Below are 57,671 nucleotides of genomic sequence, written 5' to 3'. Positions count from 1 at the left end.
TTACCTTTGCCATGACATGCCGCAAGACGCCCTTGGTATCGACAATAAAGGTTGTCCGATGGATACCATCAAACACCCTGCCCATGAACTTCTTCTCTCCCCAGACACCATAACTTTCCGCAACGGCATGGTCCTCGTCTGAAAGCAGGGTAAAGTTGAGATCCTGCTTTTCGGTAAAGTTGATCAAGCGCCGAGGCGCATCCGGGCTGATGCCAATAACCACCGTGTTCAATTTATCGAATACGCGTTTGGAATCACGTATTCCGCACGCCTGAACGGTACAGCCCGGCGTGGACGCCTTGGGGTAGAAGTAGATCACCACATTCTTTCCCAAGTAGTCCGCCAGGCTGACCTTATTCTGGTTCTGATCAAGCAGCGTGAATTTGGGTGCCTTTTTTCCGGTTTCAGGAAACTTCATCATTGATCGCCTTTAAAAAACACCCATCCTCAGATAAATAGACGCTGATTATACACAACCTGTCGGTTTGGGCAGGCCACCGTATTTGGTGATTGGCTTCATAGGCCCGGTCAACCAGAGATTGAACATCTCCTTGGAAGGCGCACCCAGATATTTGGCGAACTTTCGGATAGGCGGAACAACAGCGTGCTCTTCATAATATTCACGGGCTTTTAGTATCTGACCCCATTTTTCATCATCAAGCATCACACCATCAGCATCGGCCATTGCCCTGCCAACCTCCGGTGTCCAGGTGTTCATATCAACCAGATAGCCGTCACCGTCACGCTGGGGGATTTCTATATTCATTGTCATACTCTCCATAATAACCTAGTAATCTTGTAAGTATTTACAGGGGATTGTACCTGGGATTACTTAAAATACACCACTCAATTACCAGGGTTTTAATTGGCTGGTTATTATGGGATATCTTATTGTTATTTATATATAATTCCGCCTCGACCATGCCCGCATGAAGCAGACTTTACCGAGTATACCCCGCTATCTGCCGGAAAATCGCACTCAAGAATCCGCTGAGTTCGTGAGTTAAAACTGCGCAGGGCTTATCAGGACACTTAGCAACACAGCCCCATAGCTTGATATTTCAAGATTCAAACGCTGGTATACGGTTATTATTTATCGCATCATTAATGTCGTTACACCAGGATGGGTAATATCTAACTATTATGGTTATTTGATCTGGCTGGCTAATGCCAGATGAACCGTAACCTTCAAGACAGTGGTTACAAGGCGAATGGAAAAATGCCGCAAAATATAAAAAAACGCTTCAAGGGAATGCCCCTTCTGCACTTTATCCTGCTGCTATCAGTCGGCTACCTGTTTATCTCCCTTATTGTGATCTTCCTCATTTCCTCAAATGTCAAACAGAAGGCCATTGAAGACCTATCCAGGGAGGATGCACGGCAGACTGCGGAGCTAATTTTCCAAAGTCTTTATTCCGTGATGAGTGATGGCTGGAATAAAAAAGAGATATTGGCAACTATAGAACGGCTGAATAAGGCCGCTCCAAGGATGGAGATCATGGCCTTTCGCGGCCAGCCGGTTATCAAGGAGTACGGCGACATACCCGGTGAGGCAGAGATAAGGGAAGCTGATCCGTTGATTCAGCAGGCTCTCAACAGCGGCAAGGAGATATTGAAAACCGGTTCATCAGAGATCCGCTATATCTACCCGGTTATCGTCAGTGAAGAGTGTACGCGGTGCCACGAGGAGGCCCAACCGGGTGACATCAACGGCGTCATAGATATTCGTTATCCGATAGAGAATCTCAAAATATCACTCTCACTCATTATCAATATCATGCTCGGATACTTTATTTTGATCATGGCACTGCTGTTTGTGGGCCTGTTTTTTAAACTCAAAGCCTTCGTAGTCAAACCCATAACCACCCTGGCCGCAATCATGGGAGAGATCACCCATAGCGCCGACCTCTCGAAGCGGGCCAGGCACGGAGGCTGGATACGCGAGGTACATCACCTCACGGATTACTTCAACCGAATGCTGGTTACCCTGCAGGATTTCCAGTACCGCCTGGAAGAGCTTTCAGTGCGGGACCCCTTGACCGGGCTCTACAACAGGCGAAAGTTCGAACAGCTTCTCGATTATGAGGTGGACCGCGCCACCCGGCACTGTCGCAGTTTCTGCCTGATCATGATCGACCTGGATAACTTCAAGCATATCAATGATACCTATGGACATCCGATCGGCGATATGGCCTTGCAGAAACTGGCCTTGCTACTAAAAGGCCAAACCAGAAAAAGTGATGTGATCGCACGTCTCGGCGGGGATGAGTTCGCCATAATTTTACCGGAGACGGATTTTGATCACGGTTTCTCTTCGGCGGAAAAACTGCGGAATATTCTGGTCAATTCTGCGCTGGAGTTGCCCGACTGCAAAATCAGGATCAGCGGCAGCTTTGGTGTCGTTAGCTATCCACAAAATGGCGATGGTGTCGAGAACCTCAATATTGCAATGGATGTGGCGATGTACAAAGCCAAACGCAGCGGTAAAAACTGTGTGGCTGTATTGGGAGAAAATGAAAATTGCGCCGAAATGGAGATTTTCAAAAAAGGGGAATTTCTGCGCCTGGCAATGGAAGAGGATCGAATCGCCGCCTTCCTGCAGCCGATTGTCAGTATCCCGGGCGGCCTCCATGCCTATGAGGTGCTCGCCCGCATTGAAGAGAAGGGAAAATATATTACCGCAAATGAATTCATACATGCCGCCGAGGAGTTGGGACTGACGGTCGAACTGGACAAGGAGGTTTTCAGAAAAGGGATCGAGTACCTGGTCATACATCCAGTGGAAAAGACCAAACTCTTTTTCAACCTCGCTTCACGCACCCTGGCAAACGAAGAGACGATCCGTGAGATGGTTGCATTTGCCAATAAGATGGAAATACCGCCTGATCGGATCGTATTTGAAATCACCGAACGGGAAGCGCTTCCGAGAATATCCGAGCTAAGTCATCTGATCGATGAACTGCATGAACTGGGTATTGAGTTCGCCCTGGATGATTTCGGCAGTGGTTTCTCCTCCTTCCTCTATCTAAAATATCTTTCCGTGGATTACGTTAAAATTGAAGGCAGCTTTGTCCGGCAGATCGCCGTGGATCGCCGCGACAGGATCATGGTCGAGCATATTGCCAGCATTGCCAATCAGTTCGGCATAAAAACCATTGCCGAGATGGTGGAAGATGAAGAAACCCACGCCCTGCTCCAGACCTATGGTATAAACTATGCTCAGGGCTACTACTATGGACACCCACGTCCAGGTACCATGAACCACCAACATCGCAAATCCAGTCAAGGAGAGGCCGTCTAGTGCACGACTTTTCTTCACGTCTGGTGGCACACCGGGGATATATGGAGATGTATCCGGAGAACAGTTGGAGAGGTATTCAGGCCGCTCTTGATACCGGGGCCAATTGGGTGGAATTTGACATCCAGATGTATAAGCCGGGGCAGTTTATCCTGCTGCATGATGCCGATTTTCAACGCACTGCAAATTACCCGGGAGCCCTGTTTGATATTCCTGAAGCACAGCTGCAGGAAATCAGTATTCATGAACCTGAGCGTTTGGGCGAGAGATTCAATCCAGAACCCATCTGTTTTTTGGAAGAAGCGCTGACCCGACTCGTTCGATACCCATCAGCGCGCGCCATGGTTGAGGTCAAGGAAGAGAGCCTCACTCATTGGGGATTGAAACCCGTCATGCAGGCACTACTACCGATCCTCACTGGTTTCAAGACGCAGTGTATACTGATATCGTTCAGTATCGATGCTCTCGAATACGCGAAGAATCACTGCGATATCGACATAGGTTGGGTACTGCGGAATTATGACCAGCCAAGCGTCACCCGGGCATTCGGACTGAATCCTCAATACCTGATTTGCAACCACACAAAGTTATCCCAAGACAAGATGCCCGCGTCAGGCCCGTGGCGCTGGATGCTCTATGACATCACTGATCCCGATCTGGCCGTTCACTGGATGCACCAGGGTATTGATTTGATAGAGACCCGGGATATCGGGAAGCTGGTCGTCCATGCCAGCATCACCGACTGATGGTAGGGATTCAGCGAAGCTTCCGCGTCAAGTGCACCCGCATTCTCCAAGATTCGATGACAAGAAAATCCACGCCAAGCCGATCTTCCCGGTGAATATTTCAGCTACATGCGCCCCCTCCTCCCAGACCACTTTTCCCGGGCACTTATCAATCCAATAAACCGTCTAAGCTATAGTGAAGATTGCAATGCAACTATTGGAGAGATAATCAATGTCAATCAGCATCTTTGAACTTTTCAAGATTGGCATAGGACCTTCCAGCTCCCATACGGTAGGACCGATGAGGGCGGCACGCCTATTCGCATTGCACCTAAAATCTGCGGGCCTTTTATCCCAGACATCACGCATTAAATCGGAGCTTTTTGGTTCCCTTGGGGCGACAGGGAAAGGCCACGGAAGCGACAAGGCCGTTCTGCTGGGATTATCAGGTGAACAACCGGACACAACCGATATTGAGCGGATTGAACCCAGGCTTACACAAATACGTACTTCAGGAATACTTCATCTCCTCGGTGAGCGGGCTGTTTCATATTTTGAGGGTAGTGATCTGATTCTACATAAGCGCAAGAACTTGCCTCTCCACCCAAACGGAATGCGCTTTAGCGCCATTGGAGAAGATGACCATCTGTTGGAAAGCAAAGTCTATTATTCGGTAGGTGGCGGATTCATCCTGGAAGAGAGTGAGATCAAAGATGACAAATTGCCGCAAACATCTATTGATCTTCCGTATCCCTTTTCAACCGGTGCTGAATTATTGTCGCTTTGCAACAATACCGGCCACAGTATCAGCAAGTTAATGATGGAGAATGAAAAAAGCTGGCAATCGGAAGATGCTGTTCGGGAGCAGCTGCTCAAGATCTGGCAAGTGATGCAGGAAACAGTCGAACGGGGGTGCCATACAGAAGGAATTCTACCCGGGGGGATGAAAGTAAAACGGCGCGCAGCGGGGCTCTACCGCAAGCTCAAGGCTGAATCAGAGCGTGGCTCTTCCCCTCTCAGTGCCATGGATTGGACGAATCTCTATGCCTTGGCGGTCAATGAGGAGAATGCGGCCGGTGGACGGGTCGTTACGGCGCCGACCAACGGTGCCGCCGGGATCATTCCCGCCGTCCTCCACTATTACAGTCGATTTTGCAATGGGGTCGATAATGAAAGCATTGTCCGCTTTCTATTAACAGCGGGCGCTATAGGTATCCTCTATAAAATCAACGCCTCAATCTCGGGTGCCGAAGTGGGCTGTCAGGGAGAGGTCGGATCAGCCTGTTCCATGGCGGCGGCTGGACTCACCGAGGCCCTTGGCGGCACACCGCAGCAGGTGGAAAATGCCGCTGAAATCGGCATGGAACACAATCTGGGATTAACTTGCGATCCGGTGGGTGGACTGGTACAAGTCCCTTGTATTGAACGAAATGCCATGGCCTCGGTAAAGGCGATAAACGCATCCCGTATGGCCCTGTATGGTGATGGCAGTCACTTCATATCACTGGACAAGGTCATTCGAACCATGCGTGAAACCGGAAAGGACATGAAAAGCAAATATAAAGAGACGGCTCGCGGTGGACTTGCGGTCAATTTTATCGACTGTTGAACCCTGAATCTTCCGGCGGGCTAAGCTGTACCCTTGATCGAGCGTTCTGTCATCGCCGGGTCTTGGTGCTCTTTCGGCATGGCCAGATGATAGGGCAAGGTATGGGGGGTTTCCGAGAGTCCAATAGCCTCGGACTCAATCAATCGTTCAATCACAGATCCTATTGTTTTCAAATAGTTTTCCGGTATGTCTCCCTGATATTGACTGGCTACATAATCTATTAACTCCTGAAGCGTGTGTTGACCATCGGCCAGTTGAATAACCCGCCCCAGCCAGGGATCCAGGGGAATCAACGAATGTGGTGGCAATTTTTCATAAACATGCACCTGACCTTTCACCTCGGAATAGATCAGGGTACGGTAAAAATAGTTTGATAGCTCCAACTCAAGCTCTCCTCACTGGCCATGTTTTGGCCATTATCCTTGATCAGATCCGGTGAGTCACCCTACCCCTCTGCATTTACGATTTTCTCTTAAACTTCCAGGCATATCTGCCGTTAAATAATGTGAACTCAACGTCCCCTCCAAATAGATTAACCCCTTATTTATCTTGAGGTTATTTTGGGAGGGAGCGCAAGACACACTAACATTGATAGTTAATAATAATTAATCGAAGAGAATCGAATGCGCCAGAAAATTTCGACCAAGCAGTTAACGATCGGAATGTTCATTGAGTTACCGCTCTCCTGGAGCGACCATCCGTTCTTAAAGAGCTCATTTAAGATCAAGAACCGAGAACAGATCGAAAAAATCAAAAACTGCAAGCTGACACACATACTGGTGGATGTCGATCGGAGCGATGTGCCAATTCCCGCATTGCTGTCAGAAGAGGATACTCGGATTGCCGACCCCAAAGACCAACCGGTACCTGAGAACTGGAATCCGCAAACTCTCGCCCCGAGCGAACTTCTGGAAGCGCTGAATGATAGCAGTATGGCTTCCGACATGAAGGCCAAAGCGGTGTATCAACATTCAAGAACCATGATGGAACGGCTGTTTGAAAGCCCGTCTTCCGAGAACATTGTAACCAGTAAAAAAGTGATCGCCTCCATTACCGATCTGATACTCGCCGATGATGAGACATCCAGTAACTTACTGCGTATCACCTCGCACGATTTTTATACTTATACCCATTCAGTCAATGTAGGCATAACTTCAATCCTGCTGTCGAAGGCACTGTTTAAAAACTCCGATGCCCATGATCTGCATGAACTAGGGGCGGGGTTTTTTCTACACGATCTGGGTAAAATCATGGTCGATCCGAACGTCATCAATAAACCGGGAAAACTGACCGATGCCGAGATGGCGCATGTGAGAATACATCCCTTCCAGGGATATAAAATACTAAAACAGGCCAACGCCCTCTCGGATGAGTGCCGCTACATCGTTATGCAGCACCACGAATTCCACGATGGAACAGGCTATCCAAAGCGCCTTAAGGGCAAGGAGATACATCGCTATGCACGCATTTGCTGTATCGCCGATGTCTTTGATGCACTGACGTCCGAACGGTCCTACAAGAAGGCCATGAAACCATTCGATGCGCTGAAGTTGATGCAGCAACAGATGTCAGAGCATTTCGACAAGAAGCTTTTCGCTGAATTTGTGCTGTTATTTAAATGATTCGAAGAACGTCGAGACTGTAAAATAATCTGACACGCAACGAATATTTCAGTATCAAACAGAATGGCGAAGGAGCGGTCGGACTTTTCCTGTTCCGTCCCCCACAAATAAGCCCGGCGGAAAGCCGGGCTTATCTGGGCTGACTAGCTAGCTAACTGACAGGGTTCAGGCACTCTTGCGGCGACGACGCGCCAGTGCACCCAGTCCGGTCAGACCGATTCCAAGCAATGCGAGGCTACCAGGCTCCGGTACAAAGACCGCGCTGAAATCACCATTGATGGTCTGCGTGCCAGCAACGATGAAGCTGTCGAAATCACCATCCACATTTACACGCATGTGGAAGGGGTCAGGGTCTACGAAGTAGCTCGTGCCGGCTGGATTTGTCAGGGCAAAGTCGTTGAATACGAGGTCGAAGAAACCACCCACCCCAGCAACCAAGACACCCGATCCTGCGGTCATCATGGTGGCGCTGGCGATCAGGTAGTCATCCGCGCTGTTTGCAAGAGCAACCGCACCCGGTGCCGTGAGTGGCAGGGTCTTGCCGGTATTCAAATCCACGTCAATGTACAAATTGAAACTGGCCGAGGTAAAGGTAAATTGAGTGAGACCACCACCCAAATCGGCAAAAGTACCCGCGCCATCGAACAAGGCATACATTCCGTATGAATTGTTAAGCTCAATCGGCGTGACATTCGTCGCACCATCGTTGGACAGATACTGACCAAAATCGCCATAAGCGACTGTATCAAAGGTACCAGCGCCAAAAGTAACTACTTCGCTGTACGAGCCGTTGATTTTATCAGCTGTGAACTGGCCACCCAAACCCTCTACGCTGCTTTCATCTACGATAAAGTCATTGAGTGCTACGGCGCCCGCTGGCACGCTCGCCATGCTAAGACCAATTACAGCAGCTGCTGTAAGTAGCTTTGCATTGAACATGTTATTCATGATGTATCTCCTTATAAAAAATTCTGTGTCAGCCGCCAAAGCACGGGCTGCCTTTCATAATGCATCACCCATGCCAGTTTTTTTTATCTATGTTTATCAATTAGTTACAAATACCACATTATCCATCAATCATTTTTTTGTAAAAAATATCGACACTCTTGGGGGGCGGCTGGGTAGATCGGTGCTTTAGTACAGTTTGGAGCCTTCTCTTTACTATCTCCTAGGAGGAACAAAACCATACTTTGCCGAACACCTTTTGTAGGAATAGCACCGTCCGTGGTAAAAACAACCAACAATCAGGGGGGCAGTTCATCTGCACGAGCACAGGCAGAATAACAATGAATGAATTTAATTACGATCTGGCATTCTCTCGCAACAGTGGTATCACCACCGATCAGGAACAGCAGCGACTGAGAAAGGCTACTGTGGCCATTGCCGGCATGGGGGGCGTTGGCGGTGACTATTTGATTACACTGGCCAGAGCCGGTGTGGGTAATTTCAAAATATCCGATTTTGATGAGTTTGAGGTCGGTAACTTCAACCGGCAGTATGGCGCCACCCTGTCATCTGTCGGAAAACCAAAAATGACGGTCATGCAGGACCTGGCGTTGGATATCAATCCGGAGTGTCATATAGAGACTTACGGAGAAGGTATCAACGAGTCCAATATTGACAGCTTCTTAAAAGATGTGGATGTCTTTGTTGATGCCGTTGAATTTTTCGAAATCCAGACCCATCGGATGATCATAAACGCCTGCCGGGAAAGGGGTATACCGGCCATCTTTGGAGTACCACTGGGTTTTGGTGTCGGCATGCTGGTGTACACCAACAATGGGATGACCTTTGATGATTACTTTGACATTGATTACTCTGCCTCCCTGGAACACCAGGTATTAAAAATGTCCCTCGGATGTGCCCCTGCTGGCTTCCACCTAAAATATGTTGATCCAGAATCGGTCGATCTGAGTCAACGAAAAGCGCCAAGCATCGCCAGTGGCTGTAAACTGGCGACCGGCATGGTCATTACCCAGACGATTCTGGCCATACTCCATCCGAATGAGTTAAAACCGATACCCTATTACACCTGCTATGACGCCCGGCTTAACAAGCTGAAAAAGGGAACGCTCTGGCTGGGGAACAGGAATCCAATTCAGAAAATCAAGTTCACGGTAGCTAAACGGCTACTCGGATTGTGAATAGGTGATGCTCGAAGGGTTGACCGAAGCCGCCGACAAGTTTGAAATATTTCGTGATTTATCTGCTCGTTTTGTCTTTTGTCTATATTCCCTTGATGGGCATTCAAAGATAATAGTTCTACCGATTTTTAATCATATGAGCGTTGATTGATAGCCGATCTTCTGGATCGCTTTCACTTGTAAAGCGTCCATTACCTGAAGCCTAACCGTCACCCATCTACATGTATATCAGTGGTTTAGGAGTTTATTAAAATAACCTGAACCCATCTTCCCAAACTGCTATATTCTCTAAGGGAATGACAAAACAAACAGGGGAATAAATATCCAGGATTCGATAGATTCAGCATGGAGAATGGTACTATATTATCCTGTCCAAGCTGAGCTTCCAGGTGTTGGAGCTGTTGCTATTCATTGTCCATTGGATCGTCTTGATAGTTGTTGGTTGTAGATTGGATACGTAGTAGGTAAACGAGGAAACTTTATGCAGGATGGCGTCAGATTTGCGGTAACGGAAGAAGACAATCAAGCTTCATTTAGACTGCGTTATCAGATCTATGTAAAGAGTATGGGACGTCTGAAAGAAAAAGGCGATCATGAAAAACAAGAGCTGAAGGACGAATACGACAAATCAGCACGGGCAGTTATTGCCATTCAACATGGTGAACCCATTGGCACACTTCGTCTGTTTTGGGGTGGTGATTTCCCATTCTCTGATTCACTGATTGAGGCATACAGTATTGCCCCTTTCCTCGGCGTATTGAATCAGGATCAAATCTGTATAGTTGAGCGGCTGATGGTCACCGAAGGCCATAGAGGGAGCAATGTAACGCTCAAAATGTATAAGGAGGTAATGAATTTTGTCCTCAAACATCGCGCTGAAATCGTACTTCTCGATTGTGAACCCCACCATCTCAACTCTTACTTAAAACTTGGATTCAGACCGTTTACATCACCCTATACCTATCCAGGCATAGGCTTGGTAATTCCGATGGCGCTGATCGTTGGTGACTATGAGCACCTGAAGCAGATTGGTTCACCATTTGCCATGCTAACCAAACCTGAGGACCTCGCCTACTGCAGTTCAGTCGAGTCTCTCTCACAAATTGTTGGCAATAAAACCAATGTTCACAGCCTCACTGTTTCAAGCACGGCACAGTTCCTGGAAGAGATACGCGTCCTCTCACCCGGCAAGCAATGGACATTCAATACCACACCCAGCCTGTTCGATGCGCTCGAAGAGAGTGAAATCGAACGTATAATTCAGAAGAGTCATATCATTGCCTGTAAAAAAGGCAATCATATTATCGAGAAGGATAACTCGGCAAAAACCATGTTCATTCTGTTGTCTGGTCATGTGGCCGTAGAGAAAAACGGCCAGATGATCGCCATGGTATCGCCTGGCGAGGTGATAGGTGAAATCGCATTCTTCCTGGGAGTTCCCAGAACAGCCAGTATTATAGCCGCCACAGATAATGTAAAAGTGTTGTCCCTGGATGAAAGGGGCTTATCACGCCTACTGAAGCACGAAGGACAACTGGCCAACAAGGTATTGATGAACATGTGTCGTGGCTTGTGTTCCCGTATCCTGGCAAGTAGCGAAATGTCCGATTTCAACTCCAATTAGCTGTAGAAAGCCCCCTGCCCGTGCGCCCTGTGAATTATTGAATCATGGTGCAATTCGCTCATCCTCTTTTCAGACTATCGAGCAATGCAGTAGCGTCCGGACGTTCTGAAAAATCCTGTGTCTTTCCAAGCAGTTCAGTGAGTATCTGAACTGCTTGACTATTATTCCCGGCGGTCGCATTGATTAACGCCTCGTGATATCGCAGCGTTGGGTTGTCTGGTTCCAGATAGAGTACTTCTTTTATCGTACGCAGCGCCGCCTCAAAGTCGCTGTTAGCTAAATAGACCATTGCCAGGGTATCCATTAATGATACTGAACCCGGCTTGAGTCTATTGGCCTTTTGGGCATAAATCAGTGCCAGAGCAGGATCGGTACTCCGTAACGCCCAGGCCAGATTATTCAACACCAAGACAGATTCAGGCGACACCACCAATGCCCGTTGATAATACTTGACCGCTAAATCATCCTGTTTGAGACGGGTATAACTGATGGCGACAATTAAATTAGGATAATACTCATCTGTATGGTTTTCAGCCCAGTCCACCTTGAGTTTAAGCGCACCTTCATTATCCCCTGCCTGCGATTTCTGCCTTGATAGCGCAAGCATATTGCCGAGATTCGGGAAGGCATCAAAGACGCGCTCGGCAAGTTTCAGCGCTTGCTGTTGATTACCCTTCAGGGCCTCGAGGGTAACCTCCACTTTCATTACATTTTCATTATCGGCGGCAAAGGTTTTTAATTCAGCAATCTCCCGCTCTATTGCAGGAATATCCTTGTTGTTCACAAGAAGGCGAAGCAACACAATGCGCGCGGGGATGAAATGGTCATCCAACTGTATGGCCTTTTCCACCATTTCCTTTACTTGCTCTAGATTCCCCATTCCGGCATAGGCCTGGGCCAGGATAAAGTAGCCTTGAGGGGCTTCCGGTGCTCTGGATATGATCGCCTTTGCCGTCTTCTCAGCGGATTTGAAATTTCTCTGCGCAATCTCCTGGCTTGCAATCACCTCCATGACCGGCAGCTGTTTTCTTGCCTCAGCATCAAGCGTTTCGATGAGTCCGGCAACCTGCCCCGGATTTCCTGAATTGATATAGTGCTGGGCCAATACCAGCCTGGGTTTCAGTGCGTCCGGGTACAGGCGCATTGCTCTTTCCAGACGCAGGATCTGCTGTTGTGTTTTCCCTTCAAGCGCATCAATTTCCGCAAGCTTTATCAAAGTTTCCAAATTATCCGGATGCGCCGCGATCACCCCGTCAAGATAATCTCTTGCCTTGTCATATGACTTCTCTAAGGTAGCAAGAGACGCAAGATTGTGACCCGCATCGGTATTTCCCGGCTTTATTTTCCATGACTGTTCGAGGGCTTTTTTGGCGGCCTTGAAATCATTTTCAGCGATATAGATCATGCCGATCATGTTATAGGGAATTTCACTCTCTGGCGCCCTCGCCCGGAACTCGGCTGCCGCCTGATGTGCCTTTTCCATCTGCCTTGACCGCAGATAGCTTAATATCCGGTAAACATGTGCCTGATCATTCTCCTCATCCTGCCTGATGGCCATTTCAAGCTGTGCAATTCCTTCCTCCTGATTCCCGCTCATCATCAGACTGGCACCCAGGCGGAATCTGGCATCGGCAGAATCAGGATTACGCTCAACAACCTGGTTAAGCAGCGCAATTCCCTCTGCTGTTTTTCCACTCATGAGCAGTGCTTTAGCCAGGATATTCTGTGCACCCTCATCTGGATTAGCGGTTGTTACAACCGGATTCAGTAGTGTTTCAACATAATCATACTCTTTCTTTGCAAGTTTGATTTCCGCCAGAAGTTTCCGGTTGGGCAGATGCTCCGGGGTTAAGGTAAAATACCGCTCTGAATGGGTTTCCGCCTGCGCAATATTTCCCTGCTGATAGCTCACGTAAGCCAGATAGAACAGTGACACCGGATAGCGATCCTGATCGAGCAGCGCCAGATCAAACGCTGATTTTGCATCCTCCAGATTGCCTGATGCCAAGTGGACAAGTCCCTGGGAAAAAGCAACCCCCGGATTGTCAGGAAGCTGTTTATTCAGGATATCCAGGTCAAATTGAGCTTGTTTCAAATCATTCAACAGAATATTGACGGTCACCCGCTTATTCCGATCAGCCAGGCTGGTGGGACGAATGGAAAGGGATTTGGTATAGGCCTCCCGTGCCGCCTGCATATTCTTCTCGGTTCGCTCGATGTCACCTAACAGGCTCCAGGCTGCGGCATAATTCCTGTCAACCTCAAAAGCGTGATTCAGCTGTTCGCGTGCCTTTATCGGGGACTTTTCCGCTATCAGGTAAGTGCTGGCCCGGGCAACCTGAACATAAGCCGAACCTGCGGCAATACCGATTGCCCGTTCGGTTCTTTCAATGGCCCTGTCGAACTCACTCTTCAGTAAAAAAGCCATCCCCTGGGCCGCCAGAACTTCACCCTGCTCTTGCGGTGCAAGATGATCTGCCTGCATGGCCAGCACATCATCGAGCTTTCTCAGTTGAAGCAGTACCTGGCTCAAGCTCGGGAATATCTCATTGTCATCGGCGCCGAGTTCTTTTGCTTTTTTCAGCTCTTTCTCAGCCGCAAGATGGTTACCGGTATTCAGGTACAGCTGCCCCAGATAGGTTCGGACAGTACTGTTATCAGGGTCTTGTTGAAGGGCGTTCTTGAGTTCGATCAGTGCCGATTTGAAGTCACCCTCGGCCGCAAATTTTTGTGCATTTTGAAGATACTGCTGATCATCAACGACGCCGCAACCGGCAATAAACAGCAATGAAGAGAGGCAGAGTGCGCGTCTTAAGGTCTTATTCATTTAACTTCCTATCTGTTGATCCACAAGCAGGGTGTGTTCAGTCGACCTGAACTCCATGATCTACTTGAGAATGCAGCGAGTTCACAGCAAATTGTAGCTGTGTTACCCAATCCTGGTTTAGAGATTGCCCTGTGACAAACTCATATTAATGATGATCACATAATGCCCGAGGCACTAATTATCGGCAACATCATAAGGCGAAATTTAACGTATAACTTATTAATAAACAGGTATAAATCCGCTATTGAGCAAGACCATATTGGTCCTGATACAATTAGCCAGTCATTTAGATCCTATGTCTTGCGGCACCAGCTTCCGTCAAAACCCCAGAGATTACTGGAATATGGAGCGAGCACTGCGCTTGGTGCCACTCCAAGGACAGGGATTTTTCCAAAGGTGAACGCATAACCGATTCATCGGTAGCACTACATGCCACCAGGAGCCGATCGACACAGATTGAAAGTCAAGTAACCTGATGTCTTTCCAGGATGGAATTCACCAGGCCGACACAAGCCGGCTCCAACAACTCAATCACGCGCTCAAAGCCCGTCAAGTTTCCAAAATAGGGGTCGGGGACTTCCGGCACATCCGCTACAGCTGAATAATCCATGATTGACGACAGCTTATGTTTATTTTCAGGTGGGCACTCCTGCACCAATCGGTGCATATTCTCACGATCCATGGCGACGATGTAGTCATATCGCTCATAATCGGACGCTTCAAGCATCCGGCTCTTGAACCTGCTGATATCAACTCCACGCCCACTGGCCACCTGTCGGGCGCGTAAGTCCGGTCTTGTCCCCGCTCGGGACACATGGGTACCGGCAGAATCGACCTTGATCCGCCGCTTCAGCCCCCGCTCCTGGATAATTTTCTGCATCACCCCCTGGGCCATGGGTGAACGACAAATGTTGGCGGTACAGACCATGAGAATAGTAATTTTTTTCTTGAACATTTTAATGCTGACGTAGTTACGGGATCTACCGAGAAGCCGAGGCATTTTACCGAACAGGTTTAACAATCTACCACATATACACGCAGGATCTTCCGGCAGGCATTGATCGACTGTCACCCGCTGGCCCGACGGGCAGTCCCGGTGGCTTCAGTGGATCGGCACACGATCAGGGAACTCGGGGCGATCATGAAAAGTAAGAACACCGGATCAGCAAAATATCCCTTGCCTGTTATGAAAATGCAGATATTCGGCCATTCGCAGGTTACCGAGGCACAGGAAATCCTCGAACTGCCAGAAGAAAAATTTTTCTTATTCCAGTAAGCTTGCGGATAGGCAAATCTGAAGAGCTACAAAAATTTTAAGAAGATCCGTAAAACAATCTGGCCGGAGAACACCTCTAGTCGTCGCCCGGAGGCTGTTTGGCGTCTATTTCATCGCCAGCGGTGTATTGATCCACATTGGGATTGCGCTGGGTATTATCCTGGTCCGATCGGTGTATCAAGAGCCCTTTACCTCGTTTGTCGAGAGGGCCGGCACTCGGCTCACCAATGAGCCCTACGGCTATCGTAAACAGGCCGGCGAGCTGATTCGAGGGATATTTCAAACTCTCAGCATTCGACATGTCCCATTGCTATCTACAGATATGCACCAGTGGAAAGGACAGGGCGCCCGTCAGCATGCCTATTACCAACCGCAGCACTATTCAGACAACGGCATTCCTATCCCCTCTTCAGCGATTTCTGTTTTTCCCTCTGCCCCTCCAGAGGGGGAACATATCACCGTCGATACAACCGATTCGCTGTTGACGGCAGTAAAGTCGGCAAAACCCGGCCAGGTGATAACCATAAAACCGGGTATCTATCGATTTCATGGCAGGAGCATTCCCGTGACCCATGCGGGAACCGTGCAGCAACCCATTATGGTAAGGGCCAACCGGTTGGGAGAAGCCCAGCTGGAGTTTTCAATGCTCGAAGGGTTCCATGTAATGGCGCCTTACTGGGTGTTTGAAAACCTCATTATCACCGGAACCTGCAAGAATGATTCTGACTGTGAACATGCCTTCCATGTTGTGGGTGATGCCCAGGGTTTCGTATTAAGAAACAGCACAATCAAGGATTTTAATGCCCACGTTAAAGTCAACGGCAGCAGTGGGCACTACCCGGACAATGGCTTGATCGAACACAGTAACTTCTATAACCAACACGCAAGAAAAACACCCAATCCGGTTAATCTGCTCAATATCAACAGTGTCGATAACTGGCGGGTACAAAGCAATTTGCTGGCCGATTTTATGAAATCTGGTGGAGATAAACTGAGTTACGGAGCCTTTATGAAAGGCAACGGCAGAAAGGGGATCTTTGAAAATAACCTTGTGATCTGCGAAATGAATCTCACATATTCCGGAAAAACCCAGGTAGCGCTCTCTTTTGGCGGGGGTGGAACAGGCACGGCATTTTGCAGGGATCAGTCCTGCGAAACGGAGCATTCCGAAGGCATTATTAAAAACAATATCATCCTTAACTGCCCTACCGATGTGGCCATCTACCTGAACAAGGCTGCAAAAACCCGGATCTATCACAACGCACTCATCAACACATTAGGTATCGACGCAAGATTCGGATCCACCTCTGCTCTGATTGCGAACAACATCATAGCCGGCCGGATCAAGGACCGCGATGGAGCAACAACAATACGTCAAAACAACCTGATCGATATTGATTGTGTACAACCTGGGTCGTATTGGCCATTCAGTTGCGCTGTCGATGAACTTTACCAGGCACCCTACACGGGAGATTTCAGGCTTCAAAAGGGTTCACTGATTCTGGGACGCGGGATAACGATCAATAAAAAGATGACAGATTTTTGTGACAATACTGCCGATCCGCAGCATCCAGACCTTGGGCCGATTCAGTACAGCAATGGCCGATCCTGCTTACCACTCTATCGAGAGTGACATCAGAGTCTGAGTACCCAGACGGAGATTGCTTCTTTCGGTGCATTCGCCGCCAACACCAGCAGGTTATTCAAATTATCGTATTGCAAGTTGTAGTTCATACCCAGTCGATAGGGAAAATCCCCTTCCGGTAACCTCTCCCACCGGTCTAAAGCGGTATCGTACATCCAGGTTTGAGCCACCTGTGCGTCTTGGTCAGGATCATCAACAAGCGCCACCACCTGCCCCACTCCAGCATGATAAGCGAGGGGGCTGGCCTGGGTGCCCGGCGGCCTGATACCGGCCGTGGACTGCCGCTTCAGTTGCTCTGTCTCCGGCCGGTAAATCCAGACGTCGTTCGAGTTTTTATTGTTCCCGAAAATCACGACAGCATCATTTTTCTGATCATAAACAGCATTGGTGTGGTAGGCGTAGGGACCCTTTTTGACTACTTTGCTCCAACCACCCTGCTGCAAATATTGAAAAATACCATCGGGCCTGATTCCCAAAAAATGCCCACGCCTACTATCGTAGGCGGTAGCATAAGGAAAAAAAGAGGTCGTCTTCCCGAGGTCATACTCCCATTGATTCGATACGAAATCATACACCCAAGTGGGATGTTGCTGAATTTGTGGCCAAATATCGGCCAACCAATTGCCAAATCGCCCAGGCTTCAAATGTTCGGGATGACTCGCAACAATCAAACGGTCGTGGATCGGATCATACTCAATCGCATCAAAAGTATGCATTGCCCAGGGCTGAACATGGTCTGCGCTCGCGATGGGCACACCATCAGATGAAACGGTGTAATGTTCGGGCCGACCAATCTCGCCGAACACCGACCAACGAAGCGCTCCCATATCAAATGTTCTGATTACATTTGACCAATCCGTCCCGTGGGTATCACTGCCGAACAGAATCAATCGACCCCGCTTGCTATCAAATGCGCTGCCTCCATGCCGCTGACGATCAAACTTTACCGTATCTTCAGCTCCCTGCTGATGTATTTTGATCCAGCGCCCTTTGGCAAGTGTGTGAAAAGCCGGGTTAGTCTTGCCACCCGGAACCGCATTGATAACAGTCACCGGTGTTGAATCAACAGGCCCACTAAAAAATCCTGCCAGCTGTTTCCAGCGCCAATGACTGGTAATTTGGTTGGAAAACAGAGCCCAGAGTAAAGCGATCAGCAGAATATGGGCCGTTAATCCAAACCAATAAAAATAGCGCCTTGCCCCACGATAAACTTGCATATCAGATCATGCTCTGGCTTTCGCTGCAAAGCGGCAAACCATGGCTATGGCTGCTTGGTAATTTCACTTGTCAGCTCATGAACATAACGAACAGGAATGGCATAACTGATTCCTGAGGGCCGCTCCAGGATGGTCTCCTTGGTATCTTTCACAAACACACTATTCAGCACACCGACCACTCTGCCGCTCTCGGACTCGTAGACCGGGCTGCCACTGTTGCCCGGGTAAGCGGTGCCATCAAGCTGATAGACTTCAAACTTGTTCCGCATGCGCATAATTTGTTTCGCCTTTAGTTCCCTGGAGTTGTTGGAGGGCACCACCACCGGTGTGATGGCGGAGACGATAGCCCGGTGTGTTACCGGGTAGAGTCCCAGCACCATACCGATGGGGAAACCGGTAAAGGCGACCTCCTTACCCTCACGAATAGCAGTCGCAGGTGCCAGTGACATCGCCGGGAGTTGAGCCTTGCCAATATCCAGGAGCACCAGATCATGGTCCGGATCAGACTTCACGATCCGGGCCATATGTGCCGTCGCATTTTTTCCCCTACCACTGAACACGGCCAACTGCTCCTTTTTTGCCGTATCGATCAACTCCGGAATCACATGATAATTGGTAACTACCATCCGCCCGTCGCCAATTACAAAACCGGTCCCCATGAATTGGGCCGAGGGGCGGCGCAGCGGCATAACCGTTCCCACGGCAACTATACTGGGTCGAATCCGGTCGATAGTATCGGGCAGTTCCGCACTGATTGCGGGGTGGCACAACAGGCCCAACAGCAGCGCGGAAAAGATTGCAAAGACCTGGACTCTCATAAATAACACCTTTCAATTATTCCATTTGGCTGAGTGAAAATGGCTAGCACCCTGGATAGAGAAGGGCACATACCACAGTATTTGTACATTCCACTAAAAGCCATCCCGATAGGGGGAGCAATCTCTGCCCACCAGAAAACTTATCGGTTATAATAGGCGCTTACATAAACTCCTAACAATGCCGTAGATGACTTACAAGTGATTTTGGCGACTCACAAGGAAAGCATTTGATGGACAAGAACGTAGTCTGGCACCAACCCACCGTCACTCGCGACAGGCGTGCCAAGAACAATGGACACAAAAGCGTCATTCTCTGGTTTACCGGACTTTCCGGCGCCGGCAAGTCTACCATCGCACACGCCCTCGAGGAGAGTCTCCACAAAGTGGGGGCCAACACCTATGTGCTTGATGGCGACAATGTCAGGCACGGTCTCTGCGGTGATCTGGGCTTCTCCGATACGGACCGGAACGAAAATATACGGCGCGTAGGTGAAGTCTCGAAGCTTTTCATCGATGCTGGGGTGATCGCCTTGAGTGCTTTTATTTCCCCTTTTCGGGCAGACCGCCAGCGCGCCAGAGACCTGGTCGAAGAGGGGGATTTTATCGAGATCCATGTAAAATGTCCGCTGGAAGTCTGTGAAACTCGCGACCCAAAGGGTCTCTACAAGAAGGCGCGTGCAGGACTGATCAAGGGTTACACCGGCATCTCGTCGCCCTATGAGGAACCGGAAAAACCCGAAATTGTGATCGACACCAGTGAAAAAAACATTGATCAGTGTGTGGAAATAATCATTGAGTACCTAACCAGGAAACAGATTATTGTGCCTGCAACCCTGGACAGATCGGCAAGTTGTTAAAGGGTCGCAATCATTACCAGCCAACTGGTTTTTATTTTCGCCACCCTCTATATGACTCGTTGAAAAATAATTAATCCGCACAATTCATAGGGCTCTATGGCATCCCCTCCCCTGATTGCACATGTAATCCACCACCTCTGGATCGGCGGCCTGGAAAACGGCCTGATCAACCTGATCAATCGCATTCCTAATGAACGTTACCGGCACGCCATTATATGCATGGATGATTTTTCAGATTTCCGGGATCGACTGCAGCGGGATGATGTACAGATTATTGCCATCCACAAGAAACCAGGGCGAGATCCTGTTGCGAAATGGCGACTATTCAAGCTGTTCCGGGCTTTGCAACCCAGCATCCTCCATTCGCGCAATCTCTCCGGACTGGATGCCCTATTACCCGCTTACATGGCGGGAATCAAACACCGGGTCCACGGTGAGCACGGTCGGGATATCGACGATCTGGATGGCAGCAATAAAAAACTGCAACTGTTGCGGCGCCTGCATCGCCCTTTGGTCAACCGATACATACCGCTTTCACAAGATCTGGAGCGCTACCTGAAAGAGAAGATCGGTGTGGATTCAGCCCACATTACCCAGATCTATAACGGTGTCGATACGGACAGGTTCAAGCCGTCACCTGGCGTAAGGCCATGCCTGCCGGCCAATGAAGGGTTTACGGATGACAAATCGATAATCATTGGCACAGTTGGCCGCTTTCAGTCGGTAAAAGACCATATGAACCTGGCCGAAGGATTTATCCAGCTTCTGGAAAAACATCCCGATTTAAAGAAAACGGCCCGTCTGGTAATGATCGGCGATGGTCCGCTGCGTGAATCCGTTCTGGAGAGGCTGAATGAGGCGGGTTATGCCAACCTTGTCTGGGCCCCCGGCCCCAGAGATGATGTCCACACCCTCCTTCCTGCCATGGATCTGTTCGTGCTTCCCTCGCTGGCTGAAGGAATATCCAACACCCTGCTGGAAGCGATGTCATCTGGATTGCCTGTTATTGCCACCACAGTGGGCGGGAATCCGGAACTGATCGTGGATGGCAAAACCGGTACACTGATTCCCGCCGCGGACAGCCAGGCTTTGGCGAATGCGCTGGCGCACTACCTGTGGAATCGGGAACTGTTGAAAACGCATGGCACAGCGGCTCGCGAGCGAATTGAGGAGCGGTTCAGCATAACCGCCATGGTCGAGCAATATATCGGCGTTTACGACCAAATGCTTAGTGCATCCACCCGTAACCTCTGAACTCACGCCGGTTCCCGGCCCAATTTTTCAGCGACTGATTGTTTGGAGGATTGATAGTTCTCGATTACAAATCGGCCAATTTCAGAGTGACCAATGATTTTCAGTATTTTGTCAGTCGTGTGGGAATCTAGACTTTTCTCCCACTTATCAATATTCGCGAGCGGATTCTTCATTACCGAGAAATAGCCGGATTCACTATCCGTTCTCGAGAGCATTTCAATAAATTTTTGCATCTGTCTATCGAAGGGAATGTCCATAAACTCGCAGAGCGCCTCCACTCTGTCACGCATATTCACACAGAGATCCTCGTAAGAAACGAGCATGTAGTTTGCACTGCCCGAGAGTTCCCTGTAACTCTTGTCATTTTGTATCATCCAGATATAGGCGCTCTTCTCCTCAAAACTGGCGTTTGATATTGCCTCGATATCGATTGGGAAAAAACGGTTATTGGACATTTTTGAAACAGAATTTATGAACAACTCCTGTCCCATCTTATTCTGTTCTATACCCCGAAGCTGTGAGACGATAATGGCACCAGGGTGACGTACGATATGTATAAATTTCATCTCGGGCACCGCCTGAGCAAACATCGGCACCCTTCCCAGAGAATTTACGGATTTGATAAGCGTTAGGTAGTTGTCATTCATTGCCAAATCCGGGATTGGCAGCTTTATCCCAGCCTTCTCCGCAACCGCGATGGCGGGAATCAGTAATCGCAGCAACATCGTGCCGGCCGTCGAACGGAAATCCTTTTCGAACAGGGGTTTTTTCCCATTTACGAAAGCAGACCGCTCCCTGCACAGATGCCTAAGGTAACGACGGGAAGCATCTGCAAACTCCAAGTATTGTTCGGATTCCGGAAGAAAGGGTATATCGTTGTTTGGAGACGTCTTGTCCGGCTCGTGCCGATAGATAACCGAGCGGGAAGAGTCGATCAGCTTGGCAAGCAGCGTAGTGCCTGAACGACCGGATCCATAAGCAAATATTGTACGATCCATTTTTGTATTTACTTCCTTTGAGTAAAAAACAGGTTGTTAATCCCCGGTCCGGTAGTTCTCCGTCAAACTGATAACACAAACCATCTTTTAGTGCATTTTCCCTGGATATGGGATCATATCTTTATCCTTACTTTTTCAAGTATTATCCCGACGAGTTCTGCTAGTGTATTCTGACACCACCATGACCATTAATAATCCCCTTGTGAAATTCTTTTCACTGTTATAACTGAGTAGGACTATCCTACCGTCGTGAGTTAGAATCCGGAACTGATCGTGGACGGTGAAACTGGCACCGCGATCCCCGCTGCAGACCGTCAGGCATTGGGAAATGCATCGGTGCGGTACCCGTGGGGTACCGAACTATTGGAAATGCATGGTATAGCGGTCTGCAATCGGATCGAGGAGCGTTGCACTATCGCTGCCGTGGTCGATCTATATATCGAGTTAACTACAGATTGATGGAAATATCCCATATAGACATTACCGATACATGCTGATTCCTGAGTTTACCCAAAAGGGAGCGATAGTAAAGCGTTACAGGACGATTAACCCGCTCCAACTTCATAGGTTGCTTGTCAAGTCCTGCGCCAGCAAGTCGAATAAATTGCGGTCGACGAAATTCCCGTTGACCAAGAAAGCCTCACGCATCGTCCCCACTAGCCTGAATCCCAAGGCTCTAAGTAATCGCTCCGAAGCCAAGTTTCCCGCCTGGGTGCTAGCGGATACGCTATGTAGATCCAGCTTACTGAATGCGTGCTGTATGGCCAGTTTTACGCATTCGGTCATTACCCCAGGATACCGCACCATATTCGATCCGCGGAGATACCAGATCACGCCCGACTTGTCCACGCGGCTGATATCACCGACAGTGATCAAGCCGTAAGGCTCATCATCGAGCAGCGCCAGCCACATGTGGTTTTTTCCGGTCCTCGAGGCGATGGCAATGAGTTTTTCATCGATGCTGCGATTGCGCCATTCGGAATACAGCCAGCGATTAATTTTTGGATCCATCAACCAGCCGGCCACCTGTCCATAATCGCCATTACCCAAAGGACGGATTGTCGCGAGCATTGAGCTATACAATCTTGCGCTGAACAAAGGCGGTGATTTTCTCGACCGAATCCAGGTTGTCGAGGTGCAGGTCGAGGGCCTCGATTTTCGTGTTGATCTCTTGCTCCACGAAAGTGACAAGATCAACCATGCTGAAGGAGTCGAGTATGCTAGATGAAAACAGCGGTGTGTTGTCGTCTATGTCCTCTATGTCGATGTCGAAATTGTCCGCAATATAGGTCAACAGGTTTTGTTTGAATGATGAAGGGTTCACGTCTTTATTACTCCTTGTTGGCGCTGATTGATGGCGATTATTTTCAAGGCTTGGCTATCTGGCTTGCCGCTGGCGGTGCGAGGAAAGCGGTCAAGGATCAATATTTGTTTGGGTAGCATATAACTCGGTAGGTAAGTGGCTAGACGCCTGCGGAGTCCAGTTTCATCCAGAGGTGGATTATCCTCTGCCAAGGTAACGAAAAGCGCCAGTTCCAGTTGATCATCTTCGGCCAACACCACCGGCAGGGCCTGTTGGATTTCCGGCAAAGCTTCAGCCTCGGAAGCAACCTCGGACAGGTGAACCCGGTTCCCCTTAATTTTGACCATGTCATCTGCACGACCCAGAAGGTGGAGCCTGCCTTCGGCGTCCATGTAGCCCAGATCGCCAGTGCGTACGGCAAATTTAGATGAGTTGCAGGGCGGGTCGTAGAAGGGGTTTTCGATGAGCTTGCTGCTACTATCACCATCCAGATATCCGAGCATCACGCCGTCTCCGACATGTAGGACTTCGCCATGCTCGTTGGGCGGCAGCGGGCGCATGTCTGCGTCTACAATGTAGATACATGTACCGGAATAGGCGCGACCGACACTGCTAGGCGCGACTGCTATATCGTCCGGGAAGGCGATAGTCGAGCGACAGGTTTCGGTCTGGCCATAGGTTTTAATGACCTGAATGCCATCCAGACGCTGAATCAATGCCGCCTGTTTTTCGGCGCTCAGGCTGCCACCGGATATGGTTACGTATCTGGGCAGGGGCGACTGAAAACTCAAGTTTGATCCCAACAGATCGAGCCAGATTGACGGCACGGCGGAAATGCCGGTGATGGATAAACGGCTAGCTGTCTGTACTATGTCGATCGGCAGCCAAGAATTCAGTAATACCAGCGGACAACCGATTACCCAAGAGGTCAGCACCTGGCTGAGTCCTACATCGAACGACCAAGGCAGTATGCTGAGCAGACGGTCGCCTGGATTGAGTCTGAAGTTTTGGGCCTCGGAGACAGCGCGAGAAATCAGGTCTGCATCCGAAATCAACACGCCTTTGGGTTTACCTGTGGAGCCCGACGTGAACAGGCAGGCGGAGGGACTAAGAGGGTCCCGTTTTTCGACTTGGCTAACCGGTGTCTTGCGAAAGTCATTCGACGATAGGACACGAATCGACAACTGATCCTGCATTCGGATGACCTGCTTGTCGTACATCGACAACCAATTCTCGGTCTTTAGCGCAAGGATATCTATCCCCGACAGGTACTCTAACTGGTCAGTATCGGCCTTTTTCAACGCCATCATACCGGGACCATCGATCCATAAGGCACCCGTTTGGGTTTGCTTCAATACGTGCTCGAGTTGAGTCACCTGGACCCGGCTATTGATCACTGAGAATACCCGCCCTGCGATTACGCAGGCCAGCATGAGTGCTAGACAGTCGACGCAACGTGTGAGGAACAGAGGGACCACTTGGTCAGGTCGGTGATATTCTTTTATCAGAGTGGCATAGATTTCCGCTTTAATCCAAAGCTCGCAGAAAGAAACCTGCTCTTCGCAGTCAACTCCCAGACCCATTACCGCAGGTGCGTCGGCTTCCCGCTCGAAGCATTCACGAACGACGGACAGTAGGCCACGGCGTGTCATGGTGTGGTGCAACCCAGTTGCTGCAAGCGTTGCTGAAACCGGGGCAGAGCCATGAGTTCCTTGAAGGTCGCGTCGGCCATAAGAGCGGATCCCCGGGCGGTAAAGTGCATGGTGTCAGTATAGTGGTTCCGATCGGCTGGTGGGAGCAAGGTGCTGTGCAGAATGTCGACACTATTATAATCTGGTAACTCCGCGATTACCTCGTTATAACCCTCGCGTGTGGCGATCAGATCCGGCAACGCCACATGCGGCATATAGAACAGATTGGTATTGGCGGCCTGAAGCTGTTTTTCGGGCGTTTGGTTACGTCGGAGCTGTGAGCCGATTTGCGCCACAAAAACAGTCAGGCCATCTTCGAGCAAAGTATCGGTAAGACGTTGCAGTCGGTCGCGGAAGCGCCCCTGAATAAGTTCCAGGTCCAGGCGGAGTTTACCCGCATGGCTGAAGGCAGATCGCTGCAGTTCAATTATTCGGAAATTTTTCTCTAGTTTCGCCCATAATATCGATAGGCTAGCGAGCGCCGAAGGTTGGTAGTGTCTGGTGTCGAACCCCTGTTCAGCGGCCAACCAGTCAAGGTCCTGATTTATGTCGCCGGGAAGTAGAATAGCGATATCCACATCCAATGACTTTAGCCGGGAGTTATAGAGAGTCAACAAGGTTTTCGTTCCAAATCCCGGCTGCCCGGCGTTGATGAAATCAAAGCGGCAATCCGGATAGAACTTCGAAATCAGATTGACTGTCATGTGCGGCCAGTTCTTTCCTTCTGTAATGTTTGCTTCGTAGGTCGTCGAACTGCCGAGAAATAGGATTCGTATTACCCCGTTAGACTTTCGTTCAGGAATATCTGGTCCTCTATATCCCAAATTGTTTATGCGTACCTGCCCCAATTGCCGGTTTGGATTAATGAGACGCAGCCCCGTGACATCGTCGACATAGAACGCAGAAGACTTCTCCACAGACTCCTCAACACCGAACTTAGCAAACTGGACTAGGCGTAAACCGATTTCACCAACTAAAAACATGCCCAAGGTCAGGCCCAATAGTACAACGCCAGTGAGTATTTCATATCGGCGTGTTGATTGTGTGCTGCCCAAGGTTGTCATATCACAGCACTAGGTAGTTGAATTTTGCTTCCTCTTCAAACGAAAAATAGAGGATAAGTAGCAGCATCAGAGCGTAGATCAGAGCGGCGGCCGGTACCGCAAAACTTGGCGGTAGTTTTTTACTAATCCAGTGATACATCAATTACCTCCAATCCAGCCGATGAATATGATCCGATATATTTGCAATGTATCTGCGAATGACTCCTGGCTAATGATAATGTATCCGAAGAAAAAGTAGTTGGCAGTTGCAAATATCTTTAACACCTTGACCAGTAGTGGATCCGGGTGCTTTTTTCCCTTGAGGCCCCTTTCGCGGTTCCTACGGCGTACGTACTGCTGCAGCTTATTCACAAAGATAATGCCAAGGCCGTGATAAAGCCCCCAGATCACGTAGCGTAGCGACAATTCATGCCATATACCTACAACAAGCAACGAGACCAACGTGCCCAAGTAGGGGTTACGAGTCAACCCGACCATTGTCATATAGATATAATCGCGCGACCAACTGGTCAGTGAAATATGCCAGGAGCGCCAAAACTCTGCAATGTTGGTCTTCATGAATGGGTTGTTAAAGTTTTCCATTACGCGATACCCCAACATCAGCGCAAAGCCGATGGCGATATCCGAGTAGCCGGAAAATTGAACATAGAGATTTAGGCTACCACGCACGGCCTCTAGGTAATAGATAAGCGACTGGTTCGACGGGTCGAGTTGCGCAATCTGGTTGGCAAGGTATTTATTGAACAGGAAATTTCCCAGCACAATGATCTTAAAATATCCCAAGAGGATGCGTTCAATGCCCTCTGATAGCTCAGAGGCATTCCAACGAATGGCAATGTGATTGTTATGAAACGCGGTAAAGCGATGAATGGGACCAACCAGCATGGTTGGAACGAAAAACAGGTAGCAGACATAGTCGTAAAAGCCGTGTGTGGGTAACACATCGCGATATTTGTCGATCACGTAGTGCACCACGCGAAAGGCATAATAAGACATTCCTATAGGCATGGCGACGTCACGTAGGACCTCGACCGGTGAGTGTGCGACCCGCATCTTGTAATAAGCGACCACGGCGATCACCAATCCCACAGACACAGTAATCATGGCTTTCGATACCCGGTCTTTCCTCACTATCAGGTAACTTATAAGGGTAAATGCGACCAGAAACAGAGCCGATGTCAATTGAATACTGGCAAGAAAGACAAAACTAACGAGTGCGAGAAATCCGTTTCGCCAAGGCGCCGGAAGTAGCCAGTATATTCCTGTGACGCCCACAATCAGGGCTAGCCAGGTGAGGGAGGTAAAGGTCATGGATGCTGGTGTAAGTGTGTTGTCCCGTTTAGCTTAGGAAATACCAGATATCTCCAAATTTCAGCTTGCTGTAGGTAGCTAGCCCAGCGACGATCAGCGCGGCGAAGAGGATGCTCAGAAACCAGGCAAACAGCGGGGCTGTACGTTTTTGCATAACACCGGTACCATTGTTTTTTCTTTTGGTTCGCACAATGGTGCTGTCGACACCGATAGCGCAGAAGTTCTGATGGTAGATAGATTTACGCAGGGAGAACGCCGTTGGAGTATTACTCACGGATGGCCAGAATATGCGTCTCCATACCAAGTTATCTGGATTTATTGTTTCTTCCCTGTGCCGATTTTACTAAAGCTAAATCAACGCTACTACTGTAGCGCTGCCTTAGAATACTAAATTACTTCTGCGCACCGAATTTGTGAAGAACGCAGCACACTACTGATACGGCAATTTTCGAGGGAGTATTATTCCATATATAATTGAGTCTGTGAAGACAGTAGTGCCCCTTCCAATGACACTTGAGCCTAAAAATAGGGACGCGGTTGCATTGTGAGATAAACCTAAGGACTGTTTAAAGTTTGTGGTCATCAGAGGATGATCGTGATACTCACGACCGAAGTGTTTCAGACATTTGGAGCAAGTACCCGCCTCCCTCCTCTGTACCCAACCTTCAGCATTACAATCCCGGCCGACTTGGGTGGTGACTTTAGCGTAAGCTATTCATAGCCCCCCGCCTACCAAAGTGGTTTTGAATTCGGTGGTCATCAATCTTCGCAACTTTGTTCAAGGTTCTGGTATCTTTGCTCATTACTGAGGGTTTTCTTGTTGGTTAGATATTTGTTTGGCCACTTAAACAACTAGGCCACCGCACATTAAATTTGCTAAAGATAATCCACGTATATTCAAATACTTAGAGGGAACTGGATGTCAATACTCCTTCATCAGTTAATCGATTCGGCCGCCAATAACTGGCCAGACCGGGTAGCATTGGTTCACAAACAGGAGGAGTTCACCTACGCTTCTGTCAGATCAAAGGTCGATACGGTCGCATCGGGCCTTTTGGCGCTGGGTTTCAGCCCTTCGGAGCGCGTGGCTGTCTATCTCCCCAAACAACCGCAAACCGTATTCGGGCTGTTTGGCGCTTCCCGGGCCGGAGGCGTGTTTGTTCCGATCAATCCCCTGCTAAAACCGCACCAGGTGGCCTATATCCTTAAAGATTGCAATGTCCGCATACTGATCACATCGACCGATCGACTCAACCTGCTCGCCGAGGTCCTGCCTGAGTGTCATGACCTGCGCAGTGTGGTGGTGTCGGGAAACCCGGAAAGTAAGCGACCGATGCTCCCGGCACTGAATATCCTGCACTGGGGTGAAGCATTCTCCGGCGAGGATGGCGGGCGGAAGGAAGGCCATCGCCGTATCGATAGTGACATGGCCGCCATACTCTATACCTCCGGCAGTACAGGGAATCCGAAGGGTGTTGTACTCTCACACCGCAATATGATTGCCGGGGCCGAAAGCGTTGCCGAATACCTGGGGAACAGACCCGATGACAGGCTGCTGGCGGTGCTACCGTTCAGCTTCGACTACGGTCTCAGCCAGATGACCACCGCCTTCCATGTCGGCGCCCGGGTCGTGCTGATGGATTACCTGTTGCCGCGGGACGTAATTCGTGCGGTCGAGCGTTACAGGATTACCGGTCTGGCCGCCGTCCCCCCGCTATGGAACCAGTTGGCGCAACTGGAGTGGCCCGAGGTCACCGCCAGATCACTCCGCTACATCACTAATTCCGGCGGCGCCATGCCCAAAACTACCACCCGCAACCTGCAGCAGGCGCTTCCTTCTACCGATATCTACCTGATGTACGGATTGACCGAGGCCTTTCGCTCCACCTATCTGCCACCTGACCAGGTGAACATCCGGCCGGAATCGATGGGCAAGGCAATACCAAACGCCGAGATACTGGTGGTACGCGAGGACGGTTCCGAATGCGCGCCGGGTGAACCGGGCGAACTGGTGCACCGCGGCGCACTGGTCGCACAGGGATACTGGAACGACCCGGAAAAGACCGCTGAGCGCTTCAGGCCCTGCCCCGGACAGGCAGCCGAGATCCCGTTAACCGAGATCGCGGTCTGGTCAGGGGATCAGGTGAAGCGGGATGAAGAGGGCTATCTCTACTTTATCAGCCGCAAGGACGAGATGATCAAGACCTCCGGTTACCGGGTCAGCCCCACGGAAGTCGAAGAGGTGGTCTACGGCTGCAAACTGGCCAGCGAGGTGGCGGCCCTGGGCATCCCCCATCCGACATTGGGCCAGGCCATACTATTGCTCGTGACGGATGCGGGTACTGAAACGGAAGAAAGCATCCTGCAGCAATGCCGCAAGGCGTTGCCCAATTTCATGGTGCCACAGGCGGTACTGATACGAGAAAGTCTGCCCAGAAATCAGAACGGAAAAATCGACAGGAAATCCCTTGCCCAGCAGTACCGGGAGTTGTTTCAGGAGAGTGAGTTGACATGAAGGCAACACCCAGGCACGAGACAATGGCGCAATTTCCGGTGCAGGATAACCAACTCCAGATCGGCGGCATCCCGCTCTCAACACTCGCGGCGCGGGTAGGTCAGACCCCGTTCTATGCCTATGACCGCCAGCTGATATCGGCAAGGGTTTCGGCACTTCGCGCGATCCTCCCGGACACTATCCATCTGCACTACGCCATCAAGGCCAACTCCATGCCCGCGGTGGTACAGCATTTGTCGGCAATTACCGATGGCCTTGATGTCGCATCCCTTGGCGAGATGAAAATCGCACTGGATACTGGTGTATCCCCCGGCAACATCAGTTTTGCCGGTCCAGGCAAAACCGACAAGGAGTTAACGGCTGCTGTTGCGGCCGGTGTGATTATCAACATGGAGTCGGAGGGCGAGATGGAGCGCGTTGCCAATATCGGCAATGCACTTTCGATTCGGCCCAGGGTATCGATCAGGGTCAATCCAGATTTCGAACTCAAGACCTCCGGCATGAAGATGGGTGGTGGCCCAAAACCCTTTGGTATAGATGCCGAGCGGGTTCCCGAGGTGCTGCGGAGAATTGGTTCATTGGAACTGGATTTCAGGGGCTTTCATATCTTCAGCGGATCGCAAAACCTCAGGCCGGAAGCACTGATCGAGGCGCAGACAAAGACCTTTGAACTGGCCTGGCGTTTATCGGAACACGCACCCTCCCCGATTGAATGGCTGAATATTGGTGGTGGTTTCGGCATTCCTTACTTCCCTGGAGAGAAGGCGCTCGACCCTGCCCCCGTCGCGGAGAATTTGCAAACCCTTCTGAACAACTATGCTCCAAGGTTGCCAGAGGCGGAGATAGTCATTGAACTGGGCCGCTACCTGGTTGGCGAAGCCGGCATCTATGTCTGCGAAGTGATTGATAAAAAAGTCTCCCGGGGCGAGACCTTTGTCGTTACCAATGGGGGACTGCATCACCACCTCGCCGCATCGGGTAACTTCGGCCAGGTGATCAGAAAGAATTATCCCGTCTGCGTCGGCAACCGGGTGTCATCGGGTACAACCGAAGTCGTGAGCATCGTCGGGCCACTCTGTACACCATTGGATATTCTGGCCGGCAAGATGGAACTGCCCGTGATGGAAATCGGCGACCTGGTGGTTATCTACCAGTCTGGGGCCTATGGGCTGAATGCCAGCCCACAGGATTTCCTAAGCCACCCACACACCGTTGAGGTGCTGGTATAGTTGGGCGGTGGATGCGCTGTCGCTTATCCACCCTACCCCAGACTTGTTACCGGGAAGGTCTCCCTGGTAACTGGTCAGGCCCAAGTCCAGCCGCTTTTCGACTCTTGAAGAATTGATTTCCCTCTGACAGGTCGGGGACATGATCCTCCCCATCAAACCGGAAGCGCCCGGTAGTCTCGATGATCCGGTTGCCAGAAACCACGAGTTTTTCTATCGGTGCACGCCAGGTAAAAAAGCGGTTAAAGCCATAGTTGAAAGCGGGTTCATCTTCCGACTCATCCCGGTCAAAAATAACCCAGTTATTGGTAATTGAGACATTGGAGGGCCGCACACTACCACCACAGTTTTTTGCCTCGGTACCCACACTGATCAGGTCGATATTGTCTGTCCGTTCGCCTTGTTGCAGGACACTTTCGTGTACCGAAAGGTGCCCCCCACAAGGGAAGTCAATCAGGCGTGAGTGCCTGCCATCAAGTCCAGCTATCACCGTGTTAACAATCTCTGTTTCTGTGGCCCGACTCTTGAACAAGTGCCCCTTGCCGAAAGAGCGCCTGATGACGCTGTTCTCCACCACTACCTTGTCGATATCACCCGCGTAAAATCCATGTCCCAGGGTTTTCGAACGATCATCCAGGCCGCTGTTTTCGATCAGGCTGTTTGTCAAACGAAGAGTCCCCCCTCTGTTGTCAGTTATGATCCCTATCACGGTGTTTTTGATCACGGCGTGATCAACGGTCAGATCAAACCCCTTACCCTCCGCCTTGATACCGGCGCAATTCCCACCCAGACAGTCTGCTTGTATCCCGTCGGCATTGAGATTTGTAATTTTCACCTGGCATCCATTGCAGGAGACATTCACTATTCCCTTGCGATTTGCAATCCCTCTAATCGACACTCCCGTGAGATCGACAGTCATCGACCTGTTGATATAAAGCCCCTGGCCATAGATCCCGGCCGGCACTTTCAATACACCACCGGTTACTGTCTTTTTCACTAGTTCACCCAGGTTGAACGGTGCGTAATTGACCGGTTTCATCTGTGGAGGATGCTTATATATCCAGAAGCCCGTTTCATGGGACGAAATGCCGGCATACAAATCGTAATCCTTCAGATAGACCCATTTTCCATACACCCGAACATCCCCGCGCTGGGGCCCCTGTTTCATCCAGTTGTAGTGACGCCATCCAGGATTCTTCGCATCCGGACTGAACATGAAGATATTCCATCGCCCGTCCCATGAAACCAGGTCGCCATCCCGGTTAATTGCAATTGATTTCCCGTGGGGAATTATCTGTTTGTGGGTATGTATCAGTTGGCCGGTACTGGCATCAAACTGTAACAATGACTTTTTGTGAATGGACCATATCTGATTGCGTTTTTCATCATATACCTTGAGACCATCCCCCCAGTCTGCCTGACCCATAAATGATTTTGCGCTCTGGATATCGGCATTGATCGGGTCATAAACGACAGCCCTGTTCTTTGAGCCCAATAAAATGCTTCCATCCGTTAACTCAGCTGAAACGGGATAACTCTGATGTACATTCTTTTGCTTCAGTTCCTCGTAACCGAAGACTTTTCGCCATTTAAGTGGCGCAAGTCCATTTCGCTCACCCGACACTGATGGATTAAATTCGTACCAGCCAAACCCGACTCTCCGATCACCCCATACCAAGGGACTGTTTTTATACTCGTCCTCCTTGTCCTCAAGGCATGAACCATTGGCCGCTCCGTAGGTATAGAGGAACACCGTTTTCGTCTTTTTGCTGAATAGAATACCGTCATAGGTATGTGAACTCCCGGGTACCTTTTCCGGGTCTGGCATCCAGCAAAGTCGTCTCCAAGGTTTATTCTTTCTGGCGCCATAATCATGCAGTACATATAGCTGATCCAGTGGGGATGGATCGGTCAGTCGCTTCCACTGACCCTTCTTAAGATCAAACCGATAGACCTCATTTCCCCCATAGTCCGCATGTCCTCCACCAAAAAAATAGAGATAGAGATTGTCTTCATCAAAAGCCGCGCTGTTCCAGGCGGTCAAGATCGACTTCCCGCCCGTTCTCATGCGGATTCTCTTACTCAGATTCTCCGGCCACACGGAAGAAATGGAGGGGTGCTTGTCATTCACCCTTATTTCACACCAGCCCCCCTGCTGCTCCAGTTTCTTCGCGCAATCATCCAGGTTAACCCCGATGGCGAGTGCAGGCAGCTGCTGTTCATCGGCCAAAACATTGTGTGGTGCGGCATAAAGACAACACGTAAGAATAATAACGAGGCAATTACCAGGAAATTGACCGGAACCAGGCATAGATTGACACCTTCCCTTGTGTTAAAGAATTTCACTCCACATAACGCACCCCATATATTTACTGAAATCCGCCACACAGTTCAGGCGTACGCAGGATGACACTCATCCAGAAACAACCTACTTATTGCTATGATTTCAGGTGACCATTCGATTTAGTCATCGACTGGAGCGGTTCGAATGGCCTCTGAAGGGCGAACCTTTGACGCACAATGTGCAGTAATGATCGTCGTCCATGATCAGAAAGCATAAACCGGGAAAAGCAAAACACTGTTGTAAATCGGTAGTTCTACAGAGTGTGACGAGTAAATAAGATTAGCATAAATTTTCTAACAGAATATTGCATAAAACCGGTCCCGGGCTCCATTGAGTATAGCCAAGCCAGCCGCCATTGAATCGATCTACCACGCCTTCAGCCAAGATTCTGTGCGCTGGATGGCCTGCTCCAGCCATTCATGGCGAGAAAAGGTGTGATCCGACGCCTCCAGGTGGAACTGTTCAAAACGCGACTCACCCAGAAGACCTTTGAAGCCTCGTGATGCCTCAACCGCGTCCTTGAATTCAGCAGCCGTCAGATCATTCCCGCTCAGGATAAACAGAACCTGGCCCTTGAACTCTCGCAAAGACTGCTCCAGTCGGATCGCCAGACTAACAGCCGGGATGTTGGGTTGCGTGTCACCGCTCCCCTGTTCACCACCTGTTGCGATTTTCAGGTTGCTCTGAAGCGAACTCGCTGATTGCGCAATATCCAGTTGACCCCGCAGAACTTTCCTCCAGAATCCCAGAGATAGAATTCGCTTGATATAGTAGTGCTTCAAAAAGGCCCTGGCTTCGCCCTCTTCGCTCCGAACCCAGGGATTCGCCAATACCAGGCCAGCCACTCTGGGGTCGCTGGCCGCATAGAAAGATGCTGCAGTGGCCGCATCACATAACCCCCAGATCACCACCTCCTCTACCCCGGACATACTCGACTGCAGGGAATCAATGGCGGCTGCTATATCATCCTGAATATTTTCGAATCCGGTATAGTCACCCTCACTATCCCCCATACCCCGATAGTCAAATCGGAAAACGGGGTATCCGGATTTCGCCAGTTTTCTTGACAGCAGAACGAACTCCCGATGACTTCCAACCCGATATTGCGGGCCACCTACGACCACGAGCAATGCACGCCTGCTTTCAGACGAAGGATTGTGCAGAACAGCAACCAAGTGTTCGCCCCGGCAATCGAAGGTAAGTGGTCTCTCGTCATCCGTGGCAATCTCCCGTTCAGCAGGTGATTGCACGGGTGTCGAACCAAGGCCGGCATGTATCAACAGATCCGTCGTGCAGCCAATCAGGTGCGGAGCGGTCGCGAGTTCCTGGGTTGTCCAAAACGGCTCGCCCACAATAGCTTCCGAACGCACGGAACAACCGGCTTCCTGCCATCTGGAGAGCAGCTTTTGTGACTGAAGATTCAGCGGCTTCTCGGGTGCAGCTACGACCTCCAGCCAATTCACTTGAGTCCTGCTGATCGTCTCAGCGGGAATATCATTCATTGATTGCGCCGAGAGTTGTTCATAGAGTGCGGGAGAGAGTCCATAACCTGCCACTTCCAATCGCTCTCCAGCCGACAGGATCTGCTTGAGATCTGCCATGCTCTCGCCATTCCCGGTCATCATTCCTGCCGCTAGCCGGAGCCTGAGAAACTGGGCTATCGCCTGATTTCCGTTAATCACCGGCTGCCAGAGCGACAGCCGACGGACTAATTCGGGTGCGGTTTTTAGCATATCCACCGCAAGCAAAGCACCAACTCTTAGCCCCCACAGCGTAATCTCTGTCGCGCCAAGTGCTTCAATCCGTTGTAAAAGAAAACGCACATCCTGCTTCCAGCATATCCAGTCCGCCTGGCTGAAGTCACCATCGCTGTCTCCTGTCCCAAACAGGTCTGCCACCAGGACGCCGTGCCCCTGTAGAGCCAGTTGCCTGGCCTGCCAACTGACCATGTGACGGGATTTGTTCATCTCCTCGGCAAAGGCAGGAAGATGCAGAACCCACGAGGTGGGAAGTCGATCTCCAGGAGGCATGAAGGTAAGAGTGAAAAGTCGACCCGACGGGCCTTGGATAAATTCTGGATGCATGGCCAGTTGTTCTATCAACCGGCGACTTTTTCTATGACGAATTCGTGGAGCGAGCCTATAGTCTCGAAAATCTCGGCACTGACCTCATCATCATCGACCACAATCCCAAAGTTATCCTCGATTGCGGTAATGACGGACACCACCGCCATCGAGTCGAACTCCGGTACACTCCCAAGCAGCTGTGTTGAACTATCGAAACCGTCAACACTGTCTCCAAGTTGCAGAACCGATCCGATGATCTCCTTGACCTGTTCAATCGTCACCATCAAAAATCTCCATTTATACTCAATAATTCAGATAGTTATATTTATTCTGCCAAGCCGGGCCTTGAACCTGCCATGAACAGCCATTTTACAACCGTTCTTCCCCCATCTCTATCACGATGAGCACATTTGCCTGCAAATATATGATTCCTCTATACTCAGCCGACCATTCCCCTGGATAAAAAATCCCATTCATGAGCGGCCGTTGACATGGAAGTAGAAAGCAATATTGGTGTTAGCCTGTCGTCAAGTGAGCCGGTGAACACGATTATTCCAGGCTCTGTCCCACTTTCGCTGGGATCCTTTCTGGGTGGTCGCAGCAAAAAACCAAGTATTCTGGATAGCCAGAGAGTTGTTTACCTGACCAGTGGACGAATGGCAATCGCACAGGCCTTGATGCTGAACCGGATTTGCGAGGGAGACGAGGTACTGGTACCCGCCTATCATTGCAGTTCCATGATTGCGCCCGTCAAACATTCCGGCGCAAAGTCCGTTTTCTACCGGATACTGCCGGATATGAGTATCGACCTTGAGGATATCGAGCAGAAACTGAATGACAAGACGCGACTTCTTCTGGTAGCACACTACTTTGGATTCCCACAGCCGATCAATGCATTGCAGAAACTATGTACCGACAAGGGCATCGTATTGCTGGAAGATTGCGCACATGCCCTCTTCAGCAACTATCAGGGTAAACCTCTCGGAAGCTTTGGCGACTATGCCGCCGGCAGCCTGATGAAGTTTTTTCCTGTCAATGATGGTGGCGTTCTCACGGCCAACACAGCCCACAATCTCCAGGTGCAAACAGAGCCGGGCGGGCGCGAATTCGAGCTGCGATGCGCACTTAACACCCTGGAAAAATCTTTCATCTACAACAGACTGAAAACTCTCGAGCTACTGCTGTGGATTCCACTCAAGATAAAAAACCTGCTGTGGAGGTGGTTGAAATCTCAACGCGGAGAGTCCCATGCCGAGAGTTCTCCGGCCGCATCAGATGGTGGATTTGATTTCCAGCCGAGGTGGATCAACACCCGTATATCTGCTTTCTCTCTACGGATCTCCAGAATGGTATCCACCAATCGCATCATAGACAGAAGAATCAGCAACTATCGATGGTTGTCCAATGCGCTGGCCGACATACCAAACTGCCGTCGTCTCCATCCTGAATTGCCTGAAGGGGTCGTGCCCTATATATTTCCAATCATCATCGACCAGGTTGATCCTGCTTTCATCAACTTGCGAAGAATGGGCGTTCCCCTTCTGAGGTGGGAGTTTCTGGATGAAGAGGTGGATAGTAATACCTGTAAAAACAGTCACTATTACAGTCGTCACCTGGTACAGATACCCTGCCATCAGGAGCTTCATCAAGCGGAACTCGAATGGATGGTGGATAATATCCGGCATGAGTTGTCACGCCATAATCAGACGGGTTAATGGGTACGAAAATCCTGTCTGCCAACTTTGAACAACAAGGAACAGCTTCATGACATGGCAACTCTATCCTGCCGGTGATTTCGGCAGATACCGTGAACAGTGGGATGAACTCAATGGTCAGGGTCCGAAAAGCCCTGTACTCGACTCCGCATTCATAGCTTATTCCCTGGAAGAATTGGGCAGCGGAAAAGAGATCCTGGCAATTCACCAGGAATCCGACACCATCAACGCCATGACTGTGGTCTATAAATCAAAATTTGGTGTATGGGACACGTTCCAACCCTCTCAGGCTCCCCTCGGGGCATGGATTAACAATTCTGGGAACGAGTTACAGGATCTCATGAAGACCTTGTCAACTGAACTTCCGGGAATCGTACTGAAACTTGGTCTCACCCAGCAAGACCCATCTATCTATCCACGCCCGGCAGATCAGGGTTGTATCTCCACCATGGACTATATAGAAACCGCAACGGTCGATACCTCTGGCAGTTTTGACGACTACTGGTCCTCCAGAGGGAAAAACCTCCGCCACAACCTGAAACGCCAGAGAAATCGCCTGCAAAAAGAAGGGATTGAAACACACCTCAACATCATTCGGGACCGTGATCATGTCAGGGATGCCATTGAGGCCTACGGTAAGCTGGAATCTGCGGGCTGGAAGGGAGAAGAAGGCACGGCGATTGAGATCAACAACTCACAAGGCAAATTCTATGTTGCCCTGATGGAAGATTTCTGCAACAGAAAACTGGGGTCCATTTACCAATACTTCTACAATAATGAACTGGTTGCGAGTGATCTTTGTATCGAGCAGGCAGGTGTCTTCGTCATACTCAAAACCACCTACGACGAGAGCATATCGACCAGTTCACCGGCATTCCTGATGCGGCAGGATACTTTTCAGCAGGTATTCAATAATAAACAGATCAGGTCGATTGAGTTCTATGGAAAAATGATGGACTGGCATACCAAGTGGAGTCATGACTCCCGTATGCTCTACCATGTGAACTGCAAGAAGTTTTAGCCTTCCATCTCTTCTAGAAATTCGAGAGAAGCGCTGCTACGGTATGACAGAGTTAACGAGACTCATGCGCCGTTACCCTAGGGAAGGATATATGCTGAGTAGTATCTCATCGACTATCAAGTGGAAGGCATTTTCCATGCTGAATAGATTGGCAGATGTCAGAAGTCAAACATCTGCAGAGCCCGGCATATACCCCCCAACCAATTACTCTGATAGCGCTGGCGACCTGATCTGGGTTTTCTGCTCCACTATTGGTGAATTAAACGCCTGTCTGCCGTTTATTAAATCACTCGAACTACGTGGGCAGCTTGTTCTGATAACAGACCGCCACTGCTACCGCGAGAGCTATCAAAAGCACTTCGGTAATGCCTATGTCGTAGAACTGACAGGGCGCACGACGGATGGCTCTTACCTGACAGCACAGTTACCACCTTCCCTATTCTTTGTCTGTGAAATACCGGCAATGCCATGTGATGCTCCCTGCCGGCTCTCGTATGGGTTGCTCCACCAGGCAAAGTCCGTCGGAGCCCGCGTTCATCTGGTAAACGCCTGGCTGTACGATTATGCTCCAGCCTGTAGAATGGATAGTCTCGAGGTCCGTCTGTTCCGCAAGGAGTACCTCGACTCATTCGATTCCATCGGGGTCCAGAACGAAAATATCAGATCCAGGCTCATCCAGGCTGGTGCAAGAGAAGAGCGCATCTCCATTACCGGGAACATGAAGTTCGATTCACTGTGGGATGAGAATATCAGGATAACTGACGAGACGAGCAGACCGATCCTCTCCTATCTGGAGAACAGCAATTCACCCATTGTAGTTGCGGGATGTCTGGCAGATATTGATGAATGCTATATTCTAATTGATGCCATCCGTGCGATCAGGATATCCCATCCGGATATCCGGTTTATCATTGCTCCCAGGCACCCGGAAAACCAGTGTTTCATGCAGTCACTCACAGAGAAGCTGGAACAGTCAGGACTGGTTTATAAGATGAAGTCAAAGCTGAGCACGGCTGATCTGGCCGGAAACGACCTTCTCCTGCTGGATACTTTTGGAGAACTGAAAAGTTTCTACTCTATCGCCACCATCTGTTATGTAGGTTGCAATCACAATGTTCTGGAGCCACTTGCATTTGGAAAACCTACCATTGTCTCCGGGGAGTGGAACCCACTCTATCCGAGTTACCCTGTGTATCAGCTAACCCGGGACAAAAAACTTATCATGCACGTTGACAAATCCGAAGGGATAAGTCGCAAAATTATTGAATACGCCACCAAGAATGCTTCAGAAGAAGGGCGTTCCAAACAGATTTTCGCACAACTCAAATCACTTTCCGGGGCAGTTGAGAGGACACTGAAAACCACTCAACTAGCCAGTTACCAGTAAACAACCAACCCGTACCGAATATCTCCCCTAAAGAATAATAAATATGAATAAAAAAGTGCTCCTGATCGCCTACCATTTCCCACCTGTAGCAGTAAGCAGTGGTGTGCACCGCATAGTTTCCCTGGCCAATGCCATGAAGCAACATAACTGGGATGTAGCCATCCTGAGTGCCAGTGAATGGACCTATGAAAGAACGGACAGCGGAACACTGAAAGATATTGATCCCGAAATACGGGTTATCCGTGCCCTGGCTTTCGATACAGCCAAACAACTCTCCATAAAGGGCAAGTATCTTCAATGGATGGCGCTCCCAGATAATCTGCAGTCATGGATCATCTTTGCGGTAATCCGTGGCTTGGCCCATATTGTTAGAAATCGACCGAACCTGATAATCTCCACCTACCCCATCGCCTCTGCGCACCTGATCGCCATCATTCTCAACCGTCTGACCGGCATCCCCTGGATTGCGGATTTCAGGGATCCTATGGCGCAACCCGGCTATCCCAGTGATCCAACCAAGTGGAAAGTATTCAACTGGATTGAGAAGACGGCAGCACGTCGTGCCACACAGTTGGTATTTGCCACTCCGGGTGCACTTGATGAGTACAGGATGCGCTATCCCAAGGTGGAGAGTGGGAAATGGCTACTGGTCACCAATGGCTATAATGAAAAGCAGTATGCCGGCCTGGTTCCAAGGCCGACCAAGGACGGGAAAATCAGGATGGTCCATTCCGGGCTTGTCTATATTCATGAACGAAACCCCAGACAACTCTTTGAGGCCATCAGCAAGCTCAAAACCGACTCCCGTATCTCGGAAGATAGTTTCGAACTTACGCTACGGGCCAGTGGACATGAAGACACCTATTCATCCTGGCTGAGAGAGTTGGGAATAGACGATATCGTCAAGTTAAAGCCCTCTATTCCATATCAGGAGGCATTGCAGGAGATGCTTGATGTGGATGGATTGCTTCTATTGCAGGGCAAAGGATGTAACCAGCAGATACCAGCCAAGGCCTATGAGTATCTCAGGGCGCAGAAACCGGTGTTAGCCTTGACTGATGAGACGGGTGATACGGCCAGGTTGTTGGTGAAAAATAATGTAGCCCATATTGCACCGCTCGATAATGTGGAGCATATATGCAAAACCATAATGCAATTTATTGATGATACAAGAAAACAATCGATTACTAGTTCTAACTCCCCTGACATCACGCGTTATTCCAGAGAAAATATTTCGATAACTTGGGTTACTAACATGGATAAATTAGTACGCAACATTTAGAGTCGCCAATAGGGAATCAGTAAAATCCTTGCCATTAGGCGACGAATAACGGGATCCAGGATATGCGCGAAAAATCGAAGCATACAAATAAGAGTAGCCATGCGGTATAAGATTGTAAGTGCCAGCTGGTGTCATCGAAAAAATATAGGTATCCGGTATTGGCAGGTGAAGTGAGCCATGGCTGCCGGGAGTTACTTCGAGAAATAGCGCGGAGTAAAGAGATGATGATCTTAGCCAGATTGATCAATCGAGATCACGTGCATCTAGTAATAGTGATACCGCAACAGATGTCGGTATCAAAAGCGGTCTAGTTTCTGATGGCAAAGAGTTCGTATAAGCTGCTGTCCGAATATAGTCACTTTAGTAAATGATATTGGGGTCAGCACCTATGGTGCGAATGTGATTAACGAAGTATAAAAGGAATATATCAAGATCCAAGCACCGCTAGATCCGAACGACGATTTTCATGTCGTGTGGCGACATCCATCAGTCGAATGTTCGATCAATTCGCTTTTTAACTGTAACTAGACGTGACCAGCTTTAGCCAGTGGTGTATTCAATTGGTCCTGAATTGGGACAACAGTGAATTTTCATCACGACCAAAAACCTAACTTATTGGGACGTACCATGAATAAAGTAGAGACCAACAGCGACAAGTGGCTAGCGGACAATAATTCGTTAAGAATGGATGCCAATTGTGATTTGTTTCCCGAGGATAGAAGAAAATTTCACCTTCGTCGTTATCAATTCGCTATGGATTATTGTCATGGTAAACGAGTGCTTGATGGAGCTTGCGGTACGGGCTACGGTTCGGCATTAATTGCTGGAGTTGCACGAGAGGTTGTAGGAATTGATATTTCTAGTGATGCAATCCAATACGCAACGGAGAAATATGCAAGTATGAATACAAGGTTTAAAAAGTCATGTGTCGAGTATACAGACTTTGAAGCGAAAACGTTTGATGTAGTGATTTCATTTGAAACAGTTGAGCATACTCTTTGTCCAAAATCTCATATGCGGGAAATAGTTCGATTACTTGATGCTGAAAATGGATTGGCAATCCTATCTGTTCCCAACAGTTGGGGACTGACAGATCACCACTTTTTTGACTTTGACTTTGATTTATTTCGGTCAGTACTTAAACCGCATTTTGAACAAATAGACTTTTTTTATCAACTGGCTGGGGTGGAAATGGATAGTGATAATTATGGAATAGGACCCGTAGAAAGCGCATTGCCAAGTAGTGCTCAGTGTATCTTGGCTGTTTGTGCAAAACCCAGGCAGGATAGCTTGCAAAGCGATCCATTATCTGGAGTTTTTGACGAAATCTATTCGAACGCATTTACCCGGCATAACGAGTACAGAACACTCGCTTATAAAGTCAACACGAATTTCTTCAAGCGTTGTCAATATAAAATAATGAGCGAATGGAACAAACTGAAATCATTAAGTTTCTTTAAATTTAGCTAGCGATGGCCTTTCTGTAGAGATAGAACTCATTCTAGGACCTGTTAACACTAAATGAGGTAAAATACGCCGATGAAAATCACATCGATGCATTTCAAAATCATTGGTAATTTTCTTCCTATTTAGTGGGAAGGGATAGGCGATGTCTACTCCAATATTGAGATTTAAAGAAAACATCTCTTAGGATTCATGGAAAAGGCGAATACCGATGTCTCGGAGTATTTTATTCGTAGTCTCACAATATCCTCATAGTTCGATCATCCTCAACCATACCCGACTCAACCTTAACTCCTTAAATTACTGTGTTAATAGAATTGATATTTTTCAGTTATATCAAGCACATATATGATAGAATCACCCTCGCGAAGTAAATCTAACAAATACTCTTTATTCATAAATATCAATGATATCCATAAGAAAATCGCTATTCTGGTCACTAGGTGAAAAAAACCTTGGTCAGATTATCAGGTTAATCAGTTCCATGATCCTGGCTCGACTCCTGACCCCGAGGGAGATCGGCATATTCTCCCTCTGCGCCGCACTTCTCGCGGTAGCCAGTATTTTTCGGGATTTCGGTGTCAGCGAATATATTATCCAGGAGAAAAACCTGACCCGGGAGAAGCTGAGTGGCGCGTATGCCCTGACTACACTGACCGCCTGGCTAATGGCGGCAGGCCTGTTTTTCTCTCGGGACCTGTTTGCCAACTTCTACAACGAACCCGCACTGATCGATGTCCTGAATATCCTCTGTATCAACTTTGTCATTTTGCCCCTGGCCTCACCGGGTTTTGCGTTACTCAACCGCGAAATGCAATTTCGCAATATTTTTGTGGTTCAGTTCAGCAGCACCATTGTCCACGCCTTGACTGCGGTCACCCTGGCGTTCATGGGGTTTAGCTATATGAGCCTGGCCTGGGCCTCCCTGACAGGCATCGCCTTTCAGACGCTATTGATCATGATCTACCGACCACGGGACTCCCTGATCTTCCCGAACCCCCTACAGATACCCCATGTCTGGCGGTTCGGGGTTATGTTCAGTTCTTCGCGTGCGATTGACACACTGAATACAAATGTCCACGAGTTTGTCATTGGCAGGCAGTTTGGTATGGAGGCCCTGGGTATCTTCAGCCGGGCGCTGGGGCTGATCAACCTGTTCTGGAACAATGTGACAGCCGCCGTAACAAGGGTCGCCTCACCCGCTTTTGCCTCTACTTACCGAAATTCGGAAGAGCAACTGATTATCCTCTATCGAAAGGCTGTGGCGGTTTTTACCGTAATTGCCTGGCCGTTTTTCAGCTTTGTTGCCCTGGAGTCGGAGCGTATTATCTATCTGCTATTCGGCGACCAGTGGTTAGCCGCAGCCCCCCTGGCATCCATTCTGGCAATATCTGCGCTCATCTCAGCGGTGTTTTCCCTGGCGCCAAATGCGCTTATTGCCATGGGGCATGTCAAAAGACGGCTCCAGATAAGTCTCTTGATTGCACCTGTCCATATCATCGGCATTGGTATCGCTTCGCTTTTTGATACATGGACAGTTGCGGCAGTCTGGATTATCAGCTGGAGTGTGGCACTGATGCTCTACAACTATCATCTCTCCGCAACTCTTCGGTTCACCTACATCGACCTGATAAAAAGCACCCTGGGGAGTTTCAAGGTAACCCTGATTACAATCTCCACGCTAATTCTTGCGACACAACTTCTGGAGATGGCGGCACTTCACGATCTTCTGATTCTGCCGCTTCAAGCATGCACGGTTGCATTGGCCTGGTTTTTATCCGTCAGGCTGTTGAAACACCCGGTACAGGAGGAGATCATGAACGTATATATCCAATTCAGAAGCGCAAAAGGACAGGCCTGATGAGAAGTCCCGATCAATCTGCTGCCTGAATTGACGCGGCATTATAACAATACGGGGTTTTGCGGTATGAAAATGGCTAAAAGGATGAATCATCTTTCTCAACCACTGCGTACGGGCTTGGTGCTTTTTATCTTTCTAGGTATATTGCCGATGAATCTGAATGCGCAGTACGCACCCTGGATCGGCGATACACTGACCGGTGCCCCATGTGAAGGAAAGGGGCAGTCCTATGGACCTTTTGATTACACGAATCCAAGGCACAGGGGAGAACATCTCCAACTGGTCGAAGGTGCGCATTTCATGCCAAGGGTTCGCTCCCTTACAGAAGATAGGTTAGATTCCGCGGTAATTAACGACATAGACTACACTTTACGCGCTTTCCCCAATCATCATGATGCGCTTTACGCGGTGACCCGTTATTGGTTTCTCCCTGACTCGTTTAAACGAGTACGCAATAGAATGGTGAGTACGCCACCTGAATGCTATTTTCAGCGCGCCATCTATTTTAAGCCGGATGATGGGACAGTCCGGATGCTCTATGGGCTCTACCTGCACAAATTGAACAAGTACAATGAGGCGCTGGAGCAGTACGATTTGGCTGAAGAACTTGCGCCTGATTCCGCACAACTTCTATACAATATTGGATTGCTCCATTTCGAAATGAAACAGTACGAGAAGTCGCTGGAATATGCCAGGAAGGCTTATGCCTTGGAATATCCTCTGCCGGGACTAAGGAATAAACTGAAAAAGAAGGGATACTGGAAGTGATTAAAAAGGTTCAAGGAACGGGTACGCTACGCGCACCTGTACTGGCCGGCATTTATTCGCCAAGCGGCAGCAGAGAGATAGAGAATGCACTTGAATCCTTCAGCAAAGGACTCAACAGTTCCCTGGATCTGCTGACCTTGAATACAGGCGATTGCGCTGCTCTCTCAAGCGACAGTCTATCGACCTTACCCGGTGGCGGTATAATTGCTCTGACCGGCCACCCACGCTGGAAGTCAGCGGAGCTTCAGGCTATCTCTTCCAGGGAGAGTCATGCCGGTGCCCTTTCGCATGCCTATCTGGAACACGGAATGGCCTGCCTGGATTATCTCGAAGGTCCGTTCTCAGTCCTGATCATGGACAAGCGCAGTAGCCGAATCACCGCGGTAACCGACAGGCTTGGCCTTCATCCCATCTATTATGCTCAAGTTGGGGACGGTATTGTATTTGGCTCCTCTGCCAGCGGTGTTCTTGGCCATCATGAGATAGAAAAAGAACTTCGTGAAGACGGCATCTATGATTACGTCTATTTCCACATGGTGCCCAGTCCGGTTTCCATCTACCGGAATATAAAAAAAATACCTGCCGGTCATTTTGTACAGTTATCCAATGGCGCTCTAAACGAGACAAACTACTGGCTGCCCCGCTTCTCGGAACAGACCGGTGCGGACATCGCTTCCCTGTCAGTCCGGCTCAAAAACCTGCTGAAATCTTCGGTAGATAATGCGACGGATAATTTTGCCACCACAGGATCATTCCTGAGTGGTGGCCTGGACAGCTCAACGGTCACCGGTTTCCTGTCCGAACTACACTCGGATGCAAAAGCGTTTTCTATCGGTTTCTCCGCCGAGGGCTACGATGAAATGGCCTTCGCAAGAATCACCGCCAGGCATTTTGGTGTTGATCTGAATGAGTATTATGTGACACCCGATGACGTGGTTCAGGCTCTTCCTGTGATTGCCACAAGTTATGACGAACCATTCGGGAACTCTTCTGCTCTACCTGCCTATTTCTGCGCCAAACTTGCCCGGGAGAACGGTATCAGCCGGCTACTGGCGGGAGATGGGGGAGATGAGCTGTTTGCCGGCAACGAGCGCTATGCCAAACAAGGCGTCTTTGAGGCATACCAAAAGGTTCCATTATTCTTGCGCAAGGATTTGCTTCAGCCGATTGTGGAGAACTTTCCTGGCAACTTTGGGGTTCTAAACAAGGCCAGAAGTTATATCAGCCAGGCAAACACACCACTCCCCGATCGACTGCAGACTTACAACTTTCTGCACCAGCATAGTCCTGCTGAGATATTCTCTGCCGATTTTCTTTCGGCGGTGGATGTCAATGCTCCGCTCCAGCTACAGCGGGAGACTTATGGCCGTCCCGCTGATGCATCTACCCTGAACCGGATGCTCTATTTTGACTGGCAGTATACGCTTGCAGACAATGACATAAGAAAAGTCAGTCACATGTGCGCCGTTGCCGGGGTGGAGGTAACGTACCCAATGCTGGATGAAAGTCTGTTACGGTTTTCACTTGAAATCCCCAGCAACCTCAAGCTAAAGGGTGGCAACCTTCGCCACTTCTACAAGGCAGCCCTGACCAACTGGTTGCCACAGGAGACCATCGACAAGAAGAAACAGGGCTTTGGATTGCCTTTCGGTGTCTGGATGCAGACCCACAAGCCACTCCAGGAACTGGCGTACGAAAGTTTGCTGGAATTAAAAAAGACGCGTTACTTCAACAACGGGTTCCTTGATCACGCTATCGAACTGCACCGCAAGGGACATGCCGCCTATTATGGTGAACTGATCTGGATACTGATGGTTCTGCAACTCTGGATGGCAAAACACGCCAACTAGTATCTTGTCCTGCCTTCTACGGCGCCTGTCTCACCTCTTTTGATAATAGTTTCTGATCAGCCTGAGCATGAATTTTGCCGGGGAGTCATCCCATGGTGTAAAACGGTGTAGCTGGTAGCGGTCAGAAGATGGAGTCGAAACGCCCCACTGGGTCGACACGGCCGCCGTGAATCCCTGCTGTCGAACCATGTCACAATGTTTTGGCAGATAGTCCTGGCCCGGCTTCCCGTTGGGATATGCGAACACCTTTACCCGACTGCCCGTAATCTCTTCGAGTCTCGCCCTGCCCTCGGCTATCTCGCGCTTTGCCTGCTCATCCGGGATGGAGGACAGAATGGGATGGGTGACCGTATGACCACCGATTTCCATACCGTTTTTGTGAAGTTCTGCCACCTGATCACTACGCATCATAAGATGTGCAGTGCCACCCAGCCCCGGAACCATTGAAGCAATCCAGTCAACCAGGTATTGCCGCTTCTCCTGTGGAAGATGTTTGATTTTACTGATTATTGCCGAGTAAGCGTTATGCCGGTCGTCCCAGTTCTCCAGGCTATAGCTGCCGAGATCTTTTTCAGACAAGTCAAGAGTACTTGAAGGGAAGCTTCTTACTGATTCAATGACAGTATCATTCCACATACGACCACCATCTAGGTATCCCGTTGCTATAAAGAAGGTCGCTTTCAGGGAGTACTTATTGAGTATTGGCAGAGCTATCTCTGCATTATCCGCATACCCGTCATCAAAAGTAATCGTGAGAGACCGTTCGGGGAGTTGTCCCTTCATTAAAAGTTCAGCCGCCTCCCCCACAGTCAGAACATTAAAATTATTTGCAATCAGCTTCATTTGCCAGGTAAACCCATCCGCATCGATCTCGCCCGGGTTAATGGGGTCGACCACTGGATGAACCCGGTGATAATTAAGAATTGAGAGTCTGGCACTCTCTCTCGATGATGTTACCAGTTGCAAAAAAGGCCAATGTCTTGTCGCTGTGAATCCCACCATCCGGCCTACCTGGTTTCTGAAGATGTGGCGAGTGCTGAATGGGGTGTATTGGAAGATGATTGGCGATAACTGTGTTGCTGTCTCAGCGTCTCAAGTTGTTCCTCGGTTATCTTTTTTACAATAAGGATGATGGCAAATAGATGCCAAGGAAAATCGAAGTAGGCCAGGCTCAAGAATGCTCCTCCGGCACAGTAAGCAACCATGCTTATCTGGAAATAGTAGGCAAAGTCATAAGCCCACTTAAGCTCCTCTATCCCTTTGGCATTCTTTCGCACCCATACACCTGTTCTCCAGGCCAGTAACAGAATCATGAGAAACAGTAGCAGACCAATCCAGCCATGGTCACCCAGCACACCGAAATAGATGCTGTGCGCTGCATGCACATCAGTCGGGTTTGGTGCGTAGATCCTAAATGTGGCTGTCGACCAGGAGTTGAATCCACCGCCGGTTAATCGGTCATTCGCCACGTTGACGCTATAGGTCCAGGCATTGATTCTGCCCATTGCCGAAGCATCCTGTTCGTACTCCTGTATGGTACTGATCCGTTCATGCCATTGACTCGGCAGGAAACTGAGGACCAGGAAGCCACCAATAAAGAGCAGAGTAAGGATAATCACCTTGTTCTTTGTTTTTAGCAGCAGGTAGAGCGACATGACCCCAATGGTCAAAAAGGCACCCCTTGAATAGGAGGCAAAAACTGAAAGCCCACAAAGCAGCATTACCAGTATCAGTCCGCGCTGCGCCCAGATATGGGTTACTTGAGTCTTGAGATAATAGATCAGCGGCAACAGCATCAACAGGGCGACAGCGAGTTCATTATTGTCCTCGATGAATGAACCGGGCGGCCCCCATACCCTGAACGCGCCAGCCGTAAGTATGGTGAACAAGCCGCCTTTGATACCGAAAAACCCGATGGAACCTACAATCACCCACAATAAGGCGATCACCTGCTCCTTCTTATGGATCAGCATCAGGGTAAAAAATATAATCAGCTGAATCTTCACAACCTTGATCAGCTGGACGAGTGCAGATTCCGGCTGTAGTGCAAAGAGTGTCGTGAAACCCATCCACAATATGAACAGAATCCAGAAAATGGTAAGCCCGGTGATGGGTAGTGATTTCTTCTCCTTGCTCAACAAGGTGGCAATCAGCAGTACCACCGCAACGACCTGTGCAAAAGGAAAGCTGTAGGCGAATCCCCAGGTAAAACGATGGGGATTCATGTAGCTGAGCCACGACCAGACCAGCACCCCAACGTAGGCATTCCTCAGAATGAACGGCAGCGAGCCAAATACGATCAATGTGAGAATGATATCGCGCATGGTTGGTTTATTACTCTTCCTCAGCCGTTCGATATTTGGCCATATTGCTCTTCACGTACCGGTACTTCCCGGACTTTTCGGCTGGTATCGTATCCACTCTTACGAGATCGACAGTCACATCCTGGCCCAATCTACTTCTGAAGCCGTCAACCACCTGTCGTGACAGGTTGTCGTCAAATGCATCAGATGTCACCAATTTGACGACTATTCTTTCCCTGCTCTCCTGCACAATCTGGAACTGCAGTACTGATGGGATATCCCGCAGGATATAGATCAGGGCCAGTCCATGCATCACGGTGCCATCCATCGCCACGATGAAGTCCGTGGTCCGCCCATGGATCTCTTTAAGTATTGGCAGCCCCCTGCCACAGGGACAGCGCTCTTCACCCAGAACCGCAACATCCCCAGTCCGGTAGCGGATAAAGGGAAACTCGCCGGTTGCCAGGTGAGTAACAACCACTTCACCCGCTTCACCGGCGGGGAGCACGTTTCCATCGCTATCTATAATCTCCACGATGATATCTTCTGCCGTGATATGCATGCTCCCTTCAGGACATTGATGGGCGATAAACCCGGCATCCCTCCCCCCATAGCCGTTGGCTGTCGGGCAACCAAAGATCGACTCAATATCCCTCTTCTGTTCATCATAGAGCCGCTCGGATGTCACAAAGGCGACCTTGATACCCAGCCTATCCATCCCAACCCCTTGTTTTCTTGCATGCCTGGCAATCAAGGAAAGCGATGAGGGATATCCGAACAGCATCTTCGGTTTGACCTGACGGATTTTCTCAACAAATCTATCGAGATTGTCGTCTGACATTTCAAAGGCCGGAATCAATTCTGTACGGAGCAGCCTGTCACGTATTTCCCGCACCCGGTCCTGGGCACCCAGCTCCACCGGTGATCCCCAAACCACGATTTCCGGATCACCGATATCCACCCCCCACCATCGGGTCGCCCGCCACTTGGCCGCTACATCATGACTGACGCGCTCTTTGCCGATATAAAACACCAGTGGTTCACCGGTTGATCCCCCGGTATTGAAGCGCTGCAGTGTCTGACAGTTGTCCGCTTTCAGTGCGTCGGTGTTTTCCTTGATCAGTTGCTTGGTAAGCAAGGGAATACGCTGTAGCGACTCCAGTGACTGAAAGCTATCGGCGGTAAGATCCAGTTTTTTAAACAGCTCGCGGTAATAAGGCACATGCCGCTCAACATGCGACAGCAGGTTTTTCAGCCGCTGTAGTTGGTACGCCCGCAACTGCTCCGGCGACCACCACTGACTCTGCTCCATCTCCTTGCGAATAAATACGCTGTTGTGTCCCTTGAGCTTTTCATGCAGCGGGAAAAGAAACTGGCTGGCAAATCGAGTATAGAGTGACATGGTCTTTTATTCCGCCTGTTTGCGGCTTTCTGTTGCCAGCCGGCCGTCAATGGTCCGGGTGTAGAGTGCCAGCCACTGGGGCTTAACCGACTCCCAGCGATAGCGCGACACCTCTTCCCTGGCGTTGTGGACGAGTTGCCGGTAACGATCATGGTCCGACAATAGCTCGATTGCCGCCTGCGCCATTCCTTCGTAATCTCCGACCGGGCGAACCAGCGCACTTATGCCATCCCTGACCATATGGGGTATGCCGCCGGCATCCGTGGTCACCACCGGCACCCCGGCCGACATCGACTCCAGCAACGCGTTGGGCATGTTGTCCACTTGGCTGCTGTTGAGCATGAGGTCGGCCGAACGGTAGAGTGTCACCATCTCGTCCCGGTCCAGACGTCCACTGAACGTGACGCTTGATTTGATTTGCAGGCTGTCCGCCAGTTGCTCGAGTGCTGCTCTTTCCGGACCCTCGCCGGCGATAGTCAACTTCGCGGCAGGATAGTGTCTATGGACAAGAGAGAAGGCACGAATTGCGGTCTCGACGTCGTAGATCAGTTCCAGGTTCCGGCAGACCACCAGGTGTGGAGCATCACTGACCGGACGCTCTTTTTTGCCGCCCGAAAAATGATCGAGATCGATTATATTCGGCACCACCTCGGCATCAATTCCGAACCGGGCAAACACCTCCTTGAGAAAGCCCGAGGGTACGACCAACTGGTCCACCCTGCGCAGGGTGGGTCGAAGCCAGTGAATCTGCTTCTTGAGAAACGCTTCAGCCTCCCCTCCCCGGTAGTTTACAATCACCGGCACGTTGCGGATTTGTGCCAGCCAGATAATCGGTGCGGCAAACAAGTGCCAGGACCAGCCGGAATTCGCCATCAGGTGGACCAGTTGAACTTTCCCCAGCCCCCTCCAGGCCGCGGTCAGGTAGGGGAACAGCCTGAACAGTGCGCGCAGCCCCCGAATGCGCCCGGCCCAGGCTGGCCGGTAGGGAGAATTGCTGCGAATGAGTTGCACGCCAATACCACTCGCTCGCAGCAATTCGGCCAGTTGCCTTGTCTGGTTGGCCATACCGCCAAATGGCGGCGGCAACGGCCCTGCGAGTGCAATCTGTTCGATCCGCCCCGACATCAGGAGGATCTGTCCTGTAGCTGCTGTGCACCCCATGCTCCGGTACTACGGCCAGCCAGAAGTTGTTCATAGACTGCCTGGTAGTTGGCCACACTGACAACCCAGTTACGCTCCTTCTTGACGTACTCCAGCCCCATTTTCCGAATCTGTTCCGAGTCCTGCGGATTGGCCAGCATCTCAATTGCGGCTGTCGCCAGGGAAGCTTCGTCACCGGCCCGAAAGAGCCGGCCATTTTCACCATCCCGGATCAATTCACGATGCCCTCCGACATCCGATGCCAGTACCAGCTTTCCCTGGGCCATCGCCTCCAGTGGCTTGAGCGGCGTCACCAGGTCGGTCAGCCGCATATGCAGTCTCGGGTAAACGAGAATATCAACCAGGCTGTAATAGCGGGGTACCTCGTCGTGGGGAACCCTTCCGGTGAAGATCACCTTGCCTTCCAGCCCGAGATCATCCACCAGTCGCCGCATCTGGTCATTGTCGGGACCGCCACCGACCAGCAACAACCGGGTATCCGGAGCCTGCTGCAGTATCCGATGAAATGCCTTCACCAGGAGCAGCAGGCCCTCGTATGCATAGAAAGAGCCGATGAAACCGATGACCTTCATACCTTGAAGCTTGAGCGACTCTATCAGTGTTCGATCCGCCTCCGGTCTTTGGGTAAAGTGTTCAAGATCGACCGCGTTGGGGATCACGGTAATCTTTTCCGGGGCAACACCCCGCTCCTCGATATCCCTTTTCAGACCGTGACAGATGGTGGTCACCGCATCCGCGTGCTTAAAGACCCAGGTTTCCAGTGCCCGGGTGACCCGGTAACGCAAACCGTTCTCCCGACTGGTACCGTGATCGACTGCCGCATCCTCCCAGAAGGCACGACACTCGTAGACTACCGGTAGACGATGCGACCGGGCGGAACGGATGGCCGCTATACCATTCAGGCTGGGAGAGTGGGCGTGAAGAATATCCGGCTTTTCGATTTCGATCACTTCATCCAGCCGTTTCTGCAGCGAGGTGATCACATCGACCTGGTTAAACAGAGGCAACCGTGAGAAGCGGGTGCCGGATGGCCGGGTCCGATAGAAGGTCAGGCCGTCCACCTCCTCCTTCTCTTGAGACTCGGCGATATGCTTGCTGCTGGTGACATGGGCCGTCTCCCACCCCAACTTTCGTTGCTGTTCCAGAATGGCGCGGGTCCGGAAAGTATAACCACTGTGCAGCGGTATGGAATGGTCAAGTATGTGCAGAATTTTCATCAGGCCGCCACCTGCTGTGCCATCTCTTTCTTCAGGAACGAGTGAAACATCAACAGCGTCCATATACTGGCACTGTAGTCCCTGATTCCAGACTGGTGGTGATCCACCAAAGTATGCAGGTAGCGCTCATTGAACAGTCCGGACCCCAGCATCTCGTCGCTGAGCAGGCTATTTCGGACCTTGTCACGCAGCGGCCCTCTGAACCAGCTTGCCAGGGGGACAGCAAAGCCCATCTTCTTGCGATAGAGAATATCGTGCGGAAGCATCGGCTCCAGGGCCTTTTTGAACAGGTATTTCCCCTCGCTTCCACGCAGCTTCATCTCCGGAGGCAAGCCGGAGATCCAGTCCACCAGGTGATGATCCAGTAACGGTACCCGAACCTCCAGCGAATGGGCCATGCTGGCCCGGTCAACCTTGGTCAGGATGTCCCCCACCAAATAGGTTTTCAGGTCCAGATACTGGACCAGGGAGAGGGGGTGATCGGTCGGTGCCTGACCGGCATGTCGCCGGAATACCTCGATCGCCTGGTAACCTTGCAGCTCCCGTTTCAGTTTGTCACTGAAAAGTTGATCGCGCATCTGGTTGGAGAGTATGGAGACACTGTGCATGTAGCCCTGCAGGGTATCCCGGGCCATCGACTCGAAGGTAGACTTGGCTCTGAATACCCGTGGCGCCCAGTCAGCCTTCGGGTAGAGGCGGCCCAGGGTACCGAACAGCGGCTGCCGAATGGCGGGCGGCAGCATAGCGCGCATCCGTTCTTCATAGGTATGCCAGCGATAGCGCCGGTATCCGGCAAGGTTCTCATCACCTCCATCACCTGACAACACCACGGTGACCTGTTGCTTGGCCAGTTGGCAAACCCGGTAGGTCGGTAGCGCCGAGCTATCGGCATAGGGTTCATCGTAAAGATCGGCCAGGTGGTCGATCAGGTCGAAGTCATCCGGGTCAACCTGCTCCACCCGGTGATCGGTACTAAACCGCCGGGCCACTTTCTCGGCGTAAGCCGACTCGTTAAACTTCGGATCACCAAACGAGATTGAACAGGTATTGACCGGCTTTTGTGAGAGCCCAGCCATCAGGCCTACCACCGCGCTCGAATCGACCCCCCCGGACAGGAATGCGCCCAACGGCACCTCGGCAATCATGCGGATATCGACCGCTTCGCGCAAACGTTCGATCAGTTCATTGCCGGCATCCTGTTCCGTCATTGCCGCGTGCGGTTTGAACGAAACATCCCAGTACTGTTTTGGAGCTGCTGTTATCTGTCCCTTGCGCAGGGTCAGGCTGTGACCCGGTGATAGCTTGTGTACCTTCCGGTAGATGGTCCTCGGTTCCGGTATGTAACCGAAGGTAAAGTACTCCTCGACAGCGGCCGGATCGATCTCACGACCCAGGCGCGGGTCCACCTTGAGTGACTTGAGCTCGGAGCCGAAGATAAAGAAACCATCATCAAGCTGGGCATAGAAGAGTGGTTTGATACCCAGCCGGTCGCGTGCCAGGAACAGTGTCTCCTGGTTGCGGTCCCACACCGCGAACGCAAACATTCCCCGGAAGTGTTCAACACAGGACTCGCCCCACTCTTCCCAGGCGTGCACGATCACCTCGGTATCCGAGTGGGTGCGGAACAGGTGGCCTTTCGACTTCAGTTCACTGGAAAGTTCCGGAAAGTTGTAGATCTCCCCATTGTAGGTGACCACCACCGAGTGATCCTCGTTGAACAGGGGTTGCTGCCCGCTGGCCAGGTCGATGATGGAGAGACGACGATGGCCCAGGCCTACGCCTGGTTCGATATGAATGCCCTGCTCATCCGGCCCGCGGTGAACCTGGGTTTGATTCATCCGAGACAGCAGGCTATCAGATATCTCTCGTTGGCCCGTTGTATCAAATATCCCTACTATCCCACACATAAAATCGGCTACTTTCTTTGTTGTTGGCGAGGGTCTTTGGCGGCATCTTACGGAGACCGGTAGACCATGCCGTTAAGAGGCGCCTGGTCTCAGGCATCAGCCCTGAAAATGGCAAAACTTTTTTCTGAAATTAATTTCACTGGTTATTCACCAGACGATCCAGTGTCGTTTCCAGCGCCGGCATCAACTGATCCAGGAACTCTTGCTCGGGATCTATAATGTCATTGCGCGCAATTTCGCGTGGAATGGAAATAACCACCCGGGCGCTATCTTGCCGACCAAATGTTAACCGATAAAACGCTTCAAGCAGTTTCGCCTTATAACGGCTTGACGTGTAGACATCCCCAATCCGATACCATGTCAGAACCTGGTAAATCTGATCAGCGCCCTTGATTGTAATCTGGTCTATTTCCAGGGGCCTACCGTTGATCTGTATAGTGACTTTATTGCTGTCGGTAATGCGCCACTTTCTTTCATCTTTTTCCAGTAACAGATTCTGGCTATTGATCAGCTCGGCGCCCTTGTTGCGATGGGCATAATGACCAATTGATACTCCGATCTGTTGTTGATCATTATGATACTGTCCGTGAACAATCTGACTGGCACCATTGAATTGTGGCAGCCATGCATCACTGGAAGCGGACGCTGCTTCCCAGCCGGCAAGCCGCCCTGGTAAGACCAGTTGTTTATCGTCAATCAGGGTTGCCCGATTATCCATGGCGTAAGCCAATATCGGCCAGACCGAGGCACTTAGCAGGACGATGGAAAGGGCAGCGAAAAACCGATTATATTTAACATCACGCCGGGAATCGGCTTGATTAACATCTTCATTCGGTTTCTGATGCGGATCACGCCAGATTGCACCTATCGAAAAAAGGATAAGCATTACCAGACCAAAAAACAGCCAGCCGTAGACCAGATGATCAACCCCGGTCGCAATCTTCATGTCGCTGAGATGGCCGAGCATGACAATAATGTATGCGCGGAGACTATTAGCGATTATCGGCACGATGGCCGCTGCCAAAATGAACAGGGCCCGTTTGGATAAACGGTTATAGGTCATATAGGCGTAGAGTGCACCCAGTGTGACAGAGGCGATCAAGTATCGTACACCACTGCAGGCTTCCACTACCGACCAGTCACCCGAGGGAAGTGAGAAAAACAGCCCCTCCCGGTATACCGGAACCCCGGTCAACTTGATCAAATACACGGTCGCGGTCGCAGTGATCTCCATCAGCGGAGGCACAAGATCCTCACCCATGGGTACCGCAAAGAAGAGAAAGGCCAGAGGAAATGCCAGTGCCCAGGTAATCTGGTTACCCAGTAATGTCCATATTCCAAAAATAAGGATGGAAACCAGAGCCAGCTGTTGAATCACCAGGGCATCGGCGAGATAGCCGATCAGCCAGAGAAAACCGCCACCCACCAGTAACAGCAGTACCCGATATTCAGGTTGTGGGACAAATTGCCGCAAAGTCGAGCGTTTTTCCCAGATTAACCACAAGGTGATGGGGACAATAATGAAACCGTGCGCAAAGGTTTCCGACCGATACCATATGGATACCATTGACCAGGCCGTCTCATAAAACAGACCCAGAATGGCCGCGATCAGAATGATGGTCAGAACCAACACTGCAGGCCAAGAAGATGATTCTGAATACACTTCCCTTTGCGAGTTCATAGATTCAATCTGTGCTCCCTTTTTCCGCCTCCAGCCATTGACATACAATCGGCAGGTTTGCTTCCCAACTGAAATCGGTTTTTACACGGACACGCGCATCCTTTCCAAGGCTATCATACGCACCGGCAACAAGCCTGGGAATATAGGAGAGAATCTCTTTTGCGGTATTAGCCAGCAACAGCTCTTTTCCCGGTTCAGCATTGATTCCTTCAAAACCTGGATCACTCACAATAACCGGTTTCTCCATGGCCATGGCCTCAAGAACTTTGTTCTGAATCCCTCGTGCAATCCGCATGGGAGCCACCGCGGCTCTGGCGAATTGCAGGTAGGGTCGAATATCTTCCACCCTGCCGGTCACTTCAACCCTATCCAGCCTGGCCAGTTGTTTGACTGCCTCGGATGGATTACTGCCGACAATGTAAAAACGAGCCTGGGGGGCAAGTCGAGTTATTTCCGGAAAAACCTCTTTGGCGAACCAGATCACCGCATCGATATTGGGCCAATAGTCCATGGCGCCGGTAAATACCAGGACTTCATCTCCATCATGATAGGGATTTACGAAATCCTCGGAAGGGGAAAAATAGTCCGCATCGACACCATTATTATAATATGCGACCTTTTCATGATCGGTAGATATCAGGCTGCGAAACATTGCTGCCTCAGCGGAAGAGACAAACAGGCTGGCATCGAAAATGGAGGCCAGGGACTGTTCATAGTCCAGTAACTTGTTGGCTTCGCGACGGTAAACCCAGCTCATAGGCCACTGCTTTTTCAAGGCATACTGGCGCCATTTATCTGAATCAATGTCGACAAAGTCGATCACCCGCCGTTCCAGTCTGACGAGTTGTTGTGTGACATATTGCGCCATGGCTGATGAGTAGACGATGACACGAGCTATCTGCTGTTCCGCGACAATCGAGTCTACCCATTCACTCATCTGTCTATCGGCATAATAGGGGAGCGTCAGTGGCTGCCCTTTAAGCAAGCCGGCTATACTCTTGACCCGGGCTTTTCCTGGATTCAGTTCAATGAAACAACACGCCTCACACTCTGTTTCGAGCAGGGAGACATACTCCCAGTCCTGGACATCATCTATAAACGCGCCCAAGAACACCCGGTAGTGTTGACGAAGATAGCGCAGCAGATGATAAGAGCGAATCTTGTCCCCCTTGTTGGGGGGATAGGGTATCCGATGGACCAGATAGAGCAACGCAGGGT

48 protein-coding genes (2 of these 48 cut by a window edge) are annotated in these 57,671 nt (G+C 50.2%); 21 read left to right on the top strand and 27 right to left on the bottom strand.

Features of this window, described 5'->3' with window-relative positions; all coding sequences use genetic code 11:
* A protein-coding gene (bcp, locus tag ACHZBF_RS08425; protein WP_321528190.1) for a thioredoxin-dependent thiol peroxidase crosses the window boundary here: on the bottom strand, nt 1-418 show its 5' portion. The gene continues 56 nt to the left of window position 1, outside the view; the window shows 418 of its 474 coding nt (coding positions 1-418); its start codon is at nt 416-418; its stop codon lies off the left edge, out of view.
* A gap of 48 nt (nt 419-466) precedes the next feature.
* Nucleotides 467-766 (bottom strand): TusE/DsrC/DsvC family sulfur relay protein, encoded by a 300-nt coding sequence (locus ACHZBF_RS08420; protein ID WP_211245083.1) that lies wholly within the window; start codon nt 764-766, stop codon nt 467-469.
* 408 nt (nt 767-1,174) lie between these two features.
* On the opposite strand from ACHZBF_RS08420, the gene ACHZBF_RS08415 reads away from it, so the two are divergent.
* The 3 genes from ACHZBF_RS08415 to ACHZBF_RS08405 all read left to right on the top strand — a co-directional run bounded on the left by ACHZBF_RS08415 (nt 1,175) and on the right by ACHZBF_RS08405 (nt 5,632).
* Complete coding sequence (locus ACHZBF_RS08415; RefSeq protein ID WP_321528189.1) at nt 1,175-3,301, top strand: bifunctional diguanylate cyclase/phosphodiesterase; 2,127 nt, start codon at nt 1,175-1,177, stop codon at nt 3,299-3,301.
* A complete protein-coding gene (locus ACHZBF_RS08410; protein WP_394707559.1) occupies nt 3,301-4,044 on the top strand; it encodes a glycerophosphodiester phosphodiesterase family protein in 744 nt (247 codons plus the stop codon). Before ACHZBF_RS08415 ends, ACHZBF_RS08410 begins: the two co-directional genes overlap by 1 nt.
* A 211-nt stretch (nt 4,045-4,255) precedes the next feature.
* Nucleotides 4,256-5,632 (top strand): L-serine ammonia-lyase, encoded by a 1,377-nt coding sequence (locus ACHZBF_RS08405; RefSeq protein ID WP_029132495.1) that lies wholly within the window; start codon nt 4,256-4,258, stop codon nt 5,630-5,632.
* Nucleotides 5,633-5,652: 20 nt separating this feature from the next.
* On the opposite strand, the gene ACHZBF_RS08400 is transcribed toward ACHZBF_RS08405, so the two are convergent.
* Nucleotides 5,653-6,015 carry a hypothetical protein gene (locus tag ACHZBF_RS08400; protein WP_288102888.1) on the bottom strand — a complete coding sequence of 121 codons (363 nt, stop codon included), beginning with the start codon at nt 6,013-6,015 and terminating at the stop codon, nt 5,653-5,655.
* A gap of 240 nt (nt 6,016-6,255) precedes the next feature.
* Between ACHZBF_RS08400 and ACHZBF_RS08395 the strand changes: the two genes are divergently transcribed.
* Complete coding sequence (locus ACHZBF_RS08395) at nt 6,256-7,254, top strand: HD-GYP domain-containing protein (RefSeq protein ID WP_321528188.1); 999 nt, start codon at nt 6,256-6,258, stop codon at nt 7,252-7,254.
* A gap of 165 nt (nt 7,255-7,419) precedes the next feature.
* Here the strand turns inward: ACHZBF_RS08395 and pepA are convergent, their stop codons facing one another.
* Nucleotides 7,420-8,202 (bottom strand): flocculation-associated PEP-CTERM protein PepA, encoded by a 783-nt coding sequence (pepA, locus tag ACHZBF_RS08390; RefSeq protein WP_273437587.1) that lies wholly within the window; start codon nt 8,200-8,202, stop codon nt 7,420-7,422.
* A gap of 338 nt (nt 8,203-8,540) precedes the next feature.
* On the opposite strand from pepA, the gene ACHZBF_RS08385 reads away from it, so the two are divergent.
* Nucleotides 8,541-9,398: a ThiF family adenylyltransferase gene (locus ACHZBF_RS08385; protein WP_029132491.1), complete on the top strand. Its 858-nt coding sequence runs from the start codon at nt 8,541-8,543 to the stop codon at nt 9,396-9,398.
* A 481-nt stretch (nt 9,399-9,879) separates the two neighbouring features.
* Nucleotides 9,880-11,022, top strand: a complete 1,143-nt coding sequence (locus ACHZBF_RS08380) for a GNAT family N-acetyltransferase (protein ID WP_029132490.1) — start codon at nt 9,880-9,882, stop codon at nt 11,020-11,022.
* Nucleotides 11,023-11,080: 58 nt separating this feature from the next.
* On the opposite strand, the gene prsT is transcribed toward ACHZBF_RS08380, so the two are convergent.
* Both prsT and ACHZBF_RS08370 read right to left on the bottom strand, forming a co-directional pair.
* Nucleotides 11,081-13,849: an XrtA/PEP-CTERM system TPR-repeat protein PrsT gene (gene prsT / locus ACHZBF_RS08375; protein ID WP_321528187.1), complete on the bottom strand. Its 2,769-nt coding sequence runs from the start codon at nt 13,847-13,849 to the stop codon at nt 11,081-11,083.
* Nucleotides 13,850-14,312: 463 nt separating this feature from the next.
* Nucleotides 14,313-14,804 carry a low molecular weight protein-tyrosine-phosphatase gene (locus ACHZBF_RS08370; RefSeq protein WP_321528186.1) on the bottom strand — a complete coding sequence of 164 codons (492 nt, stop codon included), beginning with the start codon at nt 14,802-14,804 and terminating at the stop codon, nt 14,313-14,315.
* A 186-nt stretch (nt 14,805-14,990) separates the two neighbouring features.
* Between ACHZBF_RS08370 and ACHZBF_RS08365 the strand changes: the two genes are divergently transcribed.
* Both ACHZBF_RS08365 and ACHZBF_RS08360 read left to right on the top strand, forming a co-directional pair.
* Nucleotides 14,991-15,125: a hypothetical protein gene (locus tag ACHZBF_RS08365; protein ID WP_273437590.1), complete on the top strand. Its 135-nt coding sequence runs from the start codon at nt 14,991-14,993 to the stop codon at nt 15,123-15,125.
* Between the two features lie 172 nt (nt 15,126-15,297).
* Entirely contained in the window at nt 15,298-16,758 is a 1,461-nt protein-coding gene (locus ACHZBF_RS08360) for a hypothetical protein (protein ID WP_321528185.1), read from the top strand.
* A 2-nt stretch (nt 16,759-16,760) separates the two neighbouring features.
* Here the strand turns inward: ACHZBF_RS08360 and ACHZBF_RS08355 are convergent, their stop codons facing one another.
* Complete coding sequence (locus ACHZBF_RS08355) at nt 16,761-17,987, bottom strand: hypothetical protein (RefSeq protein ID WP_321528184.1); 1,227 nt, start codon at nt 17,985-17,987, stop codon at nt 16,761-16,763.
* 44 nt (nt 17,988-18,031) lie between these two features.
* Complete coding sequence (locus ACHZBF_RS08350; protein WP_321528183.1) at nt 18,032-18,805, bottom strand: S1 family peptidase; 774 nt, start codon at nt 18,803-18,805, stop codon at nt 18,032-18,034.
* A 230-nt stretch (nt 18,806-19,035) separates the two neighbouring features.
* On the opposite strand from ACHZBF_RS08350, the gene cysC reads away from it, so the two are divergent.
* Complete coding sequence (cysC, locus tag ACHZBF_RS08345) at nt 19,036-19,662, top strand: adenylyl-sulfate kinase (RefSeq protein ID WP_321528182.1); 627 nt, start codon at nt 19,036-19,038, stop codon at nt 19,660-19,662.
* 96 nt (nt 19,663-19,758) lie between these two features.
* A complete protein-coding gene (locus tag ACHZBF_RS08340) occupies nt 19,759-20,916 on the top strand; it encodes a TIGR03088 family PEP-CTERM/XrtA system glycosyltransferase (RefSeq protein ID WP_321528181.1) in 1,158 nt (385 codons plus the stop codon).
* Between the two features lie 2 nt (nt 20,917-20,918).
* On the opposite strand, the gene ACHZBF_RS08335 is transcribed toward ACHZBF_RS08340, so the two are convergent.
* From ACHZBF_RS08335 to ACHZBF_RS08300, 8 genes are all read right to left on the bottom strand, one after another.
* Nucleotides 20,919-21,914, bottom strand: coding sequence for a sulfotransferase (locus ACHZBF_RS08335; protein WP_321528180.1), 996 nt, complete (start codon nt 21,912-21,914; stop codon nt 20,919-20,921).
* Nucleotides 21,915-22,475: 561 nt separating this feature from the next.
* Nucleotides 22,476-22,985, bottom strand: a complete 510-nt coding sequence (locus tag ACHZBF_RS08330; RefSeq protein WP_084609794.1) for a GNAT family N-acetyltransferase — start codon at nt 22,983-22,985, stop codon at nt 22,476-22,478.
* A 4-nt stretch (nt 22,986-22,989) separates the two neighbouring features.
* Nucleotides 22,990-23,238: an acyl carrier protein gene (locus ACHZBF_RS08325; RefSeq protein WP_051301856.1), complete on the bottom strand. Its 249-nt coding sequence runs from the start codon at nt 23,236-23,238 to the stop codon at nt 22,990-22,992.
* Nucleotides 23,235-24,869, bottom strand: coding sequence for a class I adenylate-forming enzyme family protein (locus tag ACHZBF_RS08320; RefSeq protein ID WP_321528179.1), 1,635 nt, complete (start codon nt 24,867-24,869; stop codon nt 23,235-23,237). The genes ACHZBF_RS08325 and ACHZBF_RS08320 overlap by 4 nt, the downstream gene beginning before the upstream one ends.
* Nucleotides 24,866-25,909, bottom strand: coding sequence for an SGNH/GDSL hydrolase family protein (locus ACHZBF_RS08315; protein WP_394707558.1), 1,044 nt, complete (start codon nt 25,907-25,909; stop codon nt 24,866-24,868). Before ACHZBF_RS08315 ends, ACHZBF_RS08320 begins: the two co-directional genes overlap by 4 nt.
* Before the next feature lie 64 nt (nt 25,910-25,973).
* Nucleotides 25,974-26,111 (bottom strand): hypothetical protein, encoded by a 138-nt coding sequence (locus tag ACHZBF_RS08310; RefSeq protein WP_157606715.1) that lies wholly within the window; start codon nt 26,109-26,111, stop codon nt 25,974-25,976.
* Entirely contained in the window at nt 26,111-27,283 is a 1,173-nt protein-coding gene (locus ACHZBF_RS08305) for an MBOAT family O-acyltransferase (protein ID WP_321528177.1), read from the bottom strand. Before ACHZBF_RS08305 ends, ACHZBF_RS08310 begins: the two co-directional genes overlap by 1 nt.
* A 28-nt stretch (nt 27,284-27,311) precedes the next feature.
* Nucleotides 27,312-27,557, bottom strand: coding sequence for a hypothetical protein (locus ACHZBF_RS08300; RefSeq protein WP_029132475.1), 246 nt, complete (start codon nt 27,555-27,557; stop codon nt 27,312-27,314).
* Between the two features lie 645 nt (nt 27,558-28,202).
* Between ACHZBF_RS08300 and ACHZBF_RS08295 the strand changes: the two genes are divergently transcribed.
* Both ACHZBF_RS08295 and ACHZBF_RS08290 read left to right on the top strand, forming a co-directional pair.
* Nucleotides 28,203-29,798, top strand: coding sequence for an acyl-CoA ligase (AMP-forming), exosortase A system-associated (locus tag ACHZBF_RS08295; protein WP_321528176.1), 1,596 nt, complete (start codon nt 28,203-28,205; stop codon nt 29,796-29,798).
* The gene (locus ACHZBF_RS08290) at nt 29,795-31,027 is read left to right on the top strand and encodes a pyridoxal-dependent decarboxylase, exosortase A system-associated (protein WP_321528175.1); all 1,233 of its coding nucleotides are present in this window, start codon (nt 29,795-29,797) and stop codon (nt 31,025-31,027) included. Before ACHZBF_RS08295 ends, ACHZBF_RS08290 begins: the two co-directional genes overlap by 4 nt.
* Nucleotides 31,028-31,073: 46 nt before the next feature.
* On the opposite strand, the gene ACHZBF_RS08285 is transcribed toward ACHZBF_RS08290, so the two are convergent.
* From ACHZBF_RS08285 to ACHZBF_RS08275, 3 genes are all read right to left on the bottom strand, one after another.
* Nucleotides 31,074-33,092 (bottom strand): Kelch repeat-containing protein, encoded by a 2,019-nt coding sequence (locus ACHZBF_RS08285; RefSeq protein ID WP_169720366.1) that lies wholly within the window; start codon nt 33,090-33,092, stop codon nt 31,074-31,076.
* A gap of 641 nt (nt 33,093-33,733) precedes the next feature.
* On the bottom strand, nt 33,734-35,452 hold the full coding sequence (locus tag ACHZBF_RS08280) for a hydrolase 1, exosortase A system-associated (RefSeq protein ID WP_084609790.1): 1,719 nt from the start codon (nt 35,450-35,452) through the stop codon (nt 33,734-33,736).
* A gap of 14 nt (nt 35,453-35,466) precedes the next feature.
* Nucleotides 35,467-35,718, bottom strand: coding sequence for an acyl carrier protein (locus tag ACHZBF_RS08275; RefSeq protein WP_029132470.1), 252 nt, complete (start codon nt 35,716-35,718; stop codon nt 35,467-35,469).
* A gap of 207 nt (nt 35,719-35,925) precedes the next feature.
* Here ACHZBF_RS08275 and ACHZBF_RS08270 point away from each other — a divergent pair, with 207 nt between their 5' ends.
* The 9 genes from ACHZBF_RS08270 to ACHZBF_RS08230 all read left to right on the top strand — a co-directional run bounded on the left by ACHZBF_RS08270 (nt 35,926) and on the right by ACHZBF_RS08230 (nt 46,782).
* The gene (locus tag ACHZBF_RS08270; protein WP_321528174.1) at nt 35,926-37,149 is read left to right on the top strand and encodes an aminotransferase class I/II-fold pyridoxal phosphate-dependent enzyme; all 1,224 of its coding nucleotides are present in this window, start codon (nt 35,926-35,928) and stop codon (nt 37,147-37,149) included.
* Between the two features lie 49 nt (nt 37,150-37,198).
* Nucleotides 37,199-38,170 carry a GNAT family N-acetyltransferase gene (locus ACHZBF_RS08265; RefSeq protein WP_037374737.1) on the top strand — a complete coding sequence of 324 codons (972 nt, stop codon included), beginning with the start codon at nt 37,199-37,201 and terminating at the stop codon, nt 38,168-38,170.
* Nucleotides 38,171-38,261: 91 nt separating this feature from the next.
* On the top strand, nt 38,262-39,557 hold the full coding sequence (locus tag ACHZBF_RS08260) for a 3-deoxy-D-manno-octulosonic acid transferase (protein ID WP_169720365.1): 1,296 nt from the start codon (nt 38,262-38,264) through the stop codon (nt 39,555-39,557).
* 43 nt (nt 39,558-39,600) lie between these two features.
* A complete protein-coding gene (locus ACHZBF_RS08255; RefSeq protein ID WP_321528173.1) occupies nt 39,601-40,839 on the top strand; it encodes a glycosyltransferase in 1,239 nt (412 codons plus the stop codon).
* A gap of 125 nt (nt 40,840-40,964) precedes the next feature.
* Entirely contained in the window at nt 40,965-41,150 is a 186-nt protein-coding gene (locus ACHZBF_RS08250; RefSeq protein ID WP_394707571.1) for a transposase, read from the top strand.
* A 316-nt stretch (nt 41,151-41,466) separates the two neighbouring features.
* Nucleotides 41,467-42,309, top strand: coding sequence for a class I SAM-dependent methyltransferase (locus ACHZBF_RS08245; protein WP_084609787.1), 843 nt, complete (start codon nt 41,467-41,469; stop codon nt 42,307-42,309).
* A 400-nt stretch (nt 42,310-42,709) separates the two neighbouring features.
* Nucleotides 42,710-44,164, top strand: coding sequence for a lipopolysaccharide biosynthesis protein (locus ACHZBF_RS08240; RefSeq protein ID WP_084609785.1), 1,455 nt, complete (start codon nt 42,710-42,712; stop codon nt 44,162-44,164).
* A 66-nt stretch (nt 44,165-44,230) separates the two neighbouring features.
* Nucleotides 44,231-44,932, top strand: a complete 702-nt coding sequence (locus ACHZBF_RS08235; protein ID WP_321528171.1) for a tetratricopeptide repeat protein — start codon at nt 44,231-44,233, stop codon at nt 44,930-44,932.
* Entirely contained in the window at nt 44,929-46,782 is a 1,854-nt protein-coding gene (locus ACHZBF_RS08230; protein ID WP_321528170.1) for an asparagine synthetase B family protein, read from the top strand. Before ACHZBF_RS08235 ends, ACHZBF_RS08230 begins: the two co-directional genes overlap by 4 nt.
* Before the next feature lie 30 nt (nt 46,783-46,812).
* Here the strand turns inward: ACHZBF_RS08230 and ACHZBF_RS08225 are convergent, their stop codons facing one another.
* From ACHZBF_RS08225 to ACHZBF_RS08190, 8 genes are all read right to left on the bottom strand, one after another.
* Nucleotides 46,813-47,784 (bottom strand): polysaccharide deacetylase family protein, encoded by a 972-nt coding sequence (locus ACHZBF_RS08225; protein ID WP_394707557.1) that lies wholly within the window; start codon nt 47,782-47,784, stop codon nt 46,813-46,815.
* Nucleotides 47,785-47,789: 5 nt separating this feature from the next.
* Nucleotides 47,790-49,106: a putative O-glycosylation ligase, exosortase A system-associated gene (locus ACHZBF_RS08220; RefSeq protein WP_051301850.1), complete on the bottom strand. Its 1,317-nt coding sequence runs from the start codon at nt 49,104-49,106 to the stop codon at nt 47,790-47,792.
* 10 nt (nt 49,107-49,116) lie between these two features.
* Nucleotides 49,117-50,487: a phenylacetate--CoA ligase family protein gene (locus tag ACHZBF_RS08215; protein ID WP_029132463.1), complete on the bottom strand. Its 1,371-nt coding sequence runs from the start codon at nt 50,485-50,487 to the stop codon at nt 49,117-49,119.
* 6 nt (nt 50,488-50,493) lie between these two features.
* Nucleotides 50,494-51,612, bottom strand: coding sequence for a glycosyltransferase family 4 protein (locus ACHZBF_RS08210; RefSeq protein ID WP_321528168.1), 1,119 nt, complete (start codon nt 51,610-51,612; stop codon nt 50,494-50,496).
* The gene (locus ACHZBF_RS08205; RefSeq protein ID WP_321528167.1) at nt 51,612-52,865 is read right to left on the bottom strand and encodes a TIGR04063 family PEP-CTERM/XrtA system glycosyltransferase; all 1,254 of its coding nucleotides are present in this window, start codon (nt 52,863-52,865) and stop codon (nt 51,612-51,614) included. The genes ACHZBF_RS08210 and ACHZBF_RS08205 overlap by 1 nt, the downstream gene beginning before the upstream one ends.
* Nucleotides 52,865-54,772, bottom strand: a complete 1,908-nt coding sequence (locus ACHZBF_RS08200) for an XrtA/PEP-CTERM system amidotransferase (RefSeq protein WP_321528166.1) — start codon at nt 54,770-54,772, stop codon at nt 52,865-52,867. The genes ACHZBF_RS08205 and ACHZBF_RS08200 overlap by 1 nt, the downstream gene beginning before the upstream one ends.
* Before the next feature lie 136 nt (nt 54,773-54,908).
* Entirely contained in the window at nt 54,909-56,501 is a 1,593-nt protein-coding gene (xrtA, locus tag ACHZBF_RS08195) for an exosortase A (RefSeq protein WP_321528165.1), read from the bottom strand.
* On the bottom strand, nt 56,458-57,671 hold the 3' portion of the coding sequence (locus ACHZBF_RS08190) for a TIGR03087 family PEP-CTERM/XrtA system glycosyltransferase (RefSeq protein WP_321528164.1). 4 nt of this gene lie beyond the right edge of the window; 1,214 of the gene's 1,218 nt are visible here — the last part of the coding sequence; its start codon lies off the right edge, out of view; its stop codon occupies nt 56,458-56,460. The genes xrtA and ACHZBF_RS08190 overlap by 44 nt, the downstream gene beginning before the upstream one ends.

Source organism: Sedimenticola selenatireducens (genome assembly GCF_963675335.2).
In the GTDB taxonomy this organism is placed as follows: Bacteria; Pseudomonadota; Gammaproteobacteria; order Chromatiales; family Chromatiaceae; genus Sedimenticola; species Sedimenticola selenatireducens.
Note: the sequence above shows the minus strand (reverse complement) of the source record. Positions and strands in the feature narration are given on the sequence as shown.

Bases quoted from the DNA above. Each gene is read 5' to 3' on its own strand.
- cysC (WP_321528182.1), top strand. From the start codon at position 19,036: ATGGACAAGAACGTAGTCTGGCACCAACCCACCGTCACTCGCGACAGG.
- ACHZBF_RS08385 (WP_029132491.1), top strand. From the start codon at position 8,541: ATGAATGAATTTAATTACGATCTGGCATTCTCTCGCAACAGTGGTATC.
- ACHZBF_RS08310 (WP_157606715.1), bottom strand. From the start codon at position 26,111: ATGTATCACTGGATTAGTAAAAAACTACCGCCAAGTTTTGCGGTACCG.
- ACHZBF_RS08255 (WP_321528173.1), top strand. From the start codon at position 39,601: ATGAATAAAAAAGTGCTCCTGATCGCCTACCATTTCCCACCTGTAGCA.
- ACHZBF_RS08200 (WP_321528166.1), bottom strand. From the start codon at position 54,772: ATGTGTGGGATAGTAGGGATATTTGATACAACGGGCCAACGAGAGATA.
- ACHZBF_RS08290 (WP_321528175.1), top strand. From the start codon at position 29,795: ATGAAGGCAACACCCAGGCACGAGACAATGGCGCAATTTCCGGTGCAG.
- ACHZBF_RS08205 (WP_321528167.1), bottom strand. From the start codon at position 52,865: ATGAAAATTCTGCACATACTTGACCATTCCATACCGCTGCACAGTGGT.
- ACHZBF_RS08285 (WP_169720366.1), bottom strand. From the start codon at position 33,092: ATGAGAACGGGCGGGAAGTCGATCTTGACCGCCTGGAACAGCGCGGCT.
- ACHZBF_RS08355 (WP_321528184.1), bottom strand. From the start codon at position 17,987: ATGCAAGTTTATCGTGGGGCAAGGCGCTATTTTTATTGGTTTGGATTA.
- ACHZBF_RS08210 (WP_321528168.1), bottom strand. From the start codon at position 51,612: ATGTCGGGGCGGATCGAACAGATTGCACTCGCAGGGCCGTTGCCGCCG.
- ACHZBF_RS08215 (WP_029132463.1), bottom strand. From the start codon at position 50,487: ATGTCACTCTATACTCGATTTGCCAGCCAGTTTCTTTTCCCGCTGCAT.
- ACHZBF_RS08225 (WP_394707557.1), bottom strand. From the start codon at position 47,784: ATGGTGGGATTCACAGCGACAAGACATTGGCCTTTTTTGCAACTGGTA.
- ACHZBF_RS08405 (WP_029132495.1), top strand. From the start codon at position 4,256: ATGTCAATCAGCATCTTTGAACTTTTCAAGATTGGCATAGGACCTTCC.
- ACHZBF_RS08335 (WP_321528180.1), bottom strand. From the start codon at position 21,914: ATGGATCGTACAATATTTGCTTATGGATCCGGTCGTTCAGGCACTACG.
- ACHZBF_RS08245 (WP_084609787.1), top strand. From the start codon at position 41,467: ATGAATAAAGTAGAGACCAACAGCGACAAGTGGCTAGCGGACAATAAT.
- ACHZBF_RS08365 (WP_273437590.1), top strand. From the start codon at position 14,991: ATGAAAAGTAAGAACACCGGATCAGCAAAATATCCCTTGCCTGTTATG.
- ACHZBF_RS08280 (WP_084609790.1), bottom strand. From the start codon at position 35,452: ATGCATCCAGAATTTATCCAAGGCCCGTCGGGTCGACTTTTCACTCTT.
- ACHZBF_RS08380 (WP_029132490.1), top strand. From the start codon at position 9,880: ATGCAGGATGGCGTCAGATTTGCGGTAACGGAAGAAGACAATCAAGCT.
- ACHZBF_RS08420 (WP_211245083.1), bottom strand. From the start codon at position 766: ATGAATATAGAAATCCCCCAGCGTGACGGTGACGGCTATCTGGTTGAT.
- ACHZBF_RS08395 (WP_321528188.1), top strand. From the start codon at position 6,256: ATGCGCCAGAAAATTTCGACCAAGCAGTTAACGATCGGAATGTTCATT.
- pepA (WP_273437587.1), bottom strand. From the start codon at position 8,202: ATGAATAACATGTTCAATGCAAAGCTACTTACAGCAGCTGCTGTAATT.
- ACHZBF_RS08320 (WP_321528179.1), bottom strand. From the start codon at position 24,869: ATGACACGCCGTGGCCTACTGTCCGTCGTTCGTGAATGCTTCGAGCGG.
- ACHZBF_RS08350 (WP_321528183.1), bottom strand. From the start codon at position 18,805: ATGAGAGTCCAGGTCTTTGCAATCTTTTCCGCGCTGCTGTTGGGCCTG.
- prsT (WP_321528187.1), bottom strand. From the start codon at position 13,849: ATGAATAAGACCTTAAGACGCGCACTCTGCCTCTCTTCATTGCTGTTT.
- ACHZBF_RS08235 (WP_321528171.1), top strand. From the start codon at position 44,231: ATGAAAATGGCTAAAAGGATGAATCATCTTTCTCAACCACTGCGTACG.
- ACHZBF_RS08415 (WP_321528189.1), top strand. From the start codon at position 1,175: ATGAACCGTAACCTTCAAGACAGTGGTTACAAGGCGAATGGAAAAATG.
- ACHZBF_RS08340 (WP_321528181.1), top strand. From the start codon at position 19,759: ATGGCATCCCCTCCCCTGATTGCACATGTAATCCACCACCTCTGGATC.
- ACHZBF_RS08220 (WP_051301850.1), bottom strand. From the start codon at position 49,106: ATGCGCGATATCATTCTCACATTGATCGTATTTGGCTCGCTGCCGTTC.
- ACHZBF_RS08270 (WP_321528174.1), top strand. From the start codon at position 35,926: ATGGAAGTAGAAAGCAATATTGGTGTTAGCCTGTCGTCAAGTGAGCCG.
- ACHZBF_RS08265 (WP_037374737.1), top strand. From the start codon at position 37,199: ATGACATGGCAACTCTATCCTGCCGGTGATTTCGGCAGATACCGTGAA.
- ACHZBF_RS08275 (WP_029132470.1), bottom strand. From the start codon at position 35,718: ATGGTGACGATTGAACAGGTCAAGGAGATCATCGGATCGGTTCTGCAA.
- ACHZBF_RS08240 (WP_084609785.1), top strand. From the start codon at position 42,710: ATGATATCCATAAGAAAATCGCTATTCTGGTCACTAGGTGAAAAAAAC.
- ACHZBF_RS08260 (WP_169720365.1), top strand. From the start codon at position 38,262: ATGCTGAGTAGTATCTCATCGACTATCAAGTGGAAGGCATTTTCCATG.
- ACHZBF_RS08370 (WP_321528186.1), bottom strand. From the start codon at position 14,804: ATGTTCAAGAAAAAAATTACTATTCTCATGGTCTGTACCGCCAACATT.
- ACHZBF_RS08305 (WP_321528177.1), bottom strand. From the start codon at position 27,283: ATGACCTTTACCTCCCTCACCTGGCTAGCCCTGATTGTGGGCGTCACA.
- ACHZBF_RS08330 (WP_084609794.1), bottom strand. From the start codon at position 22,985: ATGCTCGCGACAATCCGTCCTTTGGGTAATGGCGATTATGGACAGGTG.
- ACHZBF_RS08295 (WP_321528176.1), top strand. From the start codon at position 28,203: ATGTCAATACTCCTTCATCAGTTAATCGATTCGGCCGCCAATAACTGG.